58 protein-coding genes and 1 tRNA gene (1 of these 59 only partly in view) are annotated in these 55,770 nt (G+C 68.8%); 29 read left to right on the top strand and 30 right to left on the bottom strand.

Features of this window, described 5'->3' with window-relative positions; all coding sequences use genetic code 11:
• Positions 1–193 precede the first annotated feature (193 nt).
• Positions 194–826, top strand: a complete 633-nt coding sequence (locus AJAP_RS06765) for a sigma-70 family RNA polymerase sigma factor (RefSeq protein ID WP_038509057.1) — start codon at positions 194–196, stop codon at positions 824–826.
• Here the strand turns inward: AJAP_RS06765 and AJAP_RS06760 are convergent.
• The 5 genes from AJAP_RS06760 to AJAP_RS06740 form a co-directional block, all read right to left on the bottom strand.
• On the bottom strand, positions 823–1,470 hold the full coding sequence (locus AJAP_RS06760; RefSeq protein WP_038509056.1) for a response regulator: 648 nt from the start codon (positions 1,468–1,470) through the stop codon (positions 823–825). The two genes, AJAP_RS06765 and AJAP_RS06760, sit on opposite strands and share 4 nt — an antisense overlap.
• Positions 1,467–3,014, bottom strand: coding sequence for a sensor histidine kinase (locus AJAP_RS06755; protein ID WP_051972361.1), 1,548 nt, complete (start codon positions 3,012–3,014; stop codon positions 1,467–1,469). The genes AJAP_RS06760 and AJAP_RS06755 overlap by 4 nt, the downstream gene beginning before the upstream one ends.
• 30 nt (positions 3,015–3,044) lie before the next feature.
• The gene (locus AJAP_RS06750) at positions 3,045–3,524 is read right to left on the bottom strand and encodes a pyridoxamine 5'-phosphate oxidase family protein (protein ID WP_051972360.1); all 480 of its coding nucleotides are present in this window, start codon (positions 3,522–3,524) and stop codon (positions 3,045–3,047) included.
• Between the two features lie 100 nt (positions 3,525–3,624).
• Complete coding sequence (locus AJAP_RS06745; RefSeq protein WP_038509054.1) at positions 3,625–4,056, bottom strand: nitroreductase family deazaflavin-dependent oxidoreductase; 432 nt, start codon at positions 4,054–4,056, stop codon at positions 3,625–3,627.
• A gap of 10 nt (positions 4,057–4,066) precedes the next feature.
• Positions 4,067–4,849, bottom strand: a complete 783-nt coding sequence (locus AJAP_RS06740) for a TetR/AcrR family transcriptional regulator (RefSeq protein WP_038509053.1) — start codon at positions 4,847–4,849, stop codon at positions 4,067–4,069.
• A gap of 78 nt (positions 4,850–4,927) precedes the next feature.
• Between AJAP_RS06740 and AJAP_RS06735 the strand changes: the two genes are divergently transcribed.
• On the top strand, positions 4,928–7,189 hold the full coding sequence (locus AJAP_RS06735) for an ATP-binding cassette domain-containing protein (protein WP_038509052.1): 2,262 nt from the start codon (positions 4,928–4,930) through the stop codon (positions 7,187–7,189).
• Positions 7,190–7,240: 51 nt separating this feature from the next.
• Here the strand turns inward: AJAP_RS06735 and AJAP_RS06730 are convergent, their stop codons facing one another.
• Positions 7,241–8,095: a hypothetical protein gene (locus AJAP_RS06730; RefSeq protein ID WP_038509051.1), complete on the bottom strand. Its 855-nt coding sequence runs from the start codon at positions 8,093–8,095 to the stop codon at positions 7,241–7,243.
• Between the two features lie 138 nt (positions 8,096–8,233).
• On the opposite strand from AJAP_RS06730, the gene AJAP_RS06725 reads away from it, so the two are divergent.
• The 4 genes from AJAP_RS06725 (at position 8,234) to AJAP_RS06710 (ending at position 11,517) form a co-directional block, all read left to right on the top strand.
• On the top strand, positions 8,234–9,367 hold the full coding sequence (locus tag AJAP_RS06725) for a metallophosphoesterase (protein WP_038509050.1): 1,134 nt from the start codon (positions 8,234–8,236) through the stop codon (positions 9,365–9,367).
• Positions 9,368–9,489: 122 nt separating this feature from the next.
• Positions 9,490–10,134, top strand: coding sequence for a DUF998 domain-containing protein (locus AJAP_RS06720; protein WP_038509049.1), 645 nt, complete (start codon positions 9,490–9,492; stop codon positions 10,132–10,134).
• Positions 10,135–10,157: 23 nt separating this feature from the next.
• On the top strand, positions 10,158–10,955 hold the full coding sequence (locus AJAP_RS06715) for an alpha/beta fold hydrolase (RefSeq protein ID WP_038509048.1): 798 nt from the start codon (positions 10,158–10,160) through the stop codon (positions 10,953–10,955).
• A 13-nt stretch (positions 10,956–10,968) separates the two neighbouring features.
• The gene (locus tag AJAP_RS06710; RefSeq protein ID WP_038509047.1) at positions 10,969–11,517 is read left to right on the top strand and encodes an O-acetyl-ADP-ribose deacetylase; all 549 of its coding nucleotides are present in this window, start codon (positions 10,969–10,971) and stop codon (positions 11,515–11,517) included.
• Between the two features lie 432 nt (positions 11,518–11,949).
• On the opposite strand, the gene AJAP_RS06705 is transcribed toward AJAP_RS06710, so the two are convergent.
• From AJAP_RS06705 to AJAP_RS06695, 3 genes are read right to left on the bottom strand one after another with little or no spacing between them, the layout of a single operon-like run.
• Complete coding sequence (locus tag AJAP_RS06705; RefSeq protein WP_038509046.1) at positions 11,950–12,933, bottom strand: TolB-like translocation protein; 984 nt, start codon at positions 12,931–12,933, stop codon at positions 11,950–11,952.
• Positions 12,930–14,174 carry an MFS transporter gene (locus AJAP_RS06700; RefSeq protein WP_037341585.1) on the bottom strand — a complete coding sequence of 415 codons (1,245 nt, stop codon included), beginning with the start codon at positions 14,172–14,174 and terminating at the stop codon, positions 12,930–12,932. The genes AJAP_RS06705 and AJAP_RS06700 overlap by 4 nt, the downstream gene beginning before the upstream one ends.
• Before the next feature lie 60 nt (positions 14,175–14,234).
• The gene (locus AJAP_RS06695; protein WP_167551707.1) at positions 14,235–15,821 is read right to left on the bottom strand and encodes a discoidin domain-containing protein; all 1,587 of its coding nucleotides are present in this window, start codon (positions 15,819–15,821) and stop codon (positions 14,235–14,237) included.
• Positions 15,822–15,969: 148 nt separating this feature from the next.
• On the opposite strand from AJAP_RS06695, the gene AJAP_RS06690 reads away from it, so the two are divergent.
• A complete protein-coding gene (locus AJAP_RS06690) occupies positions 15,970–16,656 on the top strand; it encodes an HAD-IA family hydrolase (RefSeq protein ID WP_038509045.1) in 687 nt (228 codons plus the stop codon).
• Here the strand turns inward: AJAP_RS06690 and AJAP_RS06685 are convergent.
• Positions 16,604–17,071: an NUDIX domain-containing protein gene (locus AJAP_RS06685; RefSeq protein ID WP_038509044.1), complete on the bottom strand. Its 468-nt coding sequence runs from the start codon at positions 17,069–17,071 to the stop codon at positions 16,604–16,606. The genes AJAP_RS06690 and AJAP_RS06685 overlap by 53 nt on opposite strands.
• A 141-nt stretch (positions 17,072–17,212) precedes the next feature.
• Here AJAP_RS06685 and AJAP_RS06680 point away from each other — a divergent pair, with 141 nt between their 5' ends.
• Together AJAP_RS06680 and AJAP_RS06675 are read left to right on the top strand one after the other, a co-directional pair.
• Positions 17,213–17,653, top strand: a complete 441-nt coding sequence (locus AJAP_RS06680) for a DoxX family protein (RefSeq protein ID WP_038509043.1) — start codon at positions 17,213–17,215, stop codon at positions 17,651–17,653.
• Positions 17,654–17,849: 196 nt separating this feature from the next.
• Positions 17,850–18,275: a DoxX family protein gene (locus AJAP_RS06675; RefSeq protein WP_038509042.1), complete on the top strand. Its 426-nt coding sequence runs from the start codon at positions 17,850–17,852 to the stop codon at positions 18,273–18,275.
• Between the two features lie 79 nt (positions 18,276–18,354).
• Here the strand turns inward: AJAP_RS06675 and AJAP_RS06670 are convergent, their stop codons facing one another.
• The 7 genes from AJAP_RS06670 to AJAP_RS06640 form a co-directional block, all read right to left on the bottom strand.
• Positions 18,355–18,960 carry a GTP-binding protein gene (locus AJAP_RS06670; protein ID WP_026466899.1) on the bottom strand — a complete coding sequence of 202 codons (606 nt, stop codon included), beginning with the start codon at positions 18,958–18,960 and terminating at the stop codon, positions 18,355–18,357.
• Positions 18,941–19,312, bottom strand: coding sequence for a DUF742 domain-containing protein (locus AJAP_RS06665; RefSeq protein ID WP_016336739.1), 372 nt, complete (start codon positions 19,310–19,312; stop codon positions 18,941–18,943). Before AJAP_RS06665 ends, AJAP_RS06670 begins: the two co-directional genes overlap by 20 nt.
• On the bottom strand, positions 19,309–19,719 hold the full coding sequence (locus tag AJAP_RS06660; protein WP_037341577.1) for a roadblock/LC7 domain-containing protein: 411 nt from the start codon (positions 19,717–19,719) through the stop codon (positions 19,309–19,311). The genes AJAP_RS06665 and AJAP_RS06660 overlap by 4 nt, the downstream gene beginning before the upstream one ends.
• Positions 19,720–22,233, bottom strand: a complete 2,514-nt coding sequence (locus AJAP_RS06655) for a sensor histidine kinase (protein WP_038509041.1) — start codon at positions 22,231–22,233, stop codon at positions 19,720–19,722.
• Positions 22,234–22,606: 373 nt separating this feature from the next.
• Positions 22,607–22,957: a hypothetical protein gene (locus AJAP_RS06650; RefSeq protein WP_038522507.1), complete on the bottom strand. Its 351-nt coding sequence runs from the start codon at positions 22,955–22,957 to the stop codon at positions 22,607–22,609.
• 241 nt (positions 22,958–23,198) lie between these two features.
• Entirely contained in the window at positions 23,199–24,380 is a 1,182-nt protein-coding gene (locus tag AJAP_RS06645) for a kynureninase (RefSeq protein ID WP_038509040.1), read from the bottom strand.
• A complete protein-coding gene (locus AJAP_RS06640; protein WP_038509039.1) occupies positions 24,364–25,011 on the bottom strand; it encodes a hypothetical protein in 648 nt (215 codons plus the stop codon). The genes AJAP_RS06645 and AJAP_RS06640 overlap by 17 nt, the downstream gene beginning before the upstream one ends.
• Positions 25,012–25,160: 149 nt before the next feature.
• Here AJAP_RS06640 and AJAP_RS06635 point away from each other — a divergent pair, with 149 nt between their 5' ends.
• The gene (locus AJAP_RS06635) at positions 25,161–27,026 is read left to right on the top strand and encodes an AMP-dependent synthetase/ligase (RefSeq protein WP_038509038.1); all 1,866 of its coding nucleotides are present in this window, start codon (positions 25,161–25,163) and stop codon (positions 27,024–27,026) included.
• 123 nt (positions 27,027–27,149) lie between these two features.
• The gene (locus AJAP_RS06630; protein WP_038509037.1) at positions 27,150–27,806 is read left to right on the top strand and encodes a maleylpyruvate isomerase N-terminal domain-containing protein; all 657 of its coding nucleotides are present in this window, start codon (positions 27,150–27,152) and stop codon (positions 27,804–27,806) included.
• Between the two features lie 153 nt (positions 27,807–27,959).
• Here AJAP_RS06630 and AJAP_RS06625 read toward each other — a convergent pair whose 3' ends face one another.
• Positions 27,960–28,853, bottom strand: a complete 894-nt coding sequence (locus tag AJAP_RS06625) for an SDR family NAD(P)-dependent oxidoreductase (RefSeq protein WP_037342529.1) — start codon at positions 28,851–28,853, stop codon at positions 27,960–27,962.
• Positions 28,854–29,224: 371 nt separating this feature from the next.
• On the opposite strand from AJAP_RS06625, the gene AJAP_RS06620 reads away from it, so the two are divergent.
• The 5 genes from AJAP_RS06620 to AJAP_RS06600 all read left to right on the top strand — a co-directional run bounded on the left by AJAP_RS06620 (position 29,225) and on the right by AJAP_RS06600 (position 36,929).
• Complete coding sequence (locus tag AJAP_RS06620; protein ID WP_148311458.1) at positions 29,225–30,439, top strand: MFS transporter; 1,215 nt, start codon at positions 29,225–29,227, stop codon at positions 30,437–30,439.
• A 386-nt stretch (positions 30,440–30,825) separates the two neighbouring features.
• Positions 30,826–32,250, top strand: a complete 1,425-nt coding sequence (locus tag AJAP_RS06615) for a GGDEF domain-containing protein (RefSeq protein WP_037341564.1) — start codon at positions 30,826–30,828, stop codon at positions 32,248–32,250.
• 76 nt (positions 32,251–32,326) lie between these two features.
• A complete protein-coding gene (locus tag AJAP_RS06610; RefSeq protein WP_038509036.1) occupies positions 32,327–34,489 on the top strand; it encodes a phospholipase A2 in 2,163 nt (720 codons plus the stop codon).
• A gap of 162 nt (positions 34,490–34,651) precedes the next feature.
• Positions 34,652–36,274 carry an LCP family protein gene (locus AJAP_RS06605; protein ID WP_037341562.1) on the top strand — a complete coding sequence of 541 codons (1,623 nt, stop codon included), beginning with the start codon at positions 34,652–34,654 and terminating at the stop codon, positions 36,272–36,274.
• A 184-nt stretch (positions 36,275–36,458) separates the two neighbouring features.
• The gene (locus tag AJAP_RS06600; protein ID WP_038509035.1) at positions 36,459–36,929 is read left to right on the top strand and encodes a helix-turn-helix domain-containing protein; all 471 of its coding nucleotides are present in this window, start codon (positions 36,459–36,461) and stop codon (positions 36,927–36,929) included.
• Between the two features lie 68 nt (positions 36,930–36,997).
• Here the strand turns inward: AJAP_RS06600 and AJAP_RS06595 are convergent, their stop codons facing one another.
• Complete coding sequence (locus tag AJAP_RS06595; protein ID WP_038509034.1) at positions 36,998–38,458, bottom strand: flavin-containing monooxygenase; 1,461 nt, start codon at positions 38,456–38,458, stop codon at positions 36,998–37,000.
• An 80-nt stretch (positions 38,459–38,538) separates the two neighbouring features.
• Here AJAP_RS06595 and AJAP_RS06590 point away from each other — a divergent pair, with 80 nt between their 5' ends.
• Both AJAP_RS06590 and AJAP_RS06585 read left to right on the top strand, forming a co-directional pair.
• Complete coding sequence (locus AJAP_RS06590; RefSeq protein WP_038509033.1) at positions 38,539–39,138, top strand: TetR/AcrR family transcriptional regulator; 600 nt, start codon at positions 38,539–38,541, stop codon at positions 39,136–39,138.
• 233 nt (positions 39,139–39,371) lie between these two features.
• Positions 39,372–39,782 (top strand): hypothetical protein, encoded by a 411-nt coding sequence (locus tag AJAP_RS06585; RefSeq protein ID WP_174492001.1) that lies wholly within the window; start codon positions 39,372–39,374, stop codon positions 39,780–39,782.
• 3 nt (positions 39,783–39,785) lie between these two features.
• On the opposite strand, the gene AJAP_RS06580 is transcribed toward AJAP_RS06585, so the two are convergent.
• Positions 39,786–40,007 carry a DUF3618 domain-containing protein gene (locus tag AJAP_RS06580; protein ID WP_005165704.1) on the bottom strand — a complete coding sequence of 74 codons (222 nt, stop codon included), beginning with the start codon at positions 40,005–40,007 and terminating at the stop codon, positions 39,786–39,788.
• A 125-nt stretch (positions 40,008–40,132) separates the two neighbouring features.
• Here AJAP_RS06580 and AJAP_RS06575 point away from each other — a divergent pair.
• A tRNA-Leu gene (locus AJAP_RS06575) sits at positions 40,133–40,206 on the top strand.
• 593 nt (positions 40,207–40,799) lie between these two features.
• On the opposite strand, the gene AJAP_RS06570 is transcribed toward AJAP_RS06575, so the two are convergent.
• From AJAP_RS06570 to AJAP_RS06555, 4 genes are read right to left on the bottom strand one after another with little or no spacing between them, the layout of a single operon-like run.
• A complete protein-coding gene (locus tag AJAP_RS06570; protein ID WP_038509031.1) occupies positions 40,800–41,399 on the bottom strand; it encodes a dihydrofolate reductase family protein in 600 nt (199 codons plus the stop codon).
• 5 nt (positions 41,400–41,404) lie between these two features.
• Positions 41,405–42,205, bottom strand: coding sequence for a metalloregulator ArsR/SmtB family transcription factor (locus tag AJAP_RS06565; RefSeq protein ID WP_038509030.1), 801 nt, complete (start codon positions 42,203–42,205; stop codon positions 41,405–41,407).
• A gap of 33 nt (positions 42,206–42,238) precedes the next feature.
• Entirely contained in the window at positions 42,239–43,246 is a 1,008-nt protein-coding gene (locus tag AJAP_RS06560; RefSeq protein WP_038522501.1) for a methyltransferase, read from the bottom strand.
• A 54-nt stretch (positions 43,247–43,300) separates the two neighbouring features.
• Positions 43,301–44,074 carry an aminotransferase class IV family protein gene (locus AJAP_RS06555; RefSeq protein ID WP_038509029.1) on the bottom strand — a complete coding sequence of 258 codons (774 nt, stop codon included), beginning with the start codon at positions 44,072–44,074 and terminating at the stop codon, positions 43,301–43,303.
• 54 nt (positions 44,075–44,128) lie between these two features.
• Here AJAP_RS06555 and AJAP_RS06550 point away from each other — a divergent pair, with 54 nt between their 5' ends.
• From AJAP_RS06550 to AJAP_RS06520, 7 genes are read left to right on the top strand one after another with little or no spacing between them, the layout of a single operon-like run.
• On the top strand, positions 44,129–44,626 hold the full coding sequence (locus tag AJAP_RS06550; RefSeq protein ID WP_038509028.1) for a DinB family protein: 498 nt from the start codon (positions 44,129–44,131) through the stop codon (positions 44,624–44,626).
• The gene (locus AJAP_RS06545; protein ID WP_038509027.1) at positions 44,626–45,570 is read left to right on the top strand and encodes a LysR family transcriptional regulator; all 945 of its coding nucleotides are present in this window, start codon (positions 44,626–44,628) and stop codon (positions 45,568–45,570) included. Before AJAP_RS06550 ends, AJAP_RS06545 begins: the two co-directional genes overlap by 1 nt.
• A gap of 32 nt (positions 45,571–45,602) precedes the next feature.
• Entirely contained in the window at positions 45,603–46,052 is a 450-nt protein-coding gene (locus tag AJAP_RS06540; RefSeq protein WP_148311457.1) for a hypothetical protein, read from the top strand.
• Positions 46,049–46,369 carry a transcriptional regulator gene (locus AJAP_RS06535; protein ID WP_038509025.1) on the top strand — a complete coding sequence of 107 codons (321 nt, stop codon included), beginning with the start codon at positions 46,049–46,051 and terminating at the stop codon, positions 46,367–46,369. The genes AJAP_RS06540 and AJAP_RS06535 overlap by 4 nt, the downstream gene beginning before the upstream one ends.
• A 48-nt stretch (positions 46,370–46,417) precedes the next feature.
• On the top strand, positions 46,418–48,748 hold the full coding sequence (locus AJAP_RS06530) for a xanthine dehydrogenase family protein molybdopterin-binding subunit (protein WP_038509024.1): 2,331 nt from the start codon (positions 46,418–46,420) through the stop codon (positions 48,746–48,748).
• Positions 48,745–49,593: an FAD binding domain-containing protein gene (locus tag AJAP_RS06525; protein WP_038509023.1), complete on the top strand. Its 849-nt coding sequence runs from the start codon at positions 48,745–48,747 to the stop codon at positions 49,591–49,593. The genes AJAP_RS06530 and AJAP_RS06525 overlap by 4 nt, the downstream gene beginning before the upstream one ends.
• Positions 49,590–50,045 (top strand): (2Fe-2S)-binding protein, encoded by a 456-nt coding sequence (locus tag AJAP_RS06520; RefSeq protein WP_038509022.1) that lies wholly within the window; start codon positions 49,590–49,592, stop codon positions 50,043–50,045. Before AJAP_RS06525 ends, AJAP_RS06520 begins: the two co-directional genes overlap by 4 nt.
• A 91-nt stretch (positions 50,046–50,136) precedes the next feature.
• On the opposite strand, the gene AJAP_RS06515 is transcribed toward AJAP_RS06520, so the two are convergent.
• Complete coding sequence (locus AJAP_RS06515) at positions 50,137–51,096, bottom strand: glycoside hydrolase family 25 protein (RefSeq protein WP_228694873.1); 960 nt, start codon at positions 51,094–51,096, stop codon at positions 50,137–50,139.
• Positions 51,097–51,226: 130 nt separating this feature from the next.
• Here AJAP_RS06515 and AJAP_RS06510 point away from each other — a divergent pair, with 130 nt between their 5' ends.
• The 3 genes from AJAP_RS06510 (at position 51,227) to bcp (ending at position 52,658) form a co-directional block, all read left to right on the top strand.
• Entirely contained in the window at positions 51,227–51,409 is a 183-nt protein-coding gene (locus tag AJAP_RS06510; RefSeq protein ID WP_007028251.1) for a hypothetical protein, read from the top strand.
• Positions 51,410–51,610: 201 nt separating this feature from the next.
• Entirely contained in the window at positions 51,611–52,156 is a 546-nt protein-coding gene (locus AJAP_RS06505; protein WP_038509020.1) for a hypothetical protein, read from the top strand.
• A 28-nt stretch (positions 52,157–52,184) separates the two neighbouring features.
• Positions 52,185–52,658: a thioredoxin-dependent thiol peroxidase gene (bcp, locus tag AJAP_RS06500; protein ID WP_038522498.1), complete on the top strand. Its 474-nt coding sequence runs from the start codon at positions 52,185–52,187 to the stop codon at positions 52,656–52,658.
• A 52-nt stretch (positions 52,659–52,710) separates the two neighbouring features.
• On the opposite strand, the gene rdgB is transcribed toward bcp, so the two are convergent.
• The 5 genes in view from rdgB to AJAP_RS06475 are tightly spaced (at most 29 nt apart) and all read right to left on the bottom strand, a layout consistent with a single transcriptional unit that may run on beyond the window.
• Positions 52,711–53,316: an RdgB/HAM1 family non-canonical purine NTP pyrophosphatase gene (rdgB, locus tag AJAP_RS06495; protein ID WP_038509019.1), complete on the bottom strand. Its 606-nt coding sequence runs from the start codon at positions 53,314–53,316 to the stop codon at positions 52,711–52,713.
• Positions 53,313–54,089, bottom strand: coding sequence for a ribonuclease PH (gene rph / locus AJAP_RS06490; RefSeq protein ID WP_037342521.1), 777 nt, complete (start codon positions 54,087–54,089; stop codon positions 53,313–53,315). The genes rdgB and rph overlap by 4 nt, the downstream gene beginning before the upstream one ends.
• 23 nt (positions 54,090–54,112) lie before the next feature.
• The gene (locus AJAP_RS06485) at positions 54,113–54,880 is read right to left on the bottom strand and encodes an MBL fold metallo-hydrolase (protein WP_038509018.1); all 768 of its coding nucleotides are present in this window, start codon (positions 54,878–54,880) and stop codon (positions 54,113–54,115) included.
• Positions 54,881–54,909: 29 nt separating this feature from the next.
• A complete protein-coding gene (gene murI / locus AJAP_RS06480; RefSeq protein WP_007028257.1) occupies positions 54,910–55,716 on the bottom strand; it encodes a glutamate racemase in 807 nt (268 codons plus the stop codon).
• Positions 55,713–55,770, bottom strand: partial view of a rhomboid family intramembrane serine protease gene (locus AJAP_RS06475; RefSeq protein ID WP_038509017.1) — the final stretch only. Its footprint extends 611 nt past the window's final position; the window shows 58 of its 669 coding nt (coding positions 612–669); its start codon lies beyond the right edge, outside the window; the stop codon is at positions 55,713–55,715. Before AJAP_RS06475 ends, murI begins: the two co-directional genes overlap by 4 nt.

Below are 55,770 nucleotides of genomic sequence, written 5' to 3'. Positions count from 1 at the left end.
TAGACCAATCTGGCGAAAGTCCATACCCCTGGCCCACCAGGGTCTAAAGACCCGACTACTCCGGGCTGCTGTACCGGTGTGACGCGCGGGCGCGCTCCGTAACGTCGGAAGGGCCAAAGAGGGCTGGGGGCTTTCGGGAGGTGGGGATGATGGGAACGCACAGGAGCGTGCCGAGAACGGGCGATCCGGCGTGATGACCGTGTCCGAAGCCGTGCGTCCCACCTATGTACCCCGGCCGGGGGAACCGGACGGCGAGCTGATCCGCGCGGCGATCAGCGGTGACCGGCGGGCCGTCGAGAGCCTGCTGGCCCTCCTCCGGCCGATCGTGTTCCGGTACTGCGCGGGCAGGCTGGGCGGGACGACACGCGGCGTCGCGGGTGCCGAGGACTGCGCACAGGAGGTCCTGATGGCCGTCCTCGTCGCGTTACCGCGCTACAGCTACCAGGACAACAGCTTCCTGCCGTACGTCTTCGGGATCGCCTCGCACAAGGTCGCCGACGTCCGCCGCAACCTCGCGCGCGACCCGTCCGCGCCGGTGCCCGATCCGGAGCCCGAACAGGACGGACCGTGGAACCCGACGTTCGAAGAGGTCGAGAGGGCGGATCGCAGCCGCCGGCTGTCCCGGCTGTTCGAGGTTCTCTCGGCGAAGCAGCGCGACGTGCTGGTGCTGCGCGTGATCCACGGGTACAGCGCCGAAGAGACCGCGGGCGCGCTGGGTATGGCGAGCGCGGGCGCGGTCCGCGTCACCCAGCACCGGGCCCTCAACGAACTGCGCCGCGTGCTGCGCGAGGATCCCGATTTCGCCGGTGGTTTCACCTTCTTCTAGGAAGAGGACTTACGGCGCTGGGTGGCGTAGACGGCGGCGGAGGTGCGACGTTCGAAGCCGAGCTTGTGCAGCAGGGACGACACGTAGTTCTTGACCGTCTTCTCCGCCAGGTACAGCTTTTCCGCGATCTGGCGGTTGGTCAGCCCGTCGGCGATGTGGTCGAGCACCCGCCGCTCCTGCGGGCTCAGCTGTTCGTACCGCGGGTCCGGGGCGTCGGTCTCGCCGCGCAGCCGGTTCATCACCGACGCCGTCAGCGTGCTGTCCAGGAGCGATCCGCCCGCGGCGACCGTGCGGACGGCCTTGACGAGCGCGCCCCCGGAGACCTGCTTGAGCATGTAACCCGCCGCGCCCGCCATGATCGCGCCGAACAAGGCGTCGTCGTCCGAATAGGACGTCAGCATCAGGCAGGCGGGCGGCGGGTCGATGGACGCCCGGATCTCCCGGCAGACGCTCACTCCCTCGCCGTCCGGCAGCCGGACGTCGAGGACCGCGACCTGCGGTTTGACCGCGGGGATCCGCACGTACGCCTCGGCGGCGGTGGACGCTTCGCCGACCACGGTGAAATCGTCTTCGGCCTCGAAAACGGTCTTGAGCCCGGTGCGGACGAGTTCGTGATCGTCCAGGAGGAACACCGAAATCGTCATCCCACACTCCCCTGTCGGGCCGGCAGTTCCACCGACCAGTCGAGCCTCGTGCCGCCTTCGGGCCGCGCCTCGACGCGGAACGTCCCGTTCCACCGGGCCGCGCGTTCGGCGAGGTTCGCCACCCCGCTGCGATGGCCGGGTTCGGCAGGCATGCCGACGCCGTCGTCCACCACCGAGAGTTTGAGCCACCGCCCGTCGCGATCGACCGAGACGTCGACCGAGACCGTCGTCGCCGCGGCATGTCTGACCACATTGGACAGTGCTTCGCGCAGCGTCGCGATGAGATCCGAGCGGACCGTGTCCGGCACGGTGGAATCGAGCGGCCCGTCGAACCCGACCCGGGGCTCCGACGCGCAGCCCGCGTCCAGCGCGACCCGCAGCAGCTCCGACCGGAGGCTGCCCTGTGCCTCCGCCGGTTCCTGCAGGGAGAAGATGCTGTTGCGGATCTCGCGGATGGTGCGGTCGATCTCGTGCGCGAAGCCGGTCACCCGGTCGGCGACGGAGGGTTCGCTCGCGAGCCTGCTGAGCCCCTCCAGCCCGAGCCCGATCGCGAACAGCCGCTGGATCACCAGGTCGTGCAGGTCGCGGGCGATCCGGTCGCGGTCTTCGAAGACGGCGAGCCGCTGCCTGTCCTGTTGCGCGCGGGCGAACTCGACCGCGAGCGCGGCGTGCGCGGCGAAGGTCTCGGCCAGCTGGACGTCGTAGGCGGAGAACGGGGTCCGGTCGCGGAACTTCGCGACCAGCAGGACACCGAGCTTCTCCTCGCCGACGATCAGCGGAACGGCGACCGTGGAGTCGAGGTCCTTGATCGCCGCGGGCATCACGGCGCCGCGATCGCCCTGGTACTCGACCACCTTCTCGCCGTAATCCCGGACCACGACGGGTTTTCCGGTGGTGAACGCCATCCCGGTCGCGGTGCCCTCGGTCGGCACGGCGATACCGGCGAGCTTGTCCGAGTCCGGTCCCGGCGGCTCGACGATCTCGAAGACCAGCTGCCCGTCGCCGCGCGGCCGGGCCACCGCGCCCGCGGTACCGCCGGCGACGACGCGCGCGCGTTCGGCGATCAGGCGGAGGGTCGCGGTCAGATCCTGGTCGGTCAGGAGCGCGCCGGTGACGTGGTACGAGGCTTCGAGCCACCGCTCGCGCCGCTGCACCTGGTCGAACAGCGCGGCGTTCTCGATCACCACACCGGCCGCCGCGGTGAGCGCGACGAGCAGGTCGTCCTCGGATTCGGTGAACTCCTCACCGTCCGGTTTACGCGCCAGGTACAGCATCCCGAAGATGCGGCCGCGCATCCGGATGGGCACCACGCGGGCGTCGTCGTCGGACGGCGGCCGCTCCCAGGCCTCGCCGAAGCGAATGAACTCGTCCGAATCGAGCACGCTGAGCGCGCCGAACGGCGCACCCGTCAGCTCGCAGGCGGATTCGACCATCCGCCGCAGGACGTCGGACAGGCTGAGATCGTGGGCGATCCCCGCCACCGCGTCCAGAATCCTGGGCGCCTTGGCGTCACTCGCCGCACTCACCCGCCGCACCGCCGTCACCGTCCCGGAGTAACTCCCCGGGCAGTGGGGTCAGGAATGACAAACGCGCCCGGATCGCTCATCTGGTGCGTCGATCACGGACAGTGCTTCGTTACTGCAAGCGCCGAGGATCCTTCGACCGGTTACCGACTCGATGGGGATCCGGAGATACCGGGAGTCCGTCCGGCCGGTCCAGCAGCCCAGCGGCAAGGTCTCGAGTTCGGCGATCACCAGGGGGTCGCGCACCTCGGAGGCGCGGCCGACGACGGTGACGTACCAGCCCGTCCCCAGGTCCTTGGCGAACTCGTCGACGGCGAAGGCCACCACACTGTCGAGTACCCCGGCGAACAGCGCGCTCTGTGACGGCGTCCGTACCACGATCGCGCCGTGGTGCAGCGCGAACCGCGCCGGCTGGATGGCGGGCATGGCCCGGGAGGTGAACACCACCCGGCCGAGCCCGGCCCGCGCGAGCAGCGCCAGGCACTGCTCGCGATCGAGCGTTTCGAGACCCAAGGAGTCGGACATCGGCATCCCCGCGTTCTCGTAGTTCCTCTGCGTCGAGGTCCACGGTCCCCGGCTTACCGACTCGCCGGTAGGGCCGATGGACCCGGCCCGTGCGGGGGATGCCGGGTTACGCCTTGGGCGAGAGCAGGACGACGGGGATCTCCCGGTCGGTCTTGGTCTGGTACTGCGCGTAGTTCTTGAAGTCCGCGGTGATCTTCGGCCACAGGCGGGCGCGCAGATCGGCGTCGGCGACGCTCGCGACCATCGGCTTCGCGGCCTCGCCCTTCAGCGTGACCTGGACGTCGGGGTTGTCGCGGAGGTTGAGGAACCACGCCGGGTGCTGGTCGTCGCCACCGCGGGAGGCGACGATGACGTACGCGTCGCCCTCGCGCAGCGGCGAGGTCAGCAGGACGGTGCGCGGCTGGCCGGATTTGCGGCCGATGGTGGTCAGTTCCAGGACGGTCATCCCGGCGACCTGCCAGCCGGCGCGGCCGCCGCTGACCTTCTGGATGACGCGGTGGACGGCGTTCATGGTCTTCAAGGCGAAATCGGAGGGCATGCGGAGAAGGCTACTCCGCTTTGGTCGCGACTTCGATTCCGTCCAGCAAGACGGACAGCGAGAACTCGAAGGCCTCCCTCGCCTCCTGCTCCAGATAGGACACCGTCTCGTCCTCCATGCGGAACGCCTGCTCGGCCTCCATCCAGGTCAGCGTCGGGAATCGCTCGGCGAAGTCCGGCGAGACCTCCTTCAGATGCGCGGACCTCGCGTGCCACCACTCGTCGTCGGATTGCCCTGTCACCTTTTCGGCGAGCCTGGCCTCCGAAGCCGTCCTGGCGGGCTCTCGCACGCACGAGTACAGCGCGCTGACCAGCCGTCGCAGCGCCGCCGGGCGCAACCCGGTCCGGCGCAGGATCTTCACCAGCGCTTCCAGCACGACGTACTCGTTCGGCCCGAGCACCGGCCGCGCCTGCGAGACCTGCAGGACCCACGGGTGCCGAAGGTAGAAGTCCCAGAGATCCTCGGCCCAGCGCGCGGCGTCCGCGCGCCAGCCGTCTCCGTCGTAAACGACCGAGACCTCGGCGAGCGCCTTGTCGTACATGAGATCGACGAGTTCGCTCTTGCTCGGGACATAGGTGTAGAGCGCCATGGCCGTCCGGCCGAGCCTGTCCCCGACCGCACGCATCGAAAGGCCCGCCATGCCTTCGGCGTCCGCGATGGTGATGGCGGTTTCGACGATCAGTTCCACCGAAAGCCCCGGCTTGGGGCCGGGCCGCTCGGCGTCCGGCGGCTCGGTCCGCCACAGCAGTGCCATCGACCGCCGAGGGTCACCCTGCGCCGCGTAGACGACCACTTGCCAACTCCTTACAGCATAAACTAACCTCTGCTACCCTCACTTTACAGGCTAAAGAGTTCCAACCAGGGGAGAGCCATGCCTTCGGCCGCCGACAGCCACGACATGATCCAGGTGCGCGGAGCCAGAGAGAACAACCTCGCCGACGTCTCGGTCGACATCCCCAAACGCCGCCTCACCGTCTTCACCGGTGTCTCGGGGTCGGGGAAGTCGTCCTTGGTGTTCGGCACCATCGCCGCCGAATCGCAGCGGCTGATCAACGAGACCTACACCGCGTTCATCCAGTCCTTCATGGCCCCCGTCGGACGGCCGGACGTGGACGCGCTGCGGAACCTGAGCGCCGCGATCGTCGTCGACCAGGAGCGGATGGGGGCCAACTCCCGCTCCACGGTCGGCACCGCGACCGACGCGCACACGATGCTGCGGATCGTCTTCAGCAGGCTGGGGACCCCGCACGTGGGGACGTCGGGAGCGTTCAGCTTCAACCTTCCCGAGGGGATGTGCCCCGACTGCGAGGGGCTGGGGAAGGTCTCCAGCATCGACATCGACCAGCTCGTCGACAAAGAGCTTTCACTCGACGAAGGGGCGATCACCGTCCCGAACTTCGCGCCCGGCAGCTGGTACTGGAAGGGGCTGGCGGAGTCCGGTTTCGTCGATCCGGCGGTCAAGCTCAAGGACTACACCCCGCAGCAGTGGGAAGACTTCATGCACAAACCCGCCACCAAGATGAAGCTCGGCGGGATGAACACCACCTACGAGGGCCTGCTGGTGAAGGTGCAGCGGCTGTTCCTGTCGAAGGACAAGGAAGCGACGCAGCCGCACATCCGGGCCTTCGTGGACAGGGCGATCACGTTCCGGCGATGCCCGTCGTGCGACGGCGCGCGGCTCAACCAAGCGGCGCTGTCCTCGAAGATCGAAGGACTGAACATCGCCGACTGCTCGTCGATGCAGATCAACGATCTCGCGGATTTCCTCCGCAAGATCGACGATCCGTCGGTGGGGCCGCTGATGCAGACCCTGCGCGGCACCCTCGACTCGCTCGTCGAGATCGGCCTCGGCTACCTGAGCCTCGATCGCGAATCCGGGACGCTTTCGGGCGGTGAGGCGCAGCGCGTGAAGATGGTGCGGCACCTGGGTTCCAGCCTCACCGACGTCACCTACGTGTTCGACGAGCCGACCGTCGGGCTGCACCCGCACGACATCCAGCGGATGAACGGTCTCCTGCTCCTGTTGAAGGACAAGGGGAACACGGTGCTCGTGGTCGAGCACAAACCGGAGACCATCGAGATCGCCGACCACGTCGTCGACCTCGGCCCCGGCGCGGGCCCGAACGGCGGGCAGATCTGCTACACCGGCGACGTCGCCGGCCTGCGGGTGTCCGGCACGCTCACCGGACGGCACCTCGACCACCGTGCCCGGCTGCGCACGGACGTCCGCGCGGCACGCGGGCAGATCGAGATCCGCAACGCGACCCGGCACAACCTGCGCGGTGTCGACGTCGACATCCCGCTGGGCGTGCTGACCGTGGTCACGGGGGTCGCCGGTTCGGGCAAGAGCTCGCTCATCCACGGTTCACTGTCCACAAGGGACGACGTGGTGGTGCTCGACCAGTCGGCCATCCGCGGCTCGCGGCGGAGCAATCCGGCGACCTACACCGGCCTGCTCGACCCGATCCGCACCGCGTTCGCCAAGGCCAACGGCGTCAAGGCGGCCCTGTTCAGCGCGAACTCCGAAGGCGCGTGCCCGAAATGCAAGGGCATCGGGCTGATCTACACCGACCTGGCGATGATGGCCGGGGTGGCGACGGTCTGCGAGGAATGCGAGGGCAAGCGGTTCACCGCCGAGGTCCTGACCTACAAACTGCGGGGCAAGGACATCAGCGAGGTGCTCGCCATGCCCGTCGCCGAGGCACGCGAGTTCTTCCCGTCAGGGCAGGCGCGGACGATCCTGGACCGGCTTTCCGACGTCGGCCTCGGCTACCTCGGGCTCGGGCAGCCGCTCACCACGCTGTCCGGCGGGGAGCGGCAGCGGATCAAACTCGCCATCCGGATGGCGGAGAAGTCGGCGACCTATGTCCTCGACGAGCCGACCACCGGCCTGCACCTCGCCGACGTCGACCAGTTGCTGGGCCTGCTCGACCGGCTCGTCGACGACGGGAACACGGTGGTGGTCATCGAGCACCACCAGGCCGTGATGGCGCACGCGGACTGGATCGTCGATCTCGGGCCGGGCGCGGGTTCGGACGGGGGCCAGGTGGTGTTCACGGGCACTCCGGCCGATCTGGTCGCTTCGGGTGACACGCTCACGGCGCGGCACCTTCGCACCTACGTGGGCCGCTAGCGCGTGCCATGAAAGGTCCTTTCCTTGCAAAATTTGCAAGGAAAGGACCTTTCATGGCAGCCGGGACCGACGCCGAACCGCTTCACGGCCGGCCACCGCACCGATAAGCCCCAGCACCACCAGGGCCAGTCCCGAAGTCACCATCTCCACCGGCGAAGCCGCCAGCGGCGAAACCCCGGTCACCGACTCCAGCCCCACCACCGCGGTCAGCACCGAGTAGGCGCCGATCGCCACCCACACCAGCCGCACGCGCCGCCGTTCCGTCCAGTCCGCGAACCGCAGCAGCCAGGCGAGCCCCGGCACGATGAGGATCGCGTGCATCGCCACCGCGTGCAGCGGCTTCAGCGCGCCGGCGGTGGTGTACGCGAGTTGCGGATTCCCGCCCCGCGCCTCGACGACGCCGCTCGCGATCATCGCCGCGCCCGCGCCCAGCGCCACCAGGAGCGCGACGAGCCCGAACCGCACCGCGAGCCGCATGCTCGCCGTCGTCTCCCCTTCGCCGCGCATCGCCGCGGCCGTGAAGGTCACCGCCGTCAGGATGATGACGCCGCCGCCCGCCGCGAGCGTCGTCGACACGGCGTTGTCGAAGCCGGTCTCGAAGTTGAAATGCGACGGCACCCCGCGCCAGGCCTGCATGCTCACCAGCACCGTCTCCACGACACTCGCCCCCGTGAACACGCCGAGCAGCGTGTTCCGCACGCGTGGCCGGACCGCGACGTACGACGTCGCCCAGGCGACGGTGGCGAGCGTCAGCCCGAACGAAAGGCCGAACGTGACCGCCTTCCGCATCGACAGCGGCCCGGTCCACGAACCGCCGGACGCGATCAGCACGACCGCGTGCACGAGACCGCTGAGGAACAGGAGCGCCCCGGTCGCGTAGGCGACACGTTCGATCGTCCGCATCATGCCGTCGAGTGTCTTCCGCGGCGACGAGGAAAGCGTCGGCCGTGAAGCGACACCGCGCGTACGTCCGTCTACGTACCTGAGACGCCCCTCAGCGAAAACGGCGGTAGAGACCAATGGGCTGTTAGTCTGGCCGTCATCATGCCCCGCATCCTTGTCCGCGTCGCCGCGCTGATCGCCGTCCTCGCCCTCCTGTTCGGTGTGCCGTGGTGGACGATCATCGGCTCCCCCGAGCTCCCGGCCGCGCTCGAAGTCCTCGGAACGATCGTGTTCGCCGTCGCGGCCCTCGCCGTGCCCGCGTGCATGGTCCTCGGCCACGGCCCGTGGCAGCGCGACCTCGCCGCGAAGATCGGCGACCTTTCCCTCGGGCTGATCTGGCTGCTGTTCTCGTTGTCCGTACTCGGAAACGTACTGCGGCTGATCCTCGCCGTGTCCGGAGTGGACAGTGCGGCAGGCATTGTGTCCGGCGTCGTCCTGGTGGCCTTCGTGGCGCTGGCGGCGTACGGGATGGCCGAGGCCCGGCGCGTGCCGAGGCTCAAGGAACTCGACGTCGTGCTCCCCCGCCTCGGCGCCGGACTCGACGGCCTCCGCTTCGCGATCATCACCGACACCCATTTCGGCCCGCTGAACCGGATGAAGTGGTCGGAGAAGGTCGTCGAAGTGGTGAACGAACTCGACGCCGACGTCGTGGCCCACGCGGGTGACCTCGCCGACGGTTCAGTTGCGAAGCGCCAAGAGCAGGTCGCGCCACTCGGGAAGGTGCGGGCGAAACTCGGCAAGTTCTACATCACCGGCAACCACGAGTACTTCGGCGAGGCGCAGGCCTGGCTCGACCATATGCGCGACCTCGGCTGGGAGCCGCTGCACAACCGGCATCTGCCCGTCCACCAGGGCGGCGACACACTGGTCTTCGCCGGGATCGACGACCCGACCGGCGCCGCCTCCGGCCTGCCCGGCCACGGCCCCGACCTCCCCGCCGCGCTCGACGGCGTCGCCGCGAGCACGCCGGTCGTCCTGCTCGCCCACCAGCCGAAGCAGGTCAAGCAGGCCGCGGAGGCGGGTATCGACCTCCAGATCTCCGGACACACCCACGGCGGCCAGATCTGGCCGTTCCATCTCCTGGTCCGGCTCGACCAGCCCGTGCTGGCCGGCCTTTCGCGCCACGGCGCGCGCACGCAGCTCTACACGAGCCGCGGCACCGGCTTCTGGGGACCGCCGCTGCGTGTCTTCGCGCCGAGCGAGATCACCCTCCTGACCTTGCGAAACGGCAAGTAGCCACCCCGTTGCGACACCTCTCGTGCCTCATCGGCATCACCGACAAATTTTTTTGTCTTGACAATAGAGCCTTTCGGAGCGAGAGTTGTGCCAACGCACCCCGCCCCGAAAGGCAGAAACCGATGACCATCACCGCCACCCGGCCCCACGTCGCGCTTCCCGCCCGCGCCCTGCTCGCCTGCGGCGCCGTCTCGGGCCCGCTGTACTTCCTGACCTCGCTCACCCAGGCCGCCGTACGCGACGGCTTCGACCTGACGAAGCACCCGGCGAGCATGCTGAGCAACGGCGACGCCGGCTGGATCCAGGTGACGAACTTCCTGGTCACCGGGGTCCTGATGATCGCGGGAGCGGTCGGCCTGAGCCGGACACTCGAACCGGGCAGAGGAAGCACGTGGGGGCCACGGCTGCTGGGCGTCTTCGGCGTGAGCCTGCTCTTCGCCGCGGTCTTCAAGGCCGACCCGGGCAATGGCTTCCCGGCCGGTTCCGGCCCCGCCACCATCAGCACCGCGGGCATCCTGCACATGACCGCCGGCTCGGTCGGTTTCCTCTCGCTGATCGCCGCGACCTTCGTGTTCGCGAGCCGCTTCTCCCGTGAGGGCCACCGCGGCTGGGCCGCCTACTCCCGCGCCACCGGCATCGCGTTCTTCGCCGCCTTCGCCACGATGAGCTCCGGCAACGCGAACGCCGTCGTGATGCTCGCCTTCTGGGCCGCCGTGATGCTGGCCTGGGGCTGGGTCACCGCCGTCATCCTCCGCACCACCCGCTGAACGACTACAGGAGAATTCCCGCCATGAGCACCGTGACCTCGCAAGACGGCACCACCATCGCCTACACCCGCACCGGCTCCGGCCCCGCCGTCATCCTGGTCGACGGCGCGATGTGCCATCGCGAGTTCGGCCCGGCCAAACCGCTGGCCGCCGAACTGGCCGCGCACTTCACCGTCTACACCTACGACCGCCGCGGCCGCGGCGAGAGCGGCGACACCGCGCCGTTCTCCGTCGCCCGCGAAGTAGAGGACATCGCTGCACTGATCAAGGAAGCGGGCGGGACGGCCCACGTCTACGGGATCTCGTCCGGCGCCGCGCTCGCCCTCGAAGCCGCGAAGGGCGGGCTGCCGATCACGAAACTGGCGGTCTACGAATTCCCGCTGGTCGTCGACGACACGCGCCCGCCGGTCCCGGCCGACTACGACGAGCGGCTGGAGAAAGCCATCGCCGCCGGCCGTCCCGGCACCGCGATCAAGACCTTCATGCGGGAAGGCGTCCGCGTCCCGGCGCCGGTCGTCTTCATGATGCAGTTCATGCCCGCGTGGCCGAAGCTGAAGAAGGTCGCGCCGACCCTGCGCTACGACGCCGCGTTGTTCGACGGCCTGCACGACGGCACCCCGCTGCCCGAAGGCCGCTGGGCGAGCGTTTCCGTGCCGACGCTGGTCATGGACGGCGGCAAGAGCCCCGCCTGGGTCCGCAACGGCGTCGCCGCCCTGGCGAAGGCGGTGCCCGGCGCCGAGCACCGCACGATCGAGGGCCAGACGCATATGCTCAAGCCGAAGGCCGTTGCCCCAATCCTGATCGAGTACTTCACCGACTGACGGAGCGATCCCGATGATCGAACTGGTCGAAGGCGACATCACCGAACAAGAGGTCGACGTCGTGGTCAACGCCGCGAACTCGTCACTGCTCGGCGGCGGCGGCGGGGTGGACGGCGCGATCCACCGCCGCGGCGGGCCGGAGATCCTCACCGAATGCCGGGCCCTGCGCGCGGGCCACTACGGCAAGGGACTGAAGACCGGAGAGGCGGTCGCCACCACGGCGGGCCGCCTCCCGGCGCGCTGGGTGGTGCACACCGTCGGGCCGGTGTGGTCCGATTCCGAAGACCGTTCGGCACTGCTGGCGGCCTGCCACCGCAACTCGCTGCACGTCGCCGCCGATCTCGGCGCGCACACCGTGGCGTTCCCCGCGATCTCGACCGGGATCTACCGGTGGCCCGTCGAGTCCGCGGCGGAAATCGCCCTCGAGACCGTGACGAACACGCTCGCGGCCGGGTCTTGTTCGGTGGAACTGGTGCGGTTCGTGCTCTTCGGGACCGCCGCCTACGACGTGTTCCGGGAGCAGGCGGACGCCATGGGCCTCGTGAGTGGCGATTCGGGCTAAGACCTTACGTACCTGCTGGTCGAAAGTCCGTGAAGGCCTCCTTACCTACCCTGAAGGTAGTGAAGGAGGCCTTCACTACCTTCAGAGATCGCCACCTGCAGCTCACCTGCACCAGCAATCACAACGACCACCACGGCGGCGCGTGAAGGCCCCCATCCCTCGGCTCAGCCGAGGAAACTCGACCTTCACCCCTTCCCCAAGTACATGAAGGCCCCCTTCCTTGCGCCAGGCGCAAGGAAGGGGGCCTTCATGTACTTCAGGTGCCCGACCCAGTATCTACCGATCCGAAGCGCAGGGCGCAGCGTGAGCAACGGCGTGACTCGCGTGATCAGGGACGTGACTCGCGTGACTGGAGGCCGCACTCGGGTGTTCCGCCTCTGATCACGCGAGTTCCGCCCTCGATCACGTGAGTGCGGTGCAACTCACGACCCACTACACACCGGCAGGTGAGGCGGCCTGCGCGACCAGCTCCCGCGGCGCCCCGCTCCCGTCCGCCGGAACCGACCAGACCGCCGAGTCCACGCCGTACGCCACGGTCCGGTCGTCGAGCCAGGCCGCCTGGTCGTCCACGCTCCGTGTCTCGGCCAGCATGGTCTCCTTGCCGGAAGCCAGATCGAGGACGGCCAGCCGCCAAGGCGCCGCGAGATCGGCGGAGACCTTCTTCTTGAACGCGATCCGCTTCGCGTCCGGCGAGAGCGACGGGCATTCGACGTTCTCCCGGATCATCCTCGCGACGAGTTTCTCGTAGTCCGCCTCGACCAGGTACGTCTTCCCCTTCGTCCCCACGGTCGCGTAGAACTTCTTGCCGTCGGGGGCGAAGGTGATCCCCCAGTAGTTCACGTCGGACGAGTAGTACGGCTTGCCGTCGAGCAGGAGCCCCATCTCCTCGATGCTCTTCATCAGTTTCCCGGTGGCCAGGTTGAAGATCCCCGCCCTGGTCGAAAACCCGGTCTCCGCATAGGAATCCCCATTGACGAACAGCGTCCAGTAGGCGAGCTTCCCGTCCGGCGAGACCCGGCCGCGGCTGGGCGTGCCGGGCAGTTCGATCCGGCGGATCTCCTTGAGGTCCTTGTCCAGCACGATGACGTCGGTCATCGGCGGCAGCACTCCTGGCTGCGCGGCCAGGCACAGCGCCGTCCCCGCCGAAGCGGCGAACCGGTCGCAGCTGAGGCCGGACACCTTCCGGGGTTCGCCGGGACGGTCGGCCGGAACGGTGGCGAGATGGCCGAAGTCGGGGCCTTCAGCGGTGTTGCGGAACAGCAGTTGTCCCTTGGCCTGCACCGAAACCGGCTGCCCGGTCACGACCGCGACCGAGTTGACGGCAGGCCCGCGGTCCCGGGAGAGGACGCCGTAGCCGACGGCCGCCGCGATCAGGACGACGACCGCCGCCGCCACTCCCAGGATCCGCGCCCTCATGCGTAGGTCCGCAACGGACGGAGGACGGCGGCCGCCACGACCACCACGGCCAGCGCGCCCGCGGCGACCAGGACCGCGGCGTGCAGATCCCAGGTGGTCCAGGCGAGTCCGAAAAGGACGGACGCGAGCATCCGCGTCGTCGCCTGCCCGGTCTGCACCAGCGCCAGCCCGCTCGCCCGCTGGTGTTCGGGCAGCAGCGGCCCGGCGGCGGCCATCAGGACACCGTCGGTGGCCGCGTAGAAGACACCGTGCAGCACGAGCGCCAGCACCGCGAGGATGCCGCCGTCCACCGGGCCGAGCAGCGCCAGCAGCGCGACGACCAGTGCGACGTGCCCACCGAGGAACACCTTCCAGCGGCCGATCCGGTCCGAAAGCCTGCCGAACGGGACGGCGAGCAGCAGGTACACCCCCGCGGTTCCCAGCGGCAGCAAGGGAAAGAAGACCGCGCCGAGTTCCCAGCGGCGCTGCAGCACGAGGTAGAGGAACGAGTCGCTGAGGGTGACCAGGCCCAGCAGCGCCGCCCAGACGCAGATCCGCCGGAACGACGCCTGCCGGATCAGGCCCGCCGTCTCCCGCAAGGAGACCTTGGTCCGCTCGGCTCGCGGCTTCGGCTGGTGGTCCTTGACCAGCACCACCAGGATGATCACGCCGATCGCGGCGATGCAGAAGCTCGTGAAGAACACCGAGTCGTAGCTGCCCAGGCTGAGCCAGAGCACGGCCATCGCGACCAGCGGGCCGAGGAACGCGCCGAAGGTGTCCATCGCGCGGTGCACGCCGAACGCGCGGCCGAGGTGTTCGGGATCGCTGCTCAAGGTGATCAGCGCGTCGCGCGGGGCGGTCCGGACGCCTTTGCCGGTGCGGTCGGCCGCGAGCACGGCGCCGATCGCGACGGTGGACGAACCCGCCAGCATCAGGCCGATCTTGCCCAAAGCCGAGAGCCCGTAACCGAAGCAGGCGACCGCCTTGAGCTTCTGCCAGCGGTCCGCGAGATGGCCGCCGACGAGCCGGACGACGGCGGTGACACCGGAATAGAGGCCGTCGAGCACACCGAACTGCAGCGGGCTCAGGCCGAGACCGAGGACGAGGTAGAGCGGGAGGACCGCGGTCACCATCTCCGACGAGATGTCGGTGACGAGGCTGACCAGGCCGAGCGCGACGACGTTCCCGGTGACGGCCCGCTTGACGCCGCTCTTCGGGACATCCGCCGCGGCGTCCGATCCCCTACTGGTGGCGATGTACATGGGAGACCTCCAGCGCCGGAAGGAGGTGCCGCGACGCGACGCGGCACCTCCTCACGGGGATCAGTGGCAGGTGTAGGTGGGAGAGGAGTCGATGGTCTTGCCGTCGAGACCGATCAGCTGGGTCGAGAAGGCGTTGTCCGACATGTTCAGCTTGAGCACGCCGTAGGTCGAGATCGCCTTCGCGGTGGCCGGGTGTTCGGTCTTGACCGGGTAGAGGGTCGCTCCGCCGCCACCGCCGATGATCTGCACCGGACCGGCCGCGTCCTTGTCGCCGTCGGCGTTCTGCGGGTAGAAGCGCTCGTAGTGGTGGTCGTGCCCGTTGAGGACCAGGTCGACCTTGTTTCCGACCATGGTCTCCCAGAGCGTCGCCATCTTGTCGTTGTCGCCGTGGTCACCCGAGGTGTAGCGCGGGTGGTGGTAGTACGCGGCGACGCAGGGCTTGGTGTTGCTCTTCAGGTCCTGCTTGATCCAGTTCAGCTGCTCGTCGCTGATCCCGTTCGCGGCCAGACCGGGCGAGAACTCCGTGCTGTCGATGGCGACGAAGTGCCAGTTGCCCATTTCCCAGCTGTAGTAGGTCTTCCCGTTCGGCGTCGCGATCTTGCCGAAGTACTGCTTGTAGGCGCCCAGCGGGGTGTGGTCGTAGGTCTCGTGGTTGCCGGGGACCGGGTGCATGATGCTCTTGTACTTGCCCCAGGTCTTGTCGAAGTAGCTCGTGAAGTCCTCGATGTGGGCGTCGTCGTACTGGTTGTCGCCCATGGTGATCACCGCGGCCGGGTTCATCTGGCCGACCAGCGCGGCGGTCTTCGGGTGGATGCACGAGGACGAGGACGCGGTGCACTGTTCGGCGATGTCACCGGAAGCGGCGAGGACGAACGACGAACCGCCCGCCTGCGTGGTCGCCTGCACCTGGTTGCTGGCCGCCGAGGTGTTGCCGGCGGCGTCCTTCGCACGGACTGTGTAGCTGTACGCGGTCGACGCGCTCAGCCCGCTGTCGGTGTAGGAAGCGCTTTCAGTTGTGCCGACGACCTGACCGTTCCGCAGCACCTCGTAGCCGCTGACGCCGACGTTGTCCGTCGAACCGGTCCACGTCAAGTCCACAGTGGACGCGGTGATCGAACCGGCCTTGAGGTTCGTCGGCGCGGTGGGCGCCTGCGTGTCGCCGGACGAGTCCGACGTCCCGTAAACCTGCATCTCCCAAAGGGAGTAGCCGTAACTGGTGGCGCGTTTGGTGCCGACGAGGCGCAGGTACCGGCCGCGGCCGGACAGCCCGGTGAGATCGTCGGTCCCGCCGTTGCCGCCGGTGACGGACTTGATCGAGGTCCACGCCGAGCCGTCGTTGGAGACTTCCAGGCGATACGCGCTGGCGTACGCGGCCTCCCAGTTCAGCTTGACCCGGTTGATGGCCGAGGGGCCGCCGAGGTCGATGCGGATGAACTGCGGGTCCACGCCTTCGGCGCTCGCCCAGCGGGTGCTCGTCTTGCCGTCGACCGCGAGCGGACCGCCGTAGGACGACGACTCCACCGAGGAGACGAGGACGGGTTTTCCTTGGGACAAAAGGACATCAGCGGCCTGCGCGTTGCCGCTGAGCAGCGTCGGCAACAGGATGGCGGCCGCGCCTAGTGGCAGTAGTCGGGTTCGGGCCTTCACATCGATCTCCCCGGGAATCCGTGGCGGCGGGTTGAGAGGGACGGGTGCGCGGCGTTCACTTCGAGTACACTTGTTCGTTTGGTAAGTTTCCTAACGAATGCGTACGGTAATCCGTACCACTCAGTGAGTCAAGACGTAGACTCGTCCCATGACCGGCGCATTGATCTTCGACTTCGACGGGACGCTGGTCGACACCGAGGCGGCCGTCCTCGTGGCCTGGCAGGAGACCTTCCGCGCCCGCGGCGACGAACTCCCCCTCGACGTCTGGCACACCGTGATCGGCACGCAGAACACCGCCGTCGCGATGTTCGAGCTGCTGGAAAAGAACGACGAGAACCTCGACCGGGTCGCGGTCCGCACCGGCGTCCGCGCCAGGGTCACCGAACTGCTGGAAGCCGTGGGGCCGCGTCCCGGCGTCGAGGAGTACCTCGCGGACGCGAAGGAGCAGGGCCTGCGGCTGGCCATCGCGTCCAGCTCGACCGGCGACTGGGTCACCACCCACCTGAACCGGCTCGGCCTCACGGACGCGTTCGAGGCCGTGCTCACCGGCGACCTCCACCAGGCGAAGCCGAGCCCGGACCTCTACCTGGCCGCGCTCGCCGCGCTGGATCTGCCCGCGGCCGAGGCGATCGCGTTCGAGGACTCACCGCACGGCGTCACCGCGGCGAAGGCCGCCGGGCTCGAATGCGTCGCCGTGCCGAACGCGATCACCGCGGTGCTGAACTTCGACCACGCCGACCTCGTGCTGGGTTCGCTGGCCGACAAACCACTCGGCGAGCTGCTCAGCCGTCGAGCAGGTCGCCCAGCCGGACGAGGAACGGGCGCTGCCCCTTGAGCAACTTCTCCTCGGCTTCGGCCAGCCCGAACCAGGCGACCCTGTCGACCTCCGGGAACTCCTGCGTCCGGCCCGACCGCGGCGGCCACTCCATCTCGAAGACACCCGGCACGACCTGAGCCGGGTCGAGGTCGCCCTCCACCGCCCAGACCGTCACGACCTTGCCGCCGGACTGCTTCACCTCCCCGAGCGGGAGGTACTCCCCCTCCGGCGCCGGCAGCCCCAGCTCCTCCTGGAACTCGCGCCGCGCCGCGGCCTCCGGCGTCTCGTCCGGCTCGTACTCCCCCTTGGGCACCGACCAGCCGCCCGCGTCCTTCTTCGCCCAGAACGGCCCGCCCATATGCCCGAGAAGCACCTCGGTCACCTCGCCCGACCTGCGGAAGAGCAGGATCCCGGCACTCGTCTTACCCGCCATGCCGTCCAGTCTGGCCTTGCTCCGACCGGGTGATGTGACCGGCCCGCGAAAAAAGTTTCGTCGTGGATGTCGATTCGCGTCGAGCCTGTCCGACGCGTTGTCAGAAGCCGCCCGACAGACACTCCCGGAAGGACCGGAACCATGACGCAGACCATCACCCCCGCCGAGACCACCACCGCCACCACCTCGCGTGCCGCCAAGGCCCAGGGCGCGATCCAGTCGGCCGTCCGGATCGTCGTCTCGTTCCTCTTCCTCTGCCACGGTTTGCAGGGATTCGGCTTCTTCGGTGGCGTCGACGGCGCGGGCGGCTCGGTCGAGCTCGGTTCCTGGCCCGGCTGGTACGGCAGCGTGATCGAGGTCGTCGGCGCCGCGCTGGTGCTGGTGGGCCTGTTCACCCGGCCGGTCGCGGTACTCCTCTCCGGCGTCATGGCCTACGCCTACTTCACCGTGCACGCGCCGGAAGGCCTGCTGCCGCTTCAGAACATGGGCGAGCTGTCGACCCTCTACTGCTGGATCTTCCTGCTGATCGCCGCGATCGGCCCGGGCACCTACGCCCTCGACACCCTGCGCCGTCGACGCTGAACGGGAATCGCGAGGCTCCTTTCCTGGATTGATTCCAGGAAAGGAGCCTTTTTATCGCGTACCTGTCGATTCGCTGTCAATAAATGAGGGCATAACATGGAATTACCCCCCGAAAGAAAGTTCCCTACCGATGGGGGTATCCGGCATCCTCAATCACATCAATGGTTTAGACCACCTTGAGCCGGAAGGATGCGTCATGACCCAGACAGCCGCCGCCACGACCACCGAGGTGGGCCCGACCGCTCCGAAGTGGCAGGGACTTGCCCTCTCCGTGGTCCGCGTTGTGGTGTCGTTCCTCTTCCTCTGCCACGGTTTGCAGAAGATGGGACTGTTCGACAAGGCCGCCGTACCGGTCGGCACCTGGCCGGGCTGGTACGCCGGGGTGATCGAAACGGTCGGTTCGCTGCTCGTCCTGGCGGGCCTGTTCACCCGCCCCGTCGCGATCCTGCTCTCGGGCACGATGGCGTACGCGTACTTCGTCGTACACCAGCCCGACGCGCTGCTTCCGTTGCAGAACAAGGGCGAGACGGCCGCGCTGTACTCCTGGATCTTCCTGCTGTTCGCGGTGGTGGGACCGGGCACCTATGCGCTCGACACCCTGCGCCGCCGCCGCAAGTCCTGAACCCCCGCCGATGCCAGGAACGGTCCTTTCCTTGCGAAATTTGCAAGGAAAGGACCGTTCCTGGCACTCCGGAGAGGCGTCAGCGGCCCTGCGGCAACCCGGCGGCCAGGTCCGAAAGCGCCAGCACGTGCTCCATCAGCACGGTCAGCACCTGCTTGGTCGACTCGCGTTCCCGCGCGTCGCACAGCAGCAGCGGGACGTCCATGCCGACGTCGAGCGCCTGCCGGACCTCCTCGGTGCCGTAGCGGTACGCGTTGTCGAAGCAGTTGACGGCGACGACGAACGGCAGCCCGCGGCGCTCGAAGAAGTCGACGGCCGCGAAGCAGCTGTCGAGCCGCCGGGTGTCCGCCAGCACGACGGCGCCCAGCGCGCCTTCGGCCAGCTCGTCCCACATGAACCAGAACCGGTCCTGACCGGGCGTGCCGAACAGGTACAGGATCAGCTCGGGGTTGATGGTGATGCGGCCGAAGTCCAGCGCCACCGTGGTGGTCGTCTTCTTCTCGACGCCGGTGAGGTCGTCGACGCCCTCGGACGCCGCGGTGATGACCTCCTCGGTGCGCAGCGGGGGAACCTCGCTGACCGAACCGACCATCGTGGTCTTACCGACCCCGAACCCGCCGGCGATGAGGACCTTGACCGCGTTCGCGGTCAACGATCGCCGGGGCTCAGAGTTTCCGGATGCCATCAAGAACCGCCTGGAGTACGTGTTTGTTGGGGGTGTCGGTGACCGGGGTCGCGGTGCGGAACAGCACGAGGTTCTGTTCGATGAGGTCGCTCAGCAGCACCTTCACCACCGGCAACGGCAGATCGATACGCGCGGCGACCTCCGCGACGGACGTCGGTCTCTGGCACAGGTTGAGGATCCGCCCGTACTCCGGCTCGAAGCCCGCGACCTCGTGCGAGGAGCGCATGGCGACCACCAGGGTGATCAGGTCGAGGCCGAGCGTGTCCGAGCGGGTGCGCCCGCCCGTGACGGCGTACGACCGGACCAGCGGCCCGGCCTCCTCCTCGAACCACGACTCGTGCCGCCCGCTCATGGCGAAGTGGGAGTCGCGGCGCGGGGCGCCGAGGTGAGCACCGCGCCGACCCGCTTGACCATCAGGTTCATCTCGTAGGCCACGAGGCCCATGTCCGCGTCCTCCTTCGCCAGCAGCGCGAGGCACGCGCCGCGGCCGGCCGCGGTGACGAACAGGAAGGCGTGGTCCATCTCGACCATGGTCTGACGGACGTTGCCGCCGCCGAAGTGCCGTCCCGTGCCCCGCGCGAGGCTCTGGAACGCCGACGCGACCGCGGACAGGTGCTCGCCGTCCTGCTCCGACAGGTTCCCGGACCGTCCGATCAGCAGGCCGTCGGAGGACAGGACCACCGCCCTGTCCGCCCCGCTGACGCGCTTGACCAGGTCATCCAGCAACCAGTCGAGTTCACTGACTCCCGCGTTGGCCATCTAGTCACGATCTCCGCACATGTCGAGGTCGGTGTAGTCGTCGGTGGGTTCGGTGTCCCGGCCGCGGCGCGTGCCCTGCTGGAACGCGGCGAGCCGGTTCCTGGCCAGCTCGGGGGTGTCCTCGCGGACCTCCTCGCGCTGGGCGGCCGGCCGGTCCTCCATCAGCTGGGGGACCAGGTTCGCCTGACGACGGCGCTGCGGCAGCGGTGGCCTGCCGGGCGCCTCGGGGCCGGGCCGCCGGGTCTGCGGCGGACGGCCGTCCTGGGGCCGGGTGTCGGCGGGCGGCCACGCCGGCGGCTGCACCGGCTGCGGACGGGCCTCGGCACGCGCGGGTTCCGGGCGGATCGGCTCGGGCCGCGGCGTTTCCGGCCGGGGCACGCGCGGCGGGCGCGGGGGCAGCGGCGGCAAGGCGCCTCCAGGCTGCTCCGGTCCCTGCTGCACCTGCGGCTGGGGTTGGGGCTGCGGCGCGACCGGCATCGGCACGGGCAGCTCGGGCCGCTCCGCGGGGAACTCGGTGCGGTGGCGGGCACGACGGCCCGGAAGCAGCGGCGCGGCCTCCGGCACCTCGGTGCTCTCGGGGTCCACCTCGTCCTCCGGCTCATCAGACGGGACCGGCGCGAGCAGGTCGGTGCGGACGAGCACGATGGCCCTGGTGCCGCCGTACGCGGATTCGCGCAGGTGCACGGAGATCCCGTGCCGTGCGGCGAGGCGCGCGACCACGAACAGGCCCAGCCGTGGCTCGGCTGACAAGGCCATGATGCCGAAGTCCGGCGGATCGGCCAACATCGCGTTCAGCTCGGCGGCCTGCTCGGGCTCGATACCGAGGCCCTGGTCCTCGACCTCGATCACGACACCCTTGCCGACCACGTTGCCCCGCAGCTCGACACGCGACTGCGGCGGCGAGAACGAGGTCGCGTTGTCGATGAGCTCCGCGAGCAGGTGCACGAGGTCGCCGACGACCGGGCCCTGCACCGCCATCGCGGGCATCTTCGCCGTCTTCACCCTGGCGAAGTCCTCGGTCTCGGCCGAGGCGCCGCGGGTCAGCTCGGCGAGCGTCACCGGCTTGCGCCACTGACGGCCGGGCTGGCCGCCACCGAGGATGATCAGGTTCTCGGCGTTGCGGCGGGCGCGGGTGGAGAGGTGGTCCAGTTGGAAGAGCGTGTCCAGCTGCTCCGGGTCCTCCTGCTTGCGCTCGGCCTGGTCGAGCACCTTGAGCTGGCGGTGCACGATGACCTGGCTGCGGTGCGCGATGTTGAGGAACACCGTCTTGGTGCCCTCACGGGTCCGGGCCTCTTCGACGGCGGCCGCGATGGCGGTCTGCTGAGCCTTGTTGAAGGCCTCGGCGACCTGGCCGATCTCGTCGTCGCCGTGGTCGAGGAAGTGACCCTTGTCGTCGAGGTCGACGGGTTCGCCCGCGCGCACCCGGTCCACCAGCTCCGGCAGCCGGATCTCGGCGACGTCGAGGGTGTCCTCGCGCAGCCGGGCCAGCCGTCCGATGAGCCGGTTCGACAGCCGCAGGGCGATGACGAACACGCCGATCGCCACCAGCAGCGCGATGGCCGCGGCGATGGCCGACGTGATCAGCGTCCGGTCGGCGTCGTCGACCGCCTGCGTCGTGGCCGTACCACTCTGCTCGACGAAGCCGCGCATCATCGCGTCGCTGACGCCGCGCGCGGCCTGCAGCCACGTCTGCTCGGGGATGGGGAGCGTGGCCTTGCTGTTCTGCAGGAAGGTGTTCTCGACCGTGTTGACGGCCTTCCACGGATCACTCGCGACGAGCTGGTCGAACTTCGCCTTGACGTCCGGGAGCATCCGCGAGACCGACGACTCCAGCTGCGAGCGGTAGGAACCGACCTCCGTGACGTACGCGCGGTAGGTCTCGTCGGTGAAGCCGCCGCCCGCGACGGCCGCGGCGGCGAGGGCGTTCGCGCGCTGCATCTGGTCGATCGCGGTGAACAGCGGGACCGCCGTGATCCGCTGATACGCGTTCTCGGCGTTCGGCGCGTCCTGGGCCAGCCCGGTCAGACCGTCGACGAACTGGTCGAGGATCTGGTTGTAGAAGGTGAAGGCGTCCAGCAGCGGAAGCTGACCGGAGTCGGCCGACTGCCGGATCTGCGGCATCTTCTGGAGGAGCCCGTTCAGGGTGGCGATGTTGCGCTGCACGCTGTCGGGCGAGTCCCCGATGAACTTCTGCAGATGCGCGGCGACACCCTGGGCGGCGGCGTCGGTCTTGGCGCGCTGCTCGGTGAGCGTGGCGTGCTGCGACCGGTCGCCGGCGAGCTCGCGCAGCGCCAGGCGCCGCTCTTCCTGTACTTGGACGAAGAAGGGGAGAGAAGGGGCTTCCGAGTCACGGATCCGCTGCGCGTAGTCACGGCCATTGACCGCGTCGAAGATCAGGTACCCGCCGATCGCCAGACCGACCAGCATCAGCGCGATGCTCGGAATGAGCGCGATCGTCAGAACGCGCGAACGAATCGAAGAGCCGCGGCCTCGTCCAAGGGAAATCTGCTTCACCGTGGTCCGTTTTCCTTCCGGCAGTTATTGGTGTCGGGTCGCCGGGGATCTCATACCCGCGGGATCCGATAGCCGGATCAACACAGCGTGGTCCGCTCCGCCCGCGAAGACGCTAGGAGACCCAAACGGGTGAGTCAAGTCCAGACGCGAAGGGTAGTCGCGTATGGCCGTGACCTGCTGACAAGAGGCAGCCGGACCAGGAAAGTCCACCACGTGGGACAGGGCACCCGGCTAAGTGACCGACCAGTAGATCACCTGGCGGTTTAGCGCAGGCAGCGGCTTGATCGACGCTCTTCGGACACGATCAAGTCACACCTCGTGACGTCCGCGTCTCAGCGAAAAAGTCGACGAAAACTACTCGCCGTGACGTCGCTCACGCTTTTGGACCAGGGCTCCACATACCGTTCGGTTTGCGAACGACATCACCGCGGAGGAACGCCGTCGTAACACCCTTCGCGCCACGGAATCGAGAATTTCCGACGCTTATCGGGGCCGATTCGGCGAAATGATCTTCGTCGCGGCGGCCGAGTTCGTCGTCGATGAGCGCCTCGACCCGCCCGGACGCGTCCCGCAGCATCCGGACGCCCGCCCAGCACAAGGTCCCCACCCCGCAGATCAGGATCGCGACGAGAACCGTCTCCACCGGGTACCGGGAGCCGAATTCGTTGAGCAGGAAACCGGAGGCGACACCGAACACGGCGACGACGACATAGGTGAACGACACGATCCCCTCCTTCTCCAGGCGCCGTGGCCCGCGCCTCACCGGTAAGACGGGCGACGTAGGTTTTCCTTACGCCACAGGGGAAGGATCTACGTCACATTCGCGGCGAGAGCGAATGTCGAGATTAACAGCGGATTCGCGAAAGATCGCCCGTTCTCCCCCACCGGGGCGAGGCGATCACCTATTTGCCACCCATTTCCGAATGCGGTTCACCATTTTCACCACACCGGGTATCACTCCGCGCTCAGCCCCGGAGATCCCGCAGCGTCGTGACGGCGCGGAGCACCTCGCCGTACGTGGTGTAGAGCGGCGCGAGCCCGAACCTCAGCACGTTGGGCGGGCGGAAGTCGCCGATCACCCCACGGTCGATCAAGGCCGCCATCGTCTCGGCCGCGTCGTCGTCGATCACCGAGATCTGATGCCCGCGGTCCCGGCCGCGCGGGGTCGGGATCTTCGCGCCGCCGAGGAGCTCGTCCGCGCACCGGAAGAAGAAGTCGCCGAGCGCGAGGCCCTTCTCCCGCAGCACGCCGCGGTCCACGCCGTCCCAGACGTCGAGGGCGGCGTCGAGCGCGAGCAGCGAAAGCATGTCGGGCGTGCCCGCGCGGCCACGCTCGATACCGGCGTGCGCCTCGTACGCGCCCCGCATCGCGAACGGGTCGCGGTCACCCGCCCAGCCCGCCAGTGGCTGCTCGAAGCGGTCCAGCCATTTCGTCGCCACGTAAAGGAAAGCGGGCGCGCCGGGGCCGCCGTTGAGGAATTTGTAGGTGCAGCCGACGGCGAGGTCCACGCCTGCCGCGTCCAGCTCGACCGGCAGCGCGCCGACGCTGTGGCAGAGGTCCCAGAGCGCCAGCGCCCCGGCGCGGTGCAGTGCCGCGGTCAGCCCGGCCAGGTCGTGCGCGCGCCCGGTGACGTAGTCGACGTGGTTGATCAGCGCGACGGCCGTCCGCTCGCTCACCTGGGCGGGCATGTCCTCGGCGACCACCCGGCGCACCGTGCGCCCGGTCAGCCGGGCGGCCTCGTCGGCGATGTAGCCGTCGGTCGGGAAGGTGTCGGCGTCGACGAGGATCTCGTCGCGGCCGGGCTGGAGCCGGGTGGCGGCGACCAGTGCCTTGAACAGGTTCACACTCGTCGAGTCCGCCACGACGACCTGACCCGGCGCCGCGCCCACGAGCGGCGCGATCCGCCCGCCGACCCGTACCGGCGCCTCCCACCAGCCCTCCGACCAGGACCGGATGAGCCGGCCGCCCCATTGCTCGCGGACGACCGCGGCGAGCCGTCCGGCCACGTGTTTCGGCGGGGCGCCCAGCGAGTTGCCGTCGAAATAGGCGACGCCCGCGTCGAGGTCGAAGTCGTTTCGCTTGTGCGCCAAGGGATCGGCCGCGTCCAGCGCCGCGGCCTCGGCTACGAGGTCAGTCACGGCCACCATCGTCGGCGAGTGTGTTCCAGAAGTCCAGTTCGTACGACTGGAAGAGCCGCGCGTGCGTCCGAGCGTCCTTTTCGGACAGTTCACCGGCGTCGAGCGCGGCCTGCACGGCACGGACGGCCAGGTCTTCGAGCTCGGGCGACGGCGCGCCGAAGAAGTCGAAGAAGGCGCAGGCCTCGTCGTCGAAGCCGTACCGCTCGCGCATCGCGGCGGCGATCGCGGCGCAGTACCGGCCGAAGGCGGCGAAGTTCGCGACGATCGCCACGATGACGTCCGCCGGTTCGCCGTTGAGCGCCAGCCAGGCGACGAACGCCGGATACGCCTGGCATCCCGCGCGCGGCTCGAAATCGGGCGATTCCTCCGCGAGCGCCGCCAGCTTGCCGAGCGCCAGCCCCTCGCCCGAAGCCAAGGCCGCGAAGAACTCTCTCGCGTTCCGCTCCCCCGCACGCGAGGCGAGGTGCAGGAAACTGCGCCAGTCGCTGCGGACGATCCGGTACTCCTCCTCGGCGATCGCGGCGAAGACCTCCCGCGGCGCCTCGCCCGCTTCGACCGACGGGACCAGCCTGTTCTCGCCGTCGCGCGGGGCGAGTTCCGCCTGGACCGCGTCGATCAACTCGCGTGCCGAACCGGTCATCGTCGAGGCTCCTCCTTGTTCGGGGCTGACGCGGTGAAAACGGAAAAGGTGGACATTTCGCGTAGCGCAACCGTGGCCGCGATTCTCTATCCAGCACTGCCGACAGCCCTTACAGTGTGCCTGATCAGGCAGCATCGAGGAGGCCAGCGTTGACCACCCAGCCGACCGTCGCCGAGCAGATCGAAGGCCAGACCATCCCCGCCCTGCTTCACCGCAACGCCCAGGAGTTCGGTGACCTGCCGGCGGTGACGTCACTCGACATCGAGGGCAAGCCGACCCTCACCTGGGCCGAATTCCGCACCGCCATCGCGGAGGTGTCCCGTGGGCTCGCCGGTCTCGGGCTCGGCGTCCGCGACCGGATGCTGATCATGGCGCCGAGCAGCCCGGAGCACCTGATCGCCGACCTCGCCGCCGCCCATCTCGGCGCGATCCCCTGCACCGCGTACGCGACGCTGAGCCCGGAGCAGATCGGGTTCGTCGCCCGGCACAGCGCCGCCGGCGTCGTCGTCCTCGCCGGTGCCGACGAACTCGACCGCTGGTCCCAGGTGCTCGACGACCTGCCCGCGCTGAGGCACGTCGTGCTGCTCGACGCGTCCGTGATTCCCCAGGACGACAAGCGTTTCCTGTCCTTCGCCGATCTCCGCGCGGCGGGCGCCGAGGCGCACGCGGCCGACCCGGAGGCGTTCGAGACGGCGTGGTCCGCGATCACGCCGGACGACCCGCTGTCGATGATCTACACCTCGGGCACCACCGGCGACCCCAAGGGTGTCGTGCTGTCGCACCGCAACGCGATCTACCAGGCCGTCGCCGTCCAGAAGCTGCACGACTCCCCGATGCACGCCACGAACATCGCGTATCTGCCGCTCGCGCATATCGCCGAACGGGAACTGTCGATCTACATGCCGATCGTGTGGGCCGGGCACGTGCACACCGTCGGCGATCCGACGGGCGTCGTCGGCGCGCTGGGCCAGGTGCACCCGAAGAGCTTCTTCGGTGTCCCGCGCGTGTGGGAAAAGATGGTGGCGGGTCTGAAGAACCTGCTCGGCTCGCTGCCGGAGGAGAAGCGGAACGGCCTGATCGGCGCGAACGAACTGCTGCAGCAGGGCTACAAACTGCGCAGTGACGGCAAGGAAGTGCCGCCGGAACTCGCCGAGAAGATCGCGCAGACCGACGCGGCCGCGCTCGCGCCGGTGCGGGCGATGCTGGGCCTCGACCAGATCGAGGTCGCGTCCAGCGGCGCCGCCGCGCTGCCGGTGGAGATCCTGTACTTCATCGCCGGGCTCGGCGTCGAGATCCAGGAGGTCTGGGGACTTTCCGAGACCACCGGCGCGGTCACGTCGAACACGCCGACGGCGTTCAAGGCCGGTTCGGTCGGCCGCCCGCTGGAAGGCATCGAGGTGAAGGTCGCCGAAGACGGCGAACTCCTCGTCCGCGGCGCGATCGTGTTCCTCGGCTACCTCCAGGCGGACGGCACGATCAAACCGGACGTCGACGCCGACGGCTGGCTCGCCACCGGCGACATCGGGACGATCGACGAACGCGGCTTCGTCACGATCACCGACCGCAAGAAGGAACTGATCATCACTTCGAGCGGCAAGAACATCGCCCCGACGAAGATCGAAGGGCTGCTCAAGGAACACCCGCTGATCGGGCAGGCCGTCGCGATCGGCGAGAAACGGCCGTATGTCACGGCGCTGATCGTCGTCGACGACGAGATCGCGCCGGGCTGGGCGACCGCGAACGGCATCCAGCTCGCCGAGGGCGAATCGCTCGCCGACAACGCCGAGGTCCGCGCGGAGATCGAGAAGGCCGTCGAGGCGGCGAACGCACGGCTGGCCAGGATCGAGCAGATCAAGCGGTATCACGTGATCCCCAAGGCGTGGACGCCGGAAACCGGCGAAGTGACGCCGACTTTGAAACTGAAGCGGCGGATCATCAACGACCGGTACGCGCCGACCATCGCGGACCTGTACGCGGCCGCCACCCCCGAACCCGCTCCTGCCGCCGGCTCCTGACCCCTCGCGCGCGCCAGGAACGGTCCTTTCCTTGCGAAATTTGCCAGGAAAGGACCGTTCATCGCACGCGGACCGGGCCGAAAGGAGTCGCGACCGGTCGGCGACCGCTGCTAACTTGCCGCCGTGGATCTCTTTTCCCGATCTTGGGCGGCGCTGCTCGCCGCCGTCGCCGAAACCCCCGACGAAGACTTCGACAAACCGTCCGGTTGCGCCGGCTGGCTGGTGCGGGACCTGGCGTGTCACCTCGTGATCGACGCCCAGGACGTGCTGATCACCCTCGCCACCCCCGCCGACACGGAACCGACGCGCGACGCGGTCACCTACTGGGAGGTGTCCGACGAACCGCCCACCGGTGAGGACGACCTCGACGCGCTGATCGTGCGGCTCGCCGCCGCATACCAGGAGCCGCGGCTGCTCAAGTTCCACCTCGACGACGTCGGTTCCGCCGCCGGCAGGGCCGCCACCCTCGCCGACCCGGCGGCCCGGGTCGCCACCCGCGACATCGTCCTGACCGCGGGCGACTTCCTTTCCGCATACGTCCTGGAGTGGACGCTGCACCACCTCGACCTGGTCGCGCACCTCCCGCACCTCGACGGCCCCGCCGCCGAGGGCCTCGCCGAGACGCGGCGGATCCTGGAGGAGCGGACCGGCGAGAAGTTCCCCGAGTCGTTCTCCGACACCGACGCGCTCCTGGTCGGCACCGGACGCCGCGAAGCGACCGACGCCGAGAAGGCCGCTCTAGGCGACTTGGCCGCGAAGCTGCCCTTCGTCATCGGCTAAACCGGACGACACGCGTGACTGGATGGCGAACTCGCGTGATTGGGGACGGGACTCGCGTGATTGGAGGCGTTCCGTCTCTGATCACGTGAGTTCGCCGCCTGATCACGCGAGTTCCGTCTCTGATCACGCGTGTCGTCCGTCTGATCACGGGTGTCAGGCGGTCCGGGTGGACTCCGTCCATTTGCGGAGCCGGGGCGGGACACGCTTTTCGAGGCCGTAGTTCTCCAGGTGCGCGCTGAAGACCTCGTCGAAGGCGCGCTGCACGGTCTCGGTGTCCCACACCGGCCGCTCGAGGATGGGCTGCTTCAGGTACGGCTGGCCCATGACGTGCAGCTGCGGCCCGTTGCAGCGGATCATCTGCCCGGTGATCCCGTCGGATCCGGAGCCGAGCAGGAAGAGCACGACCGGCGCGATCCGCGACGGCGTCCGGTCCGGTGGGCAGGCCCGCAGCGACCGTTCGGACTTCCACACCATCCGGGTGTGCGCGAGCGGGCAGACCGCGTTCACCCGGATCCCGCTCTCCTCCAGGTCGAGCGCCCAGGAGTAGGTCAGCGAAGCGACGGCGCCCTTGCTGGCGGCGTACACGCCGAGCTTGCGCTGCCCGAGCGACGCCCCGGACGAGATGTTGACGATCGAGCCGGGCGTGCCCCGCGAAACCATCGCCTTGATCGCGGCGAGCCCGGTGTACATGACGCCGAGGACGTTCACCTCGACCAGTTCCCGGGCCTGCTCGACGTCGTCCTCCCACGGCAGCGCCTCGTAGTTCAGGCCCGCGTTGTTGACCAGCCCGTCGATCGCGCCGAACTCCGCGAGACAGAGGTCCACGATCTCCTGCGCCTGCTTCGGATCGGCGACGCTGTGACCGCTGGCGACCGCCCTGCCCCCGAACCGCCGGATGTTCTCCGTCGTCCGTTCGGCCAGTTCGGCGTCGATGTCGTTCACCACGACGGCCCCGCCCGCCCTCGCCACGTGCACCGCGAACGCCTCGCCGAGGCCACGACCCGCCCCGGTCACGACGACGGCCTTGTCGTCGAGCAAACCGTTCATCGCCTTCACCCCTTTGACCCAGCCGGCCTCCACCTCCAGACCGGTCTCTACTCAGTGTTGGACCATTCGGCCCAGCCGGACCTCCGGCGGCGGCGAACGGCGGCCCGGCTGCGCCGAGCGAGGGTGGGGCGATCGGCCCGGAGATACCCGCGGACGAGTCAGGCCGACATCACCCACCGGTCAGACGGCGTAGCCCGATCAGCCCAACAGGCGAAGGATCGGCCGGTCTTCTGTTCGTCTCGCTGTAGCCGGAGGCATACTGAACGTCGTCCGGCGGGACGGCAACTGTGACTCCCTCGCTGACCACGTAACACGGCAGGCAAGAATGCGAGGAAAGCAAGTTCACCCGATCGGGGGGAGGTGGTCACGCAGTGAAGATGAACGCGGCGCCGCGGATGACCGCCGCCCTGGCGAACCGCGAGTTCCGCGCACTCTGGCTCGCCGAGGTGCAGTCCCTCATCGGGGATCAGCTCACCATCGTGGCGCTGGCGATCCTCGTCTACGACCGGACCGGCTCCGCGTTGCTGTCCGCGGTGGTCTACTCCCTGACCTTCCTGCCCGCGCTGGCCGGCGGTCTCGGCCTCTCCCAGCTGGCCGACCGCTACCCGAGGCGCACCGTCCTCGTCGTCTCGTCCCTCATCCAAGGCGCGCTGATCGCGATCATGGCGATCCCTGGCACCCCGCTCGCCCTCTTGTGTGGGCTGGTGGTGCTGGCCCGGCTCGCGAACGCGCCCGGCAACGCGGCACAGAACGCGCTGACCCGCGAGGTGTTCACCGACGACGACCTCTATCTGAAGAGCCAGGACATCCGGGGCATCTCGACCAACACCGCGATGCTGCTCGGGCTGGCGGGCGGCGGTCTGCTGGTGTCGCACGTCGGGGCGAGCTGGGCGCTGGCGCTGGACGCCGCGACGTTCCTGCTGAGCGCGGCCGTTGTCCGCTTCTCCGTCTCCAGGCGGGCGGCGGCGTCCGACGGCAACGGCAGCTGGTTCGGCGCGGTGAAGCAGGTCTTCGGCAACCGCCATCTGCGGGTGCTGATCTGGTTCTCGTGGCTGGTCGGCCTGGCCGTCATCCCCGAAGGGCTGGCCGCGCCGCTCGCCGCGGAGATGGGCGTGGGGAAACAAGCCGTCGGCTGGTTGCTGGCCGCCGATCCGCTGGGATTCGTGATCGGGGCGTTCCTGCTGTCCCGATTCGTCTCCGCGGAACAACGGAGGAAGCTGCTCGGCGTGCTGGCGGCACTACCGATGGTCGCCCTGATCGCCTTCGCGCTCAAGCCGGGGCTGATTCCGGCGTTGCTCCTGCTGGCGGCGGCGGGTGCCGCGGGGGCGTACCTGATCACGGTGAGCGCCACGTTCATCACGTGGGTCCCGAACGAACTCCGGGGCGGTGCGGGTGGGGTGTACCGCACGGGATTGCGGGTGGCTCAAGGAATAGGGGCGGGACTCGGCGGGCTCGCCGCCGATCGGCTCGGGGCGGCGACCTCGGCCATCGCGCTGGCAGGCGTGGTCGGCCTGCTGCTGGCCGTACTGGTCGCGCTCAGCTGGGGCCACATCAACGGATCCAGCCCGGAACCGTTGCTGTCATGAGGAATCCACACGGGACACCGCTTCCACGCTCGGCCCTTCGACACTTGGGCGAAAAGAAACGACTCTCGATCAGAAGTCACGGCTCGACACTGTCCGACACCTCCCGGCATCCTCGTTGCTGCGAACTAATACCTTGTCCGGGCTCAGAAGTCACGACTGGACACTATCCGTCACCCCTTCCGCGACGCGTCTCGAAAAACATTCAGCGACCAAGATCAGAAATCACGGGACACGATTGCCACCTCCGGTCCGTGTTCGCGGGCACCCTTGCCGGTGTCGGACAACTGTTGCGATGGGATGATACCGGCCGTGGAATACGAACGGTGTATCAGTCGGTACCGGTGAGATTACTCAGCCGTGCCGTCCGGGCGGAAAAGAGGTAGCAATTGCCAGCCGAGACCGGCGACCGCCGCCAGCACGGTGACGGCACCGGCGACCTTGACGGCGCAACGGCCGCGGCCGCCGCGGACAGCGGTGTACCGGTGACCGAACGCGGGCAGGCAAGCCCGGAAGGTGACCAGGCCGGACCTCCGGAGCGCCATCCCTACGATCCCAGGGCGTGGGCGCTGTGGCAGCGGCCGAAGCGGTTCATCGCGTTCCTTTTCGCGATGGAGGCCATCGGAATCGCGATCATGGTCGTCGCGACGATGAATTCCACGAATCCGGGAAGAATCGACTGGGTTCGTTTCGCCATTCTCGCCGTCGGCGCCACGGCACATATTCAGCTCACTCAGCGTCAAGAAGAAAGACGGCGCGATCGAAGCCGCACCGTCCTCATCGACCTCACCGCGGTATGGACATTTCCGGCCGCGGTCATCCTGCCGCTTTCGCTGACGCTTTCCATCATCGCGATCGTCCGGATCCAGCATTGGTTCATCGCCCGCCGGCCCGCACACAACTTCGTGTTCTCGTCGGTCACGCACGGCGTTTCGGTGACACTGGCCTCGCTCACCTTCGCCGCGTTCGGACCGCATGAATGGGGAAGGATTTCCGGCTGGGACACCCTCGGCGAGTTCGGTGTCCTGATCGTCACCGGGATGGTCTTCGAAGCGGTGCAGATCGCCTACATCGGCGGCATCCTCGCGATCGGCTCGCCGAAGCGGCCGTCGCTGTCCACCGTGCTCGGCAACGCGGCGGACAACCTGCTGGAGGCCATCACGATCGGCCTCGGCGCGGTCACCGCGGTACTGCTGTTGATCATGCCACCGATGGTGATCGTGATGGCCGTGGTGACGGTGGTGTTCAATCGCCTCGCCGAGATCGACCAACTGCAAAACGACGCGCGGACGGACCCGAAAACCGGTGTTCTCAACATGCGCGGATGGTCGGAGTCGGCCGATCGGGCGCTCGGAAGGACTGCCCGATCGGACGACAACCTGGCACTTCTGATGATTGATCTCGACCACTTCAAGTGGATTAACGACACATATGGACACCCGGCGGGCGACGACGTCCTCCGCGATGTGGCGCGGAAATTGGACGAGGTCACCCGGCCCGCCGACGTCATCGGCCGGTTCGGCGGCGAGGAATTCCTCGTACTCCTGCCGGATATCGACGAAACGGCGGCCAAACTGGCCGCCGAGCGAGTGCGCAGCGCTATCGCCGAACTGCATATAGTGACTACCGACAAAAGGGGCAGCCGGGTGACCATCTCGGGCCGCACGACCTCGATCGGGGCCGCACTGTTCCCTCGTCACGGTGAATCCCTGGAAGAACTCCTGCACGCCTCCGACGCCGCCGTCTACGTGGCCAAGGAGAACGGCCGGAACCAGGTGCGCTTCGCCCAGGACGTCGACCGGCCCGCCACCTGACCGAGGGACACCTGGTGGGTGAACCCGGGGGTTATCCGGATGTCGGCCCCGATCGGCGGATGGCACCCTTGATCCCATGCCAGCGACAGCCGACGCCGCCGCTCGACCTGCCCGGATCCGGCGGCCATGGTCGACTTCGGGCTGGTTGCTGCTGGTCACGGTGCTGGTTTTCGGCTTCGGCCTGATCGCGTCACGGCCCGCCTCGCCGCCGGACCAGGGCCCACCGACGGGTGATCTCCTCGCCGCGCAGAACGCGGTCGACGCGCTGGTGCGGCCGGGCCCGGTCGAGAACGTGATCGCCGAACTCCCCGCCGATTTCACCGCGGTCAGCGGCATCACCCCGGGGGTGATGACGGCGCGGGACGGCACCGTACGCGCCGTCCACACCGACGGCGGTTGCTCGGCGCCCTGGGGCGACGACAACACCAAGTGGGACTACGCGGTCCCCTGCAAGGCCCACGACCTGGGCTACGACATCCTCCGCTACGCCGAACGCAAGGGTCACCCGCTCGGCCAGGAGGCGAGGGCCTCGCTCGACGACCGGCTCTCCGCCGACATGCACAACGCCTGCGTCCTCAACCCGATGGACTCACGCGGCACTTGCGACGTGGTCGCCTCCCTCTATACCGCCGGTCTGGTGCTCAACTCCTGGCATCAGCGCTGGGGGCCGCCGGTCGGCGACCCGCTCGGCCCGATGATCGTCGGCGTGCTGGTGATCGGCGCGCTGCTGGTGTTCCGCCTCCGCGGCTGGGTCCGCACCCGCCGCACGGCCGTCACGCTCCCCCGCGAACCGCGGCCGGTCGTCCCGGTCGGCCGATGGGCGTTGCTCGGGGTCGCCGGGGTCGTGCTGATGGTGCTCGGCGAATCCGCCGTCGCGCTCGCGCACTGGGCGGGGGCGCCGGAGCGGTCGTTGTGGCCGTTCACCTGGCTGGCCCAGCTCTGTCCGCTCATCTTCTTCGCGGTCGGCCGCATCAACGAGGCGGGCTGGCGGTCGATCCGCGCGAACGGCGGCCGCTACCCGCAGTACCTCGCCGACCGGGCGAGCCCGCTGCTGCGCCCGGCGCTGATCTTCGCCGTGGTCGCGCTGGTCGTCCCGCTCGCGCTGGAGGTGCTGGGGATCCCGACGGGCACGAACGCCACGGTCATGCGGATCGCGCTGCATCCGCTCTGGCTGCTCGGCGTCTTCCTGCTGACCGTCGTCCTCGCGCCGGCGCTGCTGGCGCTGTATCACCGGACGCGGGCCGCCTCCGTCGCCGGGCTGCTGGCGCTGACCTTGGCGAGCGAGGCGGCCGCGCAGTGGTCCGGCTCGGCCGTCCCCCGCTACGCGGAGACGTTGTTCCTCGCCCTCTTCGTCCAGCAACTGGCGTTCGCCCACGCCGCCGGTGCCCGCCCGTCGCGCGGCGTCCTCGTGGCGACGGCGTTCACCGGCGCCGCCGGGCTGGGCCTCACGGTCGCCGTCCGCGGCGAAGGACCGATGCTGCTCGGCGGTCCCGGCGCCCCGGCCGCGCTTTCGGGTCCGCCGTGGGGCGTGCTGCTGCTCGGCCTGGTGCAGCTCGCGCTCCTCGGCCTGCTCGCCCGGCCATTGGCCCGGCTCGGCGGCCGTCCGGCGGTCGCCGCGGCCGCGCGTCTCGTCCTGCGCGCCCCGATGAGCCTGTACCTCGGCTTCCTCGCCGCGATGCTGCTGCTCGTGGCGGTCGTCTACCTGCCGGGGCCGTTCGTGGACGGGCTCAGCTGGCTGGCCCGCCCGAAGGTCCTGCTCGCGATGGCCCTGCTCGCCGTGCCCGCCGTGCTCGTCTTCTGGTGGTTCGAACGCCATTCGGGACCTCAGCAGCGGGCGGTCGACGAGCCGGGTCTGCGGGCCATGGTGTTCTGCCGCGCGGCGGCGACGGTCGGGATGGCGTACTCGATGCTCGGCGTGTTCGGGTTCGCGCTGACGCGGTTCGGCGGCGCCTCGGCCGACGCCGACCTCCTCGGGATCCGGTTCGGTCCGGTCCAGAGCCTGGTCAACCTGCTGCTCGGGGTGTACCTGCTGCACACCGTGCGCAACGGCACGAGCCGGATGACCGGGACCTGGCTGGTCTGCGCGGTCGCGTGCGCGCCGCCCCTGATGACCGCCCTCGAAGGCGAGCGGGTGAGCGCCGCCTCCGTCGCGCTGCCGGTCGCGACGATCGTCGTCGCGATGCTCGCGGCGGCCGCCACGCTGGTCCCCGCCCGCGCGGCCCGGCGTGTCCTCCCCTGAACCACACGGCGCTGACCAGGGGATTTCCGTACCCTTGAGAGGAAACCGGTGGTGCGTGCCACATCTTCGGGGGGATGTGTAATCCTGCGACAACCCGCAACAGGCACCATGCGTCCCTTGAAGAGACCGTCGAACCGGTAACGAACAGAAGGAGCAGACCGCGTGGAGTACCCGCCTCGGAATGGGCATGGGGATCGACGTCCCGCCCGGCCTAGGCAGGACGCGCCCGGACGCGTTCCTTCCCGCCCGGCCCCGCCCCGTGGAGCCCGCCCGGTGCCCGCCCGGCAGTCCGCGGGCCAGCCGCCCCGGCGCCCGGCCCCGCGGCGCAAGTCGTTCCGCGGCCCCAAGATCGCCCTCGGCCTCGTGTCGCTGCTGGTGATGGGCCTGACCGGGTACGCGTGGGCCGCGATGGACGGCCTGACCTTCGCGAACGTCGGCATCGGCGCGGACGAAGGCGACAAACCCGCCGACGGTGCCCGCGACATCCTGCTCGTCGGCCTCGACAGCCGCACGGACGCGCAGGGCAACCCGCTGTCGAAGGAAGTGCTGGCCCAGCTGCGCGCCGGGCAGGCCGACGGCGAGCTGAACACCGACTCGCTGATCTTCGTGCACATCCCGAACGACGGCTCCAAGGCCGTCGCGATCTCGCTCCCGCGTGACTCCTACGTCGACATCCCCGGCGGCTTCGGCAAGCACAAGATCAACTCCGCCTACGCCCGCGCGATGCTCGACGAGCGCAAGAAGCTGCAGGAAGACGGCGTCTCCGACCCGAAGGAACTCGATCAGAAGGCCAACGAGGCCGGCGCGAAGACGCTGATCAAGACGGTCGAGCAGCTGACCGGCTCGACCATCGACAACTACGCCGCCATCAACCTGCTGGGCTTCAGCGAGATCACGCAGGCCATCGGCGGGGTCGACGTCTGCCTGAACGACGACGTCAACGACCAGTTCTCCGGCGCGAAGTTCACCAAGGGCCCGCACACCATCTCCGGCGTCGAGGCGCTCGGCTTCGTCCGGCAGCGGCACGGCCTGCCGCGCGGCGACCTCGACCGGGTCGTCCGGCAGCAGGTGTTCATGGCCGGGATGGCGCGGAAGGTGCTCTCGGCGGGCACGCTCGCGAACCCGGGCAAGCTCAACGACCTGATCACGGCCATCAAGAAGTCGGTCGTGCTCAACCAGAACTGGGACGTCTTCGGGTTCGCGCAGCAGATGAAGAGCCTGACCGGCGGTCAGCTCGAGTTCCGGACGATCCCGATCGTCAACATCGAGTACAAGACCCCGAACGACGGCGTCGCCATCCAGGTCGACCCGAAACAGGTCAAGAGCTTCGTCCAGGGGCTCGCGGGCCCGCAGCCCGGCGAACAGCAGCAGGCGCCGCCCGCCGAGTCGGCCAACAAGGCGACCACGGTCGACGTCCGCAACTCCACGAACCGGGACGGGCTGGCCTCGTCGGTGCTGAAGCAGCTCGTCGACAAGGGCTTCACCGCGGGCGACACGGCCACCGCGAGCGCGCGCAAGAAGACGGTGGTCTGGGTCGCCAAGGGCGAGAAGGCGGCGGGCCAGGCGGTCGCCGACGCACTCGGCGGCAACCCGACCGTCCAAGAGGACAAGAGCGTCGAGGCCGGGCACGTGATGGTCTTCCTCGGCTCGGACTTCAAGGCGCCGAGCGGCGCCGAAGGCTCCGGTTCGTCGCAGAACGCCGCCGGTTCGTCGGCCGCGGCTCCGCCGCCTGAGCAGTCCGACGAGAAGCCGATCACCGCCGAAGGCGTGCCCTGCGTCAACTGACGCGCTCTTCGAGCAGGGTTTCTTCACCCATTCGGCCCAGCCGGCCAAAATAGATGGGAAAACCACCCCCGAAACCGCGTAAGAGCGGCGCCCCTGCCGACTTTCATACACGTGAGCGCGCTCGTCCCTGGTTTTGTCACATGGGACGGGCGGTGGAGAAGGTTGGCAAGGCAGGGGATGGGGAGTGCTGATCGACGCTGAGAGCTATCAGCGGATACTCGGAGACGAGCTCCGCAAGCTCCGCCGTAAACGTGGCTGGACACGCAAGGAACTGAACCAGCATCTGCAGAGCGAGATCTCGCTCCAGACGCTGGCCACCTACGAGCTGGGCACCCGGCACTGTTCCGTGGTGCGGCTGGTCGAACTGTGCGTCGCGATGGACGAGCTGCCACAGGATCTGCTGGCCAAGGTGCACCGCCGGGTGTTCGTGGACGAACCGGGCCGGGTGCGGATCGACCTGCGCCTGGTGATCAAGGACGAGCAGCAGGAACTGCTCCCGCTGCGACGGTGGGCCGACGACCGGCTCAAGAGATCGAGTGACAACGGCTCGGCCGAGGTCCACCTCGATTTCGCGGCGCTGGAACGGATGGCCGAACTCTGCGGCATCCCCACCGTCGATCTCATCGGAAGGCTTCGCCGGCTCAACCCCTCATGAGCGCGGCGTTCCCCGGTCCGTGAAGGCCATGCCCCCCATCTTGGCTTTCACGGACCCTCCCCCTTTCCTCAGCCGAGGAGTTCGTAGTCCTCGCGGCGCACCTTGCGGGTGTCGAGCCAGTACCGCCAGGTGAAGCCCGGCCAGATCGTGCGGTTGACGCCCTTCGCGTCGAGATACCAGCTCTTGCAGCCGCCCTGGGTCCAGATGCCCTTGGCGAGTTTGCGCTGGATCTCACCGTTGAAACGCTCCTGCGCCTCCGGCCGCGGGTCGAGCGCCTTGCCTCGCGCGAGCCGCAGCGCCTGCGCGACATACGAGATCTGCGCCTCGATCATGAACACCACGGAGTTGTGCCCCAGCCCGGTGTTCGGGCCGAGCAGGAAGAACAGGTTCGGGAACCCGGACACGGTGATGCCCTGATAGGTCCGCATCCCCTCGGTCGCCCACTCCTTGCCGAGGTTGCGCCCGTCGCGGCCGATGATCTCCAGGTCGTCGAAGGCGTCGGTGACGTGGAATCCGGTGCCGTAGATGATCGCGTCGACCTCGTGCTCGACGCCGGCGCCGTCGACGACGCTGTGCTCACGGACCTCTTTCACGCCGTCGGTGACGACGTCGACGTTGTCCCGCGCGAGCGCCGGGTAGTAGTCGTTAGAGACCAGGACCCGCTTGCAGCCCATGGTGTAGTCCGGCGTCAGCTTCCTGCGCAGTTCGGGATCCTTGACGCTCTTGAAGATGTTGCGCTTCGCGATGCGCTGGCCGATCTTCATCACCCACGGCTGCCCGTTGAAGCCGATCGCGCGGGCTTCGAGGCCCCAGTAGAGAACGTCGCGGAAAGCGCGCTGCAGCAGCGGCACCGAGCTGAACGTCTTCCGCAGCGCTTGGGGCATCTCACGGTCCGGCTTCGGCATGATCCACGGCGGTGTCCGCTGGAAGAGCGTCAGCTCGGCGACGTCCTTCGCGATCTGAGGCACGAACTGGATCGCGCTCGCGCCGGTGCCGACCACGGCGACCCGTTTGCCGGTGAGGTCGTAGTCGTGCTCCCACTGCGCGGAGTGGAACGCACGGCCTTTGAAGCGCTCGATGCCGGGCAGTTTCGGGATCTGCGGCAGATGCAGCGCACCGACGCCGGCGACCAGCGCGGGCGCGACGAACTCGTCGCCCGACTTCGACGCGACGTGCCAGCGGTTCTCGTCGGCGTCCCAGCGGGCGCCGGTCATCTCCTGGCCGAAGCGGATGAAGCGGTGCAGGTCGTACTTCGCGGCGACGTCGCGCATGTACTGCCAGATCTCGGGCTGCGGCGAGTACGTGCGGGACCAGCCGGGGTTCTGCTCGAACGAGAACGAGTACATATGCGAGGGGATGTCGCAGGCGCAGCCGGGGTAGGTGTTGTCGCGCCACGTGCCGCCCACGTCGTCGGCCTTCTCCAGGATGACGAAGTCCTCGCGGCCCTCTTTCCGCAGCTGAATGGCCATGCCCAACCCGGAGAAGCCGGTTCCGACGATGACGACACCGGTCTCGGTGCGGTTGCCCATGACCCCGACCTCTCGTTCGCATTACCTGTTACCGGGAGTTCACCTTACTCGAAGTAGGTTACCTTCGGTAGAGTGTTGTGATGACGACGGCGAAGCGCAAACGCATGCCACGAGCAGAGCGGATGCGGCAAATGATCGAGATCGCTGAAGAAGTCTTCGCCGATCGCGGCTACAGCGCGGCGTCGATGGACGACATCGCGGAACGCGTCGGGGTCTCCAAGCCGATGCTCTACGAGTACTTCAACTCGAAAGAGGGACTCCTGCTCGCCTGCATCCAGCAGTCGCGGGCGGCCCTGCGCGAAGTCACCGAACGGGCGACCGTCGGCGCGACGTCGGCCGAGGACGCGCTGCGGCGCGGACTGCTCGCGTTCTTCGTCTTCATCCGGGAACGGCGACAGGCCTGGTCACTGCTCCGCCACGAGATGGCGCTGATCGGGACCGGCGCCGCCGACGAGATCGAGCAGACCCGCCGCCAGCAGACCGACCTGATCGCCGCGCTGATGAGCGACCACCTCGACCAGGCCGACGACCTCCGCGCCGAGGCGTCCGCGGAGTTCGTCGTCGGGGCGTGCGAACGCCTCGCGATCTGGTGCGAACGACACGAGGACGTCAGCCCCGAAACGGCGACCGGATACGCGATGGACATCCTCTGGTCAGGCCTGTCGGCGAGGGCCCGCTGAAACGACCGTGAAGATGCTCGTGCATTAGGCCATTCGGTCGTCACTCAGAGCACATTGCCGCCAGTGTCTTGTGACACAGAGTTGTCCTACTGTATCGATGACACTGTAGAAAGTCTGATGGACAGTCGCGGCCTCCGTCAGGAGGGGGCGCCACCACCCGAAAGTGGCGTCATGACGGCGGCGTGACGAAGTCCATTGAGTGACGCATGCTCGCGAGGAGAGGGGTGAGGCGGATGACCGAACCGATCACCGCGTCGTACGTCCAAGAGGACGACGACTGGAAGGTCACGGTCAGCGGCTCCGGTAAGGAACTGACCGGTCGCGCGCCGGGCATCATCGCGGCACGGGACCGGGCCGACCAGCTGGTCGAGAAACTGTCCCCGCCGGAACATTCGACCGTGGTGCACCTGCTGAACGGCAGCGCGCTCGAGTTCACCGCCGCCTACATGACGGCGAGGCTGACGCTCCCGGAGATCGAACCGCTCGAGGTTCCCCCGCCGGCGAACGGCAAGGCCAAGGAGAAGACCGGCGGCAAGCCTCCGGTACCCCAGGGCAAGGAACTCCCGAAGGCCGTCGACGAGGCGAAGTCCAAGGAGAAGTCCGAGCCTGCCAAGACACCCGCCAAGGCGGCCCAGACCTCCTGAGACCTACTTCAGGAGTTTGCGGATCAGCAGGACGCCGATCAGCACGGCCCCGCCGATGAGCGGGTACTTCACCTTGGGCTCGTCCAGCTTCGCGCGCAGACCGGTCTTCGCGGAATCCACCAGCTTCGCGGGGTTCGCCTTCGTGCCCAGCTGGTCGAGCGTGGCGACCAGCGCGTTCCTGGCCTGCTCGATCTCACGCTCGATGGTCTCGGGATCGCGAGCCACGTGTCCTCCTCGCCGCGACGGACTTGCTGGTAGCCCACGTTAGAGGACGCCACCCCACGCCGTGGCATCGGCCACGCCGAGAAACGCCGAACGTGTCGCACGCTACGATTTCGGGGCAGTACTGGGGGCCCGTAGCCCAATTGGCAGAGGCACACGGTTTAGGTCCGTGCCAGTGAGAGTTCGAGTCTCTCCGGGCCCACCCAACCTGCTCGACGACCGGACCGCGCGAAAGTCAGGCCGAAGTCGCCGAACCCTCCGCTCTTAACTCACCTACGCAGCCCCCACCCGTCCCAGGGGGGCGGCCCCGAGTCCAGCCTATCGGGGGTTGAAGGCGGGACCCGCCGGGAAAGCGCTGGCGGGGTCGGGTTATCCACAACAGTGAAGGGCTGTGGACAACCGCGGCCAGACGGGTGCCGATGTCCCGAAAGTGCTTTCGCGACACGTCGGGACTGGGCCGGGTGCAGCAAGGTTCCCAATGTCGCATTTGAGACGCTCAGCGTCCCCTATGCGACATTGGGGACACGTGAGCGGCGCTCCCCCGGAGCGTGCCCATGTCCTGAAGGCCCCCTTTGAGACGTTGAACGTCTCAAAGGGGGCCTTCAGGACATGGGCGCGAGCTAGATCAGTCTGCGAGGTCGAAGCGTCACATCGGACCACGCGCGGCCACGTGAGCCTGATTCTCGAACTCGACGCGGGCATCGGAATGAGCGGCGGCCGCTTCTGAAGTTCGGACGTGTCGCCGTTTCTCGGCAACAGGCTAACCGTCCTGACCACTCACGAGACCCAAGTGACTCAGCGCACCCGGTCGTAGACCAGCGCCATCTCCCCCAGCTCCCCGACCTCCTGATAAGCCAGCGCCCACTTCGAAGCCGGCAGGCCGTCGACGAACAGCCGCTGCCCGCCGCCGGTGATCTCCGGGCAGATCATCAGGTACAGCCGGTCGATCAGGTCGTCCGCGAGCAGGGCCTTGATGACGCTGGCGCTGCTGTTGACCAGGATGTCGCCTTCCCCGTCCGCCTTGAGGTCGGCGATGACCTCGGCGGCAGGGGCGTTCACGACGCGGGCGCGGTCCCAGGGCGCTTCGGTCAGCGTGGTCGAGAAGACCACCTTTTCGGCATCCACCAGCCACTTCGCGTACGCGCGGTCGCGGGGGTCGGCGTTCTCGTCGGCGGCGATGGTCGGCCAGAAGCCCAGGAAGCCCTCGGCGTTCAGCCTGCCGAGCACCGCGGTGGTCGCCGTCTCGTGGATACGGCCGAGGTGGGCGCGGGCGACGTCGGTGGTGGCGTACGAGACGATCGCGCCCATGTCGCCGGGGCCGCCAGGGCCGCTGTAGTGGCCGTCGAGGGTGAGGCTGATGTTGGCGGTGACGCGGCGGGCGGTGTGGTTCGTCATGTCGTTCAGTCCTTTTCCTGGGTCAGTGTTGTCGCGAGGTTGTCGAGCACCTGGCCCCAGCCGGTTTCGATGCCGGCGATGAAGGGGACGGCCTCGACGGTGGTTTCGGTGATGCGCAGGTCGAGCCGGAGCCGGGTCCCGCCCGGCGCCTCGGTGAAGTGCAGGTCGTAATGACCGGTGAAGAAGGTGTCCCCCTTGGGGTCCAGCACCGAGAGGTCGAATTCGAGATGTTCGGGTTCGGTCGCGGCGCGGACCTCCCCCGCAGACCGGTAGCGCCCTTCCGCGTCGCGGTAGTCGAGCACGGCACGGCCACCGGTCCACGGCTCGATGACGCAGTCGGTCACGGTCATCGAGGGCGGCGCCCACCAGGACGCGAGCAGCGCGGGCTCCGTCCAGTGCCGCCAGACGTCGTTCCGCGACGCGGCGAGCAGACGGTCGAACGAGAACGCCCGCCCGTCCGCCCACCGGTCCTGCTTCGCGGCCTCGGTGTCCGCGCCGATCGCGGCCTGATAGCGCGTGAGGACGTCGCGCTCACCCGCGTTCGCCTCGATGGTCGTGCTCAGCGTCCGCAGCCGCCCTTCGAGGTCCTTCAGCGGGCCCGCTTCGACCGCGTAGACGCGACGCTGCCCGAGCGGGAACACCGTCACGAGCCCGACGCGGGCGAGGGTCTGCAGGTGCTTGGTGGTCTGCGGTTGCCGCAGGCCGGTCAGCTCGGCGAGCTCACCGACGGACCGGGGCCGCTCGGCGAGAAGCTCGACGAGGCGCCACCTCGCTCCGTCTCCCAGTGCTGCTGCGATCTGCTCCATACCGAGAAGTATTCACTCAGCAGAATATTCTTGTCAAGGAATATCTTGGCGATGGAACTCCAGCAGACTGCGCTGCTCGGTCAGGGTGGTGACGGAGTCGAAGACCAGGCCGTGCGCGGCGGCGAGCTCGCGAAGCTCGTCGAGACGTCGCTCGCGGCCGCCGTAGAGCACGAGCATGACCAGGTCCCACTCGGTCTGGGCCCCGAGCCCGCCGACCGCCTCGATGACGAGGACCCGGCTTCCGGCACCGGCCGCCTCGGCACAGCGGGCCAGGATGCGATGGGCGTGCTCGTCGTCCCAGTCGTGGAGGATGTCGGACAGCAGGTAGGCGTCCGCCCCGGCCGGAAGCGGGTCGAAGAAGCTGCCCGCGCTCACCTCGACCCGGTCTCCGAGCCCTTGCTCGCGCAGTTCCATTTCGGCGGCGGCCGCGGTGGGCGCGAGATCGACCAGGTGACCGCGCATCGAGGGGTTGGCCTTCAAGATCGCGGCGAGCAGGCTGCCGTGACCCCCGCCGACGTCGACGAGCGTGCCGAAGCGCGACCAGTCGAACCCGGAGACGAACCGCGGCACCTGCGTCAGGTACCGCTGGGTCATCTGCCGGTCGAACGTCTCCCGGAGATGAGGATTCTCGGCGAGATCGGTCCAGAAGTCCTGGCCGTAGCGGCGGACGTAGCCCGCCTCGCCGGTTGCGATGCTGTAGGCGAGTTCGACGAACGCCAGTTCGCCCCGTCCGCCGGCGGCGTTGATGTCCAGCAGCCCGGCGAGACCGTTGCCCGCGTCGGCGCGGAGTTTCGCCCCGTACTCGGTGGTGCGGTAGCCGGTCGACGTCCGTTCGAGGACGCCGAGCGTGGTCAGATGCCCCAGCAGCAGGTCGAGCGCGAGCGGGGATTGGCCGAGTTCCGCCGCCAGGTCCATGGCGGCCGCGCCGTCGCCGGACAACCGGTCCGGCAGTCCCAGTGTCACGGCGACGCGCAATGCCATCGGCGTCGCGAGACCGGCCAGCCGGAGGAATTCCTGTCTGTCCTTGTCATGGGTGGTCACGACTGACCACTGTGGCAGCGCGGTCAACCGACTAACGGTGTCGGCGCTTTCCTTTCAAGGTCGCACAAGGGGTTCTGTTTCGTAGGCCCGGTGCAGCGCCTCGACGAACGACGGCGCTTCCGGCAGTGGCGCCGGGCCGATCCGGTGCACCGCGATCCCCGGCGTCCACGAGTTCATGACCACCGCGCCCGCGAGCCCCGGCAGGTCGGCGAGCGTGACCTCCTGGACCCGTTGCGGCACACCGAGTGCTGCCAGCCGTCGCCGGACGATGCCCATCGTGGTCCCCTGCAGCAGATCGGCGTCGGGCCACACCACCGTATCGCCATCGGAGAAGGCGAGGTTCCAGATCGTCGCCTCGCTCAGCCTGCCCCGGCGATCGACGAACGCCGCGTCGTCGCATCCTTCGGCGACGGCCCGCCGCCGGAAGTAGGTCTTCGCCATCTCACCGGTGTGTTTGAGGGCGGGCAGGACGCGCTCGTGGCCGACGGCCGTCAGCACCAGCGGACCGGCCGGACCCGAAGCCGGGGGCCGGGTGCGCACCAGGACTTCGAGGTCACCCGGCAGGTGGATCGTCACGGTGAGAGAAACGTCGGCGGGTCCGGACTTCAGCGCCTCGCGCACGTACGAGCGGATCCGGTCGTCCGGCAGGGCGTCGCCGAACAGCTCCAGCGAAGCGGTCCGGAGCCGATCCAGATGCAGGTCGAGACCGCGGACCCGGCCATCACGCACCTGCATGGCCGTGAAGTGGGCGAAGCCGGCGAAGGCGAGTGGCGCCAAGTCTTCGGCGGTCGCCGTCCGGCCGTTCCGCTGCGCGACATAGGGACTCATGCCCGCACCGTAAACCGGTTGCGGCCGCCGTGCCCCGAAGCGAGGATCCGGCGGGTGCCCGCATCGCGTTCGGAACTGTCCCGCTGGCAGTTCGATCTGACCTGGTCCTTGTTCGAGTATCACCTCGCCGACCTGACGTCGGAGGACTTCTTCTGGGAGCCCACGTCCCACTGCTGGACGATACGGCCGGACGGCACGCCCGACTGGGCCGACACCGAACCCGACCCCGTCCCGGTCCCCACGATCGCCTGGCTCACCTGGCATATCGGCTGGTGGTGGAGCGTGGCGCTGGACCACGCGAACGGGCGAACTCCGCGCGAGCGCACGGAAATCGCCTGGCCCGGCGCGGAAACCGCCATCGCCTGGCTTGGCGGCCTTCGCCAGGAATGGCTGGACCGCTTGACCGACACCGACTTCGACGCGCCCTCCGCGTACCCGTTCGGCGAGGAAGCCGGGCTGACCTTCGCCCATACCGTCGCGTGGGTGAACGCAGAACTGATGAAGAACGTGTCGGAGATCGGGCAGCTCAGGATGCAGCGGCGCGCGGCGTGATGCCGGGAAGGGAACTCGATCTCGGCGCGGTGCGCGCGTTCGTCGCGGTGGCCGAGGACCGGTACTTCAGCGAGGCCGCGATCCGGCTGGACATGAGCCAGCAGGCGGTCTCCAAACGCGTCGCGAAGCTCGAGAGCGATCTCGGCGTGCGGCTGCTGTCGCGAACGCGCGGAGGCGCCGAACCGACCGAAGACGGCGAGGAGTTCCTCAAGCACGCCCGGGCGCTCATCAGCCTCGCCGACCAAGCCGTCGAGCGTCTTCAGGGCAGGCGACGTCCCCTGCGCGTCGACGTCCTCGGCACGCGGCTGGCGACCATGGAGGTCATCCGCGCCTTCCATGCCGACCACGACGACGAACTGGAACTCGTCACGCCAGGGTTGGGCGCGGTGCGCCGGGCGCTACTGCCGGAGTCCGTCGACGCCGCGTTCGCCCGCGTCAGCACGGCGCCGTCCCCGGGGATCGGCCGCACACCCGCCTATCTGGAACCGGCGAACCTGCTGGTCGGGCGGCGGCATCCGCTCGCACGGCGGCGAAAGGTGGCGATGGCGGAACTCGAAGGCCTGACCGCCTGGATGCCCTACAACGCGCGTGCCAGCGAATGGGCGGAGTTCTGGGCGGAACTCTGCCCGGCGTTCGGCATCCTGGTCGACACCGACGGCCCGAACTACGGACTGGAACACCACATCGAGGTGATCGGCGAGTCGAAGGACCGGCTGGGCTTCGTCGGCGCGAAGATGCACGTGCCCTGGCATCCGGACGTCGTCCAGATCCCGCTCGTCGACCCGACACCGGTGTACCCGTTCTCGCTGCTGTGGCGGCACGACAACCGGCATCCCACGCTGCCGCTGCTGATCGAGCACGTCCGCTCCGCGTACCGGCCCTTCGATCCGGTGCGGCAGTGGCTCCCGGTGTCCGATCGGGAGGCCATGACCGACTTCCCCTGACTTTCCATGTTGGAAAGTGTAAAGTTTCCAACATGGAAACAAAGCGGCCGACGCCTGAAGAAGCCAATAGCGCGTTGCGGGACATCGAAGAGGCACAGGCCTCGCTGGCGCGTGTCCCACCGCCGTGGTGGTACTTCCTCGCCCTGGCCGCGTTGCTGGCCATCGTGCCGCTCATCCAGCTCACCCCGTCGACGGCGGCGGGCGCGGCACTGGGCCTCGGCGGGCTCGCGGTCTGGGCCGCGCTGTTCGGGATCACGATCGGGACGTTCATCCGGCAGTCGGGCGTCGTGCCCCGGCTGAGCGCCGTCCCGATCCGGCGCGTCTGGCCGGTGCTCGCCGTCGCCGCGCTGGTGATGATCGGCGCGATGGTGGTGGCCAAGGTCATGGACCAGGTCTGGGTCTGGTTCGCCGGGTCCGGCCTGCTCGCCTGTCTCGTCTTGGTGCTGGGCGCGATCATGCGACGCGAGGCGCGCTCCCGGTGAGCGAGGACGGCTTCGACCTGATCATCCACGCCCCGAACAGACTGAAGATCTGCGCCCTGCTCGACTCCGTGGAACGCGCCGAGTTCGGCGTGGTCCAGGAGCGGCTCGGCGTCAGCGCTTCGGTGCTCAGCAAACACGTCGGTGTGTTGATGGACGCCGGTTACGTCAGGCAGGACAAGGCCGTTCGCGACACGCGTCAACGCGTCTGGCTCCTGCTGACCAGTGCCGGACGAGAGGCCTACCGCGGTCACGTGGCCGCGTTGCACGAGATCGTCGCCCAGGCTTCGGAACCGGCCGTCGGCGGTGGTGACGCGTGACCCGTGTGCACGATGCGCGAGGGGCCCTCGGTACGGAAAAGTGAGGCCATGGGGCTGATCGGTGCGAGCGTGACCCGGCAGGAGGACGTCCGCCTGCTGACCGGGCGGGCGCAGTACATCGACGACGTACGGCTGCCGGGGATGCTGGAGGCCGCCGTTCTGCGCAGTCCCCTGCCGCACGCGCGGATCCTGCGCGTCGACACGACCGCGGCGGAAGCCCATCCCGGCGTGTACGCCGTGATCACCGGCGAGGACGTCCGGGCGATCACGAAGACACCCCAACCGGTGATCTGGTCGAATCTGCCGGATATGCGGACGCCCGAAACCCACGCCCTGGCCATCGGAAAGGTGCGCTACCACGGCCAAGGCGTCGCGGCCGTCGCGGCGAAGGACCGGGCGACCGCCGAGGACGCGCTGGAGCTGATCGAGGTCGAGTACGAGGAGCTCCCCGCCGCCGGCACGCTCGAACAGGCGCTGGCGGACGACGCCCCGAAGCTCTACGAGGACTGGCCGGACAACATCGCCGGCACCGGCACCATCCCGATGGGTGACGTGGCCACCGCGTTCGCCGAAGCCGACGTCGTGCTCACCGAGTCGTTCCGGTTCGCCCGTCAGATGGGCACGCCGATCGAAACGCGGGGTGTGGTGGCGACCTGGGACCCGTTCACCGACCGGCTCGACGTCTGGCTCGCCACCCAGGCGCCCAACCTCGCGCGTGAACTGTTCGGCGAGGTCTTCGGGCTCTCGATGGACCGGATCCGCGTGCGCACGCCCGACGTCGGCGGCGGCTTCGGGAACAAGTTCGACTTCTACGCCGAGGAAGTCGTCGCGGCGATCCTCTCGCGACGCACCGGGAAACCGGTCAAGCTCATCGAGGACCGAGCAGAGAGCTTCGTCGCGAACGCGCACTCGCGCGAGCAGAAGATCGACGTCGAACTCGCGGCCAAGGACGACGGCACGATCACCGGCCTGCGCGCCACCGTGTACGGCGTCCTCGGCGGCGTGCTCGGGACCGTCGGCGCCAGCCCGTGCTGGACGACGACCGCCCTGCTGACCGGGCCGTACGCCATCCCGAACGCGGAACTCACCCTCGTCGCCGTGATGACGAACCGGTCGCCGTACGGATCGTTCCGCGGTTACGGGCTGCCGAAGGCGAACTTCGTGCACGAACATCTGGTGGAGCAGCTGGCGAAACGGCTCGGCATGGACGCGCACGCCGTGCGGCGCAAGAACTTCATCCCACCGGAGGCGTTCCCGTATCAGGGCCCGGTGTTCGTCTACGACAGCGGCCGCTACGAGGACTGCCTCGATCTTTGCCTGAAGGCCGTCGAGGACGCGGGCTGGGCGGAACGTCGCGGAGATGGTGTCGGCATCGGGTACGCGTTCCACAACGAACTGACCGGGTTCGGGCCGAGCCGGATCATCAACCTCGCCGGGTTGGGGCATTCCGGGTTCGACGAGGAGGTCGTGCGGGTCGACTCGACCGGCCACGTGACCGTCCACACCGGACTGTCCGCGATCGGGCAGGGCATCCACACGACGCTGGCGCAGGTGGCCGCGCATACGCTCGGCGTCCCGCTCGACCACGTCACCGTGCTCTCCGGGGACACCCAAAGCTGTCCGTACACCGGCTACGGCACGGCGGCGAGTCGAGGGGCGGCCGTCGGCGGCGCGGCCGTGCTGAACGCATCGACCCGGCTGCGGGCGAAGATCCTGCGAGTGGCCGGGCACATCCTGGAGGCATCCCCCGACGATCTGTCCATTCAGGACGGTGTCGTCGCGGTGAAAGGCGTACCCGGCAGGCAGGTCACCCTCGCCGCGATCGGCGACGCGGCGTACCGGCGGCTGAACGGCGTCTGGCCCGAGGACGAGACGCCGACACTGGAGGAACGCGAGGTCTACGACCCGGTCAACGTCGCGACCTCGTTCGGCTGCACCGCCGTCCTCGCCGAAGTCGACAAGGAAACCGGCGTCGTGACGCTGTTGGACTACCTGATCGCGCACGACTGCGGCACCGTCATCAATCCGACGATCGTGGACGGGCAGCTGCACGGCGGCGCGGCGCAGGCGATCGGCGGGGCGCTGTACGAGGAACTGGTCTACGGCGCCGACGGCCGGTTGGAGACCACGTCGTTCGCCGGGTATCTGCTGCCGACCGCGACCGAGATCCCGCCGTTCTCCGTGGCGCATATGACGACTCCCACCGAGCACGTTCCCGGTGGGTTCAAGGGAATGGGGGAAGCGGGCGTGATCGGCGGCGGCGCGGCGATCGCGCACGCCGTCGAGGACGCGCTGCGCGAACACGACGTGGACATCACCTCGCTGCCGATCACGCCGCCGCGGCTGCTGGCCGCGCTGAAGCGGGGAGCGGCCCGGTGAAGGCCGCGCCGTTCGAGTACTTGCGGGCTACGTCGCTCGACGAGGCCATCGAAGCCCTGGGCACCCCGGACGCACGAGCGCTGGCAGGTGGGCAAAGCCTCGTGCCGTTGCTGAACCTGCGTCAAGCGCGCCCGTCGCTGGTGGTCGACATCAACCGGCTCGACGAACTTTCCTTCCTGCGCAAGGAGAACGGACGACTGGAGATCGGCGCGCTCACCCGGCACCGCGCGGTCGAGACGTCCGCCGTCGTCCGGTCCGAAATCCCCCTGCTCGCCGAGGCGCTCGGCCACGTGGGGCACGTGGCCATCCGGAACCGGGGCACGATCGGCGGCAGTCTCGCGCACGCCGATCCGGCCGCGGAACTGCCCGCGGTGATGGTCGCGCTCGACGCCGATTTCACCGTCCGCAGCGCTTCCGGCGAACGGACCGTCGCGGCACGGGACTTCTTCCTCGGCCCGCATCGGACGGCGTTGGGCCGGGGCGAACTGCTGACGCGGATTTCGGTGCCGTCGCATCGAGGCGGCTGGGCCGTCGAAGAGCTGAGCAGGCGGAGTCGCGATCTCGCGCTGGTCGCCGTCTTCGCGACCGTGACGATGACCGGTGAGGTCTGCGAATCCGCGCGGATCGCCGTCGCGGGCGCGGGTCCGACGCCGATCCGGGCCACCGCCGCCGAAGCGTCGCTCACCGGCGGCCCCATGACCGGCGACGCGATCGCCCTCGCCGCGGAACTAGCCGCCGCGGCGACCGATCCGCCCGGCGACCTCCACGCGCCGGCCGATTACCGGCGCGAGATGGCCGCGGTGCTCACCCGGCGTGCGCTCGCACGGGCCAAGGAGGGCGCATGATCACGGTCACCCTGACGGTGAATGGCCGGACCTACCGCGCGGACTGCGAACCACGGCGGACGCTGGCCGATTTCCTGCGCCATGACCTGGGTTTCACCGGGGTGCACGTCGGCTGCGAACACGGCGTCTGCGGCTCGTGCACGATCACCCTCGACGGGGCGAGCGCGCGTGCGTGCTGCCTGCTGGCGGTGCAGGTGGACGGGTCGGAGATCGTCACGGTCGAGGGGCTGGCGTCGGACGGCGAACTGCATCCGCTGCAGGAGTCGTTCCGGAAGCACCACGGGCTGCAGTGCGGCTTCTGCACGCCGGGGATGCTGGCGACGGCGACCGAACTGCTGAAGGAGAACCCGGACCCGACGGACGCCGAGATCCGGCAGGCGATCTCGGGGAATCTGTGCCGGTGCACGGGATACCAGTTCATCGTGGACGCCGTCCGGGACGCGGCCCGGTGAGGGATCACCACTGAACCGCGCGCCCGATGTGGCATTGGGGACACCCGACGTCCCCAATGCCACATCGGGCGCACAGCCGCGTACTCCGGCCTCAGCCGACGATGTCGATCTCGAACTCCATGTTCGAGCTGTATTCGAAGTCGGCCCACACCGCGCCCGGCAGGTGGTACCGCCGGTGCGAAACCGTCTTCGGGTTGAATCCGGGCGTCTGCAAGGGATTACCGCCGACGCCGACCTTGTCGCTGCCCCAGGCGTAGATGTTGCCCTGCCATACGGGCGCGTCGGTGATGCCGTCCCCGTCGACACGCGGGCGGACGATGATCGCGGCCGTCTCGCTGCCGGAGAGGAACAGCCGCACGGAGGTGGTCGAGGGACTGGCCGGAATGGTCCTGCGTTCCATGAGTTCTGTCGTCGCCTTCCGCTTCGGGGCGGCGCCGCCGCCGGTCAAGTGGGCGTTCGTGTAGGACTCGTTGAGATCGACACCGCTCGCGCGGATACCGGGGATCTGGCCGGCGTCCGAATACTGGTGGACGTCGTAGCGGCCGGCGGCCGGATCGGGTTTCGCGCCGTAGCGCGCGATCCAAATGACGAGATCCCGTACGCCGAACTGATCGGGACGCAGCATCTTGGCGAGCGAGTTGTTCATGTAGATGCCCGGCCGGAAGCCGTGTCCGGCCACGCGGTTGCAGAATCTGATCGAGAAGTCCCGCTTGCGCGAGTCGGGGATGTTCGGCGTACCCGAACCCGGCGGGTTGTCCTCGAGGTCGAGCATCGGGACACATCCGGTCGCCCCGAGTCGCCGGACCTCCCCGATCAGCACGTCCGCCTGCGCCTCCGGCGAAGGACTCGCCTGGGCGTAGTGATATCCCCCCACCGGGATTCCCACGGATCTCGCCCCTGCCACCAACGCGTCGCCGGTGTTGCGGCCGCCGTTCGGGAGGCCTCCGCCGTCACTGAGCTTGACGAAGACGAACGTCACGCCGTGATCCTTGACGGCCTGCCAATTGGTAACGGATTGAAAGCGACTGTAGATATCTATTCCCAGCGCCATCGTTACAGCCTGACGGGTGAACCAGTTGGACAAAAGGGCCTAGTGGGCGATAACTGGTTCGCCCGATTCGCCCTTTCGGGCGGCCCCTCCGTGGCTGACGCGGCTCACCCATGCCCGTACTGTGACCACCATGGCGTCTCGAAGCCCCTTTCGCTGGCTGACCCGGTGGGCGGACTGGTTCGAAGAGCGCGGCGTCTACGTCCCGGGCGAAGAGAGCCGGGCGGTCGATCCGATGCGCGATTTCGGCTGGCTGATCGTGGCCTGGGTGTCCGGTCTGGCGATCTTCATCCTGTTCTTCGCCTTCGCCGTCTGACCCGTCGCGGATGTGCCATCGAGGTGACGGCTGTCACTAGCCGTACCCTTCCGATCACGGATCGGCCACGGCTGTACACCAGGTGCGCCTCAACCCGGCCGTGCCGCTCCTCTCGGCTGCGGAAGACCGTCACTCTGGACTCTTCGGCACTAATACCTACCTCGAACGGCCCACCCGCACCTCCGACTGGAGTAACCGCACATGGCGCCCCCGCGCACCCCGAAGCTCTTCATCGCCGCCTGCTCGCTGATGCTGGCGGCTGCGTGCGGGGTCCCGGCACCGGAAAAAGGTGCCGCCGTGCTCGGCGCGGACGCCCCCGCGCAGGGTTTGGCCGCGACGCACGCGGAAGGCGACCTGGCGTTCGGCGCCCCGCACCGGTTCGCGACCGGCGTCACGATCTCCGTTTCCGCGCCGAAGTCGTTCCGCCCCAGCGCGTCGGCGTATCCGCAGAGCCCGCGCGCGGTGGCCTTCGGCATCGAGGTGACGAACGCGGGCGACGGCACGTACCGGCTCTCCGGATTGTCCGTGACCGGTGAGGTCGACGGGGAGACCGCGGCGGTCAAACAGGTCGTCGACCCGGTGCAGGGCTACAACGGCGTCGCGGACGCCGGCAAGGACGTGGCGCCCGGCCGGTCGGTCCACCTGAACCTGGCGTTCGCCGTTCCGGACAGGCCGGTGAAGCTGCGCCTGCAGGTGCGGCCGAGCCCGTCGGAACCCGTCGCCGCGAAGTACTGCGGAAAGGTCTGACGCCGCCGGTTTCGCTACCGTGTGCGTCATGACCGAGCAGCGACTTTCCCCCGGCGACAAAGCGCCCGACTTCACCCTCCCCGACAGCGAGGGCAACGACGTCAAGCTCAGCGACTTCCGCGGCAAGTCGGTCGTCGTGTACTTCTACCCGAACGCCGGCACGCCGGGCTGCACGAAGCAGGCCTGCGACTTCCGGGACAGCCTCGCGCAGCTCAACGACGCCGGCTACCAGGTGCTCGGCATCTCGCCCGACAAGCCCGCGAAGCTGGCGAAGTTCGTCGAGGCGGAAGGGCTGACGTTCCCGCTGCTCTCCGACACGGAGAAGACGGCCCTGAAGGCGTACAGCGCCTTCGGCGAGAAGAAGAACTACGGCAGGGTCTACGAGGGCGTCATCCGTTCGACGTTCGTCGTCGACCCCGAGGGCAAGATCGCCGTGGCACAGTACAACGTGCGGGCGACCGGGCACGTCGCGAAGCTGCTGCGGGACCTCTCGCTCGCGTGAGCCTCGTGAGTGGCGTTTCGGGTTCTAAACCGAAACGCCACTCACGACCAACTCAACCGGCCAGCTTCCGCAGCTCTCCCACCAACGCCCGCAGCGCCTTCCCCCGGTGCGAAGCTTCGTCCTTTTCGGACGGATCCAGCTCCGCCGAGGTCCGCGTCCCCCCTTCGGGCACGAAGATCGGGTCGTAGCCGAATCCGTTGGCACCGCGGCGTTCCCGGATCAGCGAGCCTCGCCATTCCCCGCGCACCACGGTTTCGTCGCCGCCGGGGACGACCAGCGCGGCCGCGCAGACGAAGGCCGCGCCCATCCGCTCGTCAGGTGTGTCGGACAGCTGTGCCAGCACGAGATCCAGGTTCGCGTCGTCGTCGCCGTGCTTGCCCGACCAGCGCGCCGAGAGCACGCCCGGCATGCCGTTGAGCGCATCGACGGTGATACCCGAATCGTCGGCGATGGCCGGGAGACCGGTCGCGGCGGCAGCGTCCTGGGCCTTCGCGAGCGCGTTGCCTTCGAAGTCCGGAGCGGTTTCGGGTGCTTCGGGGAACTCGGGGACGTCGGCGAGGCCGATGACCTCGACGCCCTCGATCCCCTCTGACACCAGGATGCGCCGAAGCTCGCCGAGCTTCTTCGCGTTGCGGGTGGCGAGGAGCAGCTTGGTCACTTGGCGCCCTTCTTCTTGTCGGGGCGCGGCTCGGGGAGTTCGCCGGGGTACGGCAACGCGAGCGCTTCGGTCTGCAGACGGGTCAGTTCCTCGCAGCCCGCCAGCGCCACGTCCAGCATGGTGTCCAAAGTGGACCGTGCGAAGGTCGCACCCTCGCCGGTGCCCTGCACCTCGATCAGGGTGCCCGCGTCGGTGGCGACGACGTTCATGTCGACCTCCGCGCGCGAGTCCTCTTCGTAGGGCAGGTCGAGGCGCACCCGGCCGTCGACGACGCCCACGCTCACCGCGGCCACCGAAGACGAAAGCGGCTGCGGGTCGGCGAGGCGGCCCGCCGCGCCGAGCCAGGTGACGGCGTCGGCGAGGGCGACGTAGCCGCCGGTCACCGCGGCCGTGCGGGTACCGCCGTCGGCCTGGATGACGTCGCAGTCGATGACGATCGTGTTCTCCCCCAACGCCGCCAGGTCGATGCAGGCGCGCAGGGACCGGCCGATCAGCCGGGAGATCTCGTGCGTGCGGCCGCCGACGCGGCCCTTGATGGATTCGCGGTCGCTGCGGGTGTTGGTCGCCGACGGCAGCATCGCGTACTCGGCGGTGACCCAGCCGAGGCCGGAACCGGCCCGCCAGCGGGGGACGCCTTCGGTGACGCTCGCCGCGCACAGCACCCGGGTGTCGCCGAATTCGATCAACACCGATCCCGCCGGCCACCGCTGAAAACCGCGGGTGATCTTGATGTCGCGAAGCTGGTCGTCGTTCCTGCCGTCTTTTCTCGCCACGGCCGCCACTCTAGAACCCCGCGTCAGAGGTCGTAGACGGCGCCCTGCTCGACCAGCTCGGCCGCGGGGAACGCGACGGCCGCCTCGGCGAGGACGGCGTCCCGGTCGGTCCAGGGCGCGACGTGGGTGAGCAGCAGCCGCCCCACCCCGGCCTTGCGTCCCAGCTCGCCCGCCTCCTTGCCGGACAGATGGACCCCGGCGGGCCGGTCGGGCGAGTCGGTCCACGACGCTTCGGACAGCAGGACGTCGACGCCGCAGGCGAGATCGGTCAGGGTGTCGCAGACGCCCGTGTCCCCGGTGTACGCGAGGGTCTTGCCGCCGTACGCGAACCGCAGGCCGAACGCCGGGGTCGGATGGTCGACGGGGACCGCCGTGACCTCGAACGGCCCGATCTCCATGGGCTCCGACCGCAGTGCCTCGAAGGCGAAGACATCGGAAAGATCGGTGGTCGCCCGCTCGTCCTCGTTCGCGGCGTACGCGTGGGCGAGCCGCTCGTGCACGTCCGACGGCCCGTACACCGGGAGCCGTCGCGGCCTCGCCGGATACGGCAGCGCCGGGTGGTAGCGGCGCAGCACGGTGAGCGCGCTGACGTCCGCGCAATGATCGGGGTGGAGATGCGAAAGGATCAACGCGTCCAGGTCGAACGGGTCGCGCAGGGCCTGCAGCCTGGCGAGCGTCCCGTTGCCGAGTTCGAGCCCCAGGACGAACCCGTCCGCCTCGAGCAGATAGCCGGACGCGGCGGCGTCGGGCCCGGGGATGCTGCCTGAGCAGCCGAGGATCGTGAGACGCACTGTGACACCTTAAGCACGGAATCGGCGATTTACGCGCTGGTGGGAGCCAGCACACCCGGAGCGAAGCCCATGAACCGCTGAGCGAGTCTGGTGAACGGCTCGGCGGATCCGGTGGCGACGAACTCGTGCCGCGGCGGGGTGTCGCGCTCGGCGAGGAGATCGGCCTCGGTGAGGACGCGCACGAGGTCACGCGCGGTCTCCTCGGCGCTGGACACCAGCGTGACGTCCTGGCCCATGACGATCTGCAGCACCCCGGAGAGCAACGGGTAGTGCGTGCAGCCCATGACCAGCGTGTCGACCTGCGCGTCCAGCAGTGGTTCCAGATAGCCCTGCGCGAGCCCGAGCACCTGACGGCCGGTGGTGATCCCGCGTTCGACGAAGTCCACGAACCGCGGGCACGCGACGCTGGTGATCTCGACGTCCTGCGCGGCGTTGAAGGCGTCGTCGTAGGCGCGGGACCGGACGGTGCCCTCGGTGCCGATCACGCCGATACGCCCGGAACGCGTGGCGGACACGGCCCGGCGCGCGGCCGGGAGGACGACCTCGATCACGGGGACGTCGTAGCGCTCCCTCGCGTCGCGAAGGCAGGCGGCCGAGGCGGTGTTGCAGGCGATGACCAGCGCCTTCACCCCGCCTTCGACGATGTCGTCCAGCGCTTCCAGCGCGTACTGGCGTGCCGTCGCGATGGGAAGCGGACCGTACGGGTTGCGGGCGGTGTCGCCGACGTAGCGCAGCTGCTCACCGGGCAGCTGCTCCAGGATCGCCCTGGCGACGGTGAGCCCGCCCACTCCGGAATCGAAGACGCCGATCGGGGCGTCGGCGCTCGGCTTGGTCACACGGCGAGGCTACCGGGGCCCGCCGCTTTCTTGGCCTGGGACCTGTCGGCCCGC

This window comes from Amycolatopsis japonica (genome assembly GCF_000732925.1).
GTDB classification, from domain to species: domain Bacteria; phylum Actinomycetota; class Actinomycetes; order Mycobacteriales; family Pseudonocardiaceae; genus Amycolatopsis; species Amycolatopsis japonica.
This window is presented reverse-complemented; position numbering and strand designations above follow the sequence as displayed.

Bases quoted from the DNA above. Each gene is read 5' to 3' on its own strand.
- AJAP_RS06765 (WP_038509057.1), top strand. From the start codon at position 194: ATGACCGTGTCCGAAGCCGTGCGTCCCACCTATGTACCCCGGCCGGGG.
- AJAP_RS06760 (WP_038509056.1), bottom strand. From the start codon at position 1,470: ATGACGATTTCGGTGTTCCTCCTGGACGATCACGAACTCGTCCGCACC.
- AJAP_RS06750 (WP_051972360.1), bottom strand. From the start codon at position 3,524: ATGCCGATGTCCGACTCCTTGGGTCTCGAAACGCTCGATCGCGAGCAG.
- AJAP_RS06745 (WP_038509054.1), bottom strand. From the start codon at position 4,056: ATGCCCTCCGATTTCGCCTTGAAGACCATGAACGCCGTCCACCGCGTC.
- AJAP_RS06735 (WP_038509052.1), top strand. From the start codon at position 4,928: ATGCCTTCGGCCGCCGACAGCCACGACATGATCCAGGTGCGCGGAGCC.
- AJAP_RS06730 (WP_038509051.1), bottom strand. From the start codon at position 8,095: ATGATGCGGACGATCGAACGTGTCGCCTACGCGACCGGGGCGCTCCTG.
- AJAP_RS06725 (WP_038509050.1), top strand. From the start codon at position 8,234: ATGCCCCGCATCCTTGTCCGCGTCGCCGCGCTGATCGCCGTCCTCGCC.
- AJAP_RS06720 (WP_038509049.1), top strand. From the start codon at position 9,490: ATGACCATCACCGCCACCCGGCCCCACGTCGCGCTTCCCGCCCGCGCC.
- AJAP_RS06715 (WP_038509048.1), top strand. From the start codon at position 10,158: ATGAGCACCGTGACCTCGCAAGACGGCACCACCATCGCCTACACCCGC.
- AJAP_RS06710 (WP_038509047.1), top strand. From the start codon at position 10,969: ATGATCGAACTGGTCGAAGGCGACATCACCGAACAAGAGGTCGACGTC.
- AJAP_RS06705 (WP_038509046.1), bottom strand. From the start codon at position 12,933: ATGAGGGCGCGGATCCTGGGAGTGGCGGCGGCGGTCGTCGTCCTGATC.
- AJAP_RS06700 (WP_037341585.1), bottom strand. From the start codon at position 14,174: ATGTACATCGCCACCAGTAGGGGATCGGACGCCGCGGCGGATGTCCCG.
- AJAP_RS06690 (WP_038509045.1), top strand. From the start codon at position 15,970: ATGACCGGCGCATTGATCTTCGACTTCGACGGGACGCTGGTCGACACC.
- AJAP_RS06685 (WP_038509044.1), bottom strand. From the start codon at position 17,071: ATGGCGGGTAAGACGAGTGCCGGGATCCTGCTCTTCCGCAGGTCGGGC.
- AJAP_RS06680 (WP_038509043.1), top strand. From the start codon at position 17,213: ATGACGCAGACCATCACCCCCGCCGAGACCACCACCGCCACCACCTCG.
- AJAP_RS06675 (WP_038509042.1), top strand. From the start codon at position 17,850: ATGACCCAGACAGCCGCCGCCACGACCACCGAGGTGGGCCCGACCGCT.
- AJAP_RS06670 (WP_026466899.1), bottom strand. From the start codon at position 18,960: ATGGCATCCGGAAACTCTGAGCCCCGGCGATCGTTGACCGCGAACGCG.
- AJAP_RS06665 (WP_016336739.1), bottom strand. From the start codon at position 19,312: ATGAGCGGGCGGCACGAGTCGTGGTTCGAGGAGGAGGCCGGGCCGCTG.
- AJAP_RS06660 (WP_037341577.1), bottom strand. From the start codon at position 19,719: ATGGCCAACGCGGGAGTCAGTGAACTCGACTGGTTGCTGGATGACCTG.
- AJAP_RS06645 (WP_038509040.1), bottom strand. From the start codon at position 24,380: ATGGTGGCCGTGACTGACCTCGTAGCCGAGGCCGCGGCGCTGGACGCG.
- AJAP_RS06640 (WP_038509039.1), bottom strand. From the start codon at position 25,011: ATGACCGGTTCGGCACGCGAGTTGATCGACGCGGTCCAGGCGGAACTC.
- AJAP_RS06625 (WP_037342529.1), bottom strand. From the start codon at position 28,853: ATGAACGGTTTGCTCGACGACAAGGCCGTCGTCGTGACCGGGGCGGGT.
- AJAP_RS06610 (WP_038509036.1), top strand. From the start codon at position 32,327: ATGCCAGCGACAGCCGACGCCGCCGCTCGACCTGCCCGGATCCGGCGG.
- AJAP_RS06595 (WP_038509034.1), bottom strand. From the start codon at position 38,458: ATGGGCAACCGCACCGAGACCGGTGTCGTCATCGTCGGAACCGGCTTC.
- AJAP_RS06590 (WP_038509033.1), top strand. From the start codon at position 38,539: ATGACGACGGCGAAGCGCAAACGCATGCCACGAGCAGAGCGGATGCGG.
- AJAP_RS06585 (WP_174492001.1), top strand. From the start codon at position 39,372: ATGACCGAACCGATCACCGCGTCGTACGTCCAAGAGGACGACGACTGG.
- AJAP_RS06570 (WP_038509031.1), bottom strand. From the start codon at position 41,399: ATGACGAACCACACCGCCCGCCGCGTCACCGCCAACATCAGCCTCACC.
- AJAP_RS06565 (WP_038509030.1), bottom strand. From the start codon at position 42,205: ATGGAGCAGATCGCAGCAGCACTGGGAGACGGAGCGAGGTGGCGCCTC.
- AJAP_RS06555 (WP_038509029.1), bottom strand. From the start codon at position 44,074: ATGAGTCCCTATGTCGCGCAGCGGAACGGCCGGACGGCGACCGCCGAA.
- AJAP_RS06545 (WP_038509027.1), top strand. From the start codon at position 44,626: ATGCCGGGAAGGGAACTCGATCTCGGCGCGGTGCGCGCGTTCGTCGCG.
- AJAP_RS06540 (WP_148311457.1), top strand. From the start codon at position 45,603: ATGGAAACAAAGCGGCCGACGCCTGAAGAAGCCAATAGCGCGTTGCGG.
- AJAP_RS06530 (WP_038509024.1), top strand. From the start codon at position 46,418: ATGGGGCTGATCGGTGCGAGCGTGACCCGGCAGGAGGACGTCCGCCTG.
- AJAP_RS06520 (WP_038509022.1), top strand. From the start codon at position 49,590: ATGATCACGGTCACCCTGACGGTGAATGGCCGGACCTACCGCGCGGAC.
- AJAP_RS06515 (WP_228694873.1), bottom strand. From the start codon at position 51,096: ATGGCGCTGGGAATAGATATCTACAGTCGCTTTCAATCCGTTACCAAT.
- AJAP_RS06510 (WP_007028251.1), top strand. From the start codon at position 51,227: ATGGCGTCTCGAAGCCCCTTTCGCTGGCTGACCCGGTGGGCGGACTGG.
- AJAP_RS06505 (WP_038509020.1), top strand. From the start codon at position 51,611: ATGGCGCCCCCGCGCACCCCGAAGCTCTTCATCGCCGCCTGCTCGCTG.
- bcp (WP_038522498.1), top strand. From the start codon at position 52,185: ATGACCGAGCAGCGACTTTCCCCCGGCGACAAAGCGCCCGACTTCACC.